Annotated in this window: 60 protein-coding genes (2 of these 60 only partly in view); 17 read left to right on the forward strand and 43 right to left on the reverse strand. The window is 64.7% G+C overall.

The annotated features are described in order from the left end of the window. The 6 genes from D3F03_RS05735 to accD form a co-directional block, all read left to right on the forward strand. On the forward strand, positions 1-1,153 hold the end of the coding sequence (locus D3F03_RS05735) for a motility hub landmark protein FimV (protein ID WP_119108598.1). 1,484 nt of this gene lie to the left of the window's left edge; the window shows 1,153 of its 2,637 coding nt (coding positions 1,485-2,637); the start codon falls outside the window, past its left edge; its stop codon occupies positions 1,151-1,153. A gap of 14 nt (positions 1,154-1,167) precedes the next feature. Next, positions 1,168-2,001 (forward strand): tRNA pseudouridine(38-40) synthase TruA, encoded by an 834-nt coding sequence (gene truA, locus D3F03_RS05740; protein WP_119108322.1) that lies wholly within the window; start codon positions 1,168-1,170, stop codon positions 1,999-2,001. Then, the gene (locus D3F03_RS05745) at positions 1,998-2,735 is read left to right on the forward strand and encodes a phosphoribosylanthranilate isomerase (RefSeq protein ID WP_119108323.1); all 738 of its coding nucleotides are present in this window, start codon (positions 1,998-2,000) and stop codon (positions 2,733-2,735) included. The genes truA and D3F03_RS05745 overlap by 4 nt, the downstream gene beginning before the upstream one ends. Further along, positions 2,728-3,999 carry a tryptophan synthase subunit beta gene (gene trpB, locus D3F03_RS05750; RefSeq protein ID WP_119108324.1) on the forward strand — a complete coding sequence of 424 codons (1,272 nt, stop codon included), beginning with the start codon at positions 2,728-2,730 and terminating at the stop codon, positions 3,997-3,999. Before D3F03_RS05745 ends, trpB begins: the two co-directional genes overlap by 8 nt. Further along, positions 3,996-4,811 carry a tryptophan synthase subunit alpha gene (gene trpA / locus D3F03_RS05755; protein ID WP_119108325.1) on the forward strand — a complete coding sequence of 272 codons (816 nt, stop codon included), beginning with the start codon at positions 3,996-3,998 and terminating at the stop codon, positions 4,809-4,811. The genes trpB and trpA overlap by 4 nt, the downstream gene beginning before the upstream one ends. Before the next feature lie 173 nt (positions 4,812-4,984). Next, positions 4,985-5,857 (forward strand): acetyl-CoA carboxylase, carboxyltransferase subunit beta, encoded by an 873-nt coding sequence (gene accD, locus D3F03_RS05760; RefSeq protein WP_119108326.1) that lies wholly within the window; start codon positions 4,985-4,987, stop codon positions 5,855-5,857. A 113-nt stretch (positions 5,858-5,970) separates the two neighbouring features. Here accD and D3F03_RS05765 read toward each other — a convergent pair whose 3' ends face one another. Further along, positions 5,971-6,519 (reverse strand): YggT family protein, encoded by a 549-nt coding sequence (locus D3F03_RS05765; RefSeq protein ID WP_119108327.1) that lies wholly within the window; start codon positions 6,517-6,519, stop codon positions 5,971-5,973. A gap of 45 nt (positions 6,520-6,564) precedes the next feature. Here D3F03_RS05765 and D3F03_RS05770 point away from each other — a divergent pair, with 45 nt between their 5' ends. The 3 genes from D3F03_RS05770 to D3F03_RS05780 all read left to right on the forward strand — a co-directional run bounded on the left by D3F03_RS05770 (position 6,565) and on the right by D3F03_RS05780 (position 9,532). After that, positions 6,565-7,203 (forward strand): LON peptidase substrate-binding domain-containing protein, encoded by a 639-nt coding sequence (locus tag D3F03_RS05770; RefSeq protein ID WP_119108328.1) that lies wholly within the window; start codon positions 6,565-6,567, stop codon positions 7,201-7,203. Between the two features lie 122 nt (positions 7,204-7,325). Continuing rightward, positions 7,326-8,867, forward strand: a complete 1,542-nt coding sequence (gene lysS, locus D3F03_RS05775) for a lysine--tRNA ligase (RefSeq protein WP_119108329.1) — start codon at positions 7,326-7,328, stop codon at positions 8,865-8,867. A 23-nt stretch (positions 8,868-8,890) separates the two neighbouring features. Further along, entirely contained in the window at positions 8,891-9,532 is a 642-nt protein-coding gene (locus D3F03_RS05780) for a mechanosensitive ion channel family protein (RefSeq protein ID WP_119108330.1), read from the forward strand. Between the two features lie 204 nt (positions 9,533-9,736). On the opposite strand, the gene D3F03_RS05785 is transcribed toward D3F03_RS05780, so the two are convergent. Further along, entirely contained in the window at positions 9,737-10,147 is a 411-nt protein-coding gene (locus D3F03_RS05785) for a hypothetical protein (protein ID WP_119108331.1), read from the reverse strand. Positions 10,148-10,302: 155 nt separating this feature from the next. On the opposite strand from D3F03_RS05785, the gene D3F03_RS05790 reads away from it, so the two are divergent. Then, positions 10,303-11,400 (forward strand): IS110 family RNA-guided transposase, encoded by a 1,098-nt coding sequence (locus D3F03_RS05790; RefSeq protein ID WP_119108332.1) that lies wholly within the window; start codon positions 10,303-10,305, stop codon positions 11,398-11,400. Between the two features lie 297 nt (positions 11,401-11,697). On the opposite strand, the gene D3F03_RS05795 is transcribed toward D3F03_RS05790, so the two are convergent. The 26 genes from D3F03_RS05795 to D3F03_RS05915 all read right to left on the reverse strand — a co-directional run bounded on the left by D3F03_RS05795 (position 11,698) and on the right by D3F03_RS05915 (position 33,624). Continuing rightward, positions 11,698-11,877: a DUF1010 domain-containing protein gene (locus D3F03_RS05795; RefSeq protein ID WP_119108599.1), complete on the reverse strand. Its 180-nt coding sequence runs from the start codon at positions 11,875-11,877 to the stop codon at positions 11,698-11,700. A gap of 140 nt (positions 11,878-12,017) precedes the next feature. Beyond that, entirely contained in the window at positions 12,018-12,497 is a 480-nt protein-coding gene (locus tag D3F03_RS05800) for a hypothetical protein (RefSeq protein WP_119108333.1), read from the reverse strand. A 54-nt stretch (positions 12,498-12,551) separates the two neighbouring features. Then, complete coding sequence (locus D3F03_RS17210; protein WP_158606133.1) at positions 12,552-12,725, reverse strand: hypothetical protein; 174 nt, start codon at positions 12,723-12,725, stop codon at positions 12,552-12,554. A 360-nt stretch (positions 12,726-13,085) separates the two neighbouring features. Next, complete coding sequence (locus D3F03_RS05805) at positions 13,086-14,135, reverse strand: 6-phosphofructokinase (protein ID WP_119108600.1); 1,050 nt, start codon at positions 14,133-14,135, stop codon at positions 13,086-13,088. A gap of 181 nt (positions 14,136-14,316) precedes the next feature. Continuing rightward, complete coding sequence (gene nagZ, locus D3F03_RS05810) at positions 14,317-15,417, reverse strand: beta-N-acetylhexosaminidase (protein ID WP_119108334.1); 1,101 nt, start codon at positions 15,415-15,417, stop codon at positions 14,317-14,319. A gap of 77 nt (positions 15,418-15,494) precedes the next feature. Continuing rightward, entirely contained in the window at positions 15,495-15,887 is a 393-nt protein-coding gene (gene acpS / locus D3F03_RS05815) for a holo-ACP synthase (RefSeq protein ID WP_119108335.1), read from the reverse strand. A 55-nt stretch (positions 15,888-15,942) separates the two neighbouring features. Then, a complete protein-coding gene (locus D3F03_RS05820) occupies positions 15,943-16,722 on the reverse strand; it encodes a pyridoxine 5'-phosphate synthase (protein ID WP_119108336.1) in 780 nt (259 codons plus the stop codon). A gap of 33 nt (positions 16,723-16,755) precedes the next feature. Beyond that, a complete protein-coding gene (gene recO / locus D3F03_RS05825; protein WP_119108337.1) occupies positions 16,756-17,517 on the reverse strand; it encodes a DNA repair protein RecO in 762 nt (253 codons plus the stop codon). Between the two features lie 192 nt (positions 17,518-17,709). Continuing rightward, positions 17,710-18,756 (reverse strand): GTPase Era, encoded by a 1,047-nt coding sequence (gene era, locus D3F03_RS05830; protein ID WP_119108338.1) that lies wholly within the window; start codon positions 18,754-18,756, stop codon positions 17,710-17,712. Beyond that, positions 18,753-19,436, reverse strand: a complete 684-nt coding sequence (gene rnc / locus D3F03_RS05835) for a ribonuclease III (protein WP_119108339.1) — start codon at positions 19,434-19,436, stop codon at positions 18,753-18,755. Before rnc ends, era begins: the two co-directional genes overlap by 4 nt. After that, positions 19,437-19,802 carry a DUF4845 domain-containing protein gene (locus D3F03_RS05840; protein WP_119108340.1) on the reverse strand — a complete coding sequence of 122 codons (366 nt, stop codon included), beginning with the start codon at positions 19,800-19,802 and terminating at the stop codon, positions 19,437-19,439. Positions 19,803-19,848: 46 nt separating this feature from the next. Further along, a complete protein-coding gene (gene lepB / locus D3F03_RS05845) occupies positions 19,849-20,823 on the reverse strand; it encodes a signal peptidase I (RefSeq protein ID WP_119108341.1) in 975 nt (324 codons plus the stop codon). Then, positions 20,823-22,631, reverse strand: a complete 1,809-nt coding sequence (gene lepA, locus D3F03_RS05850) for a translation elongation factor 4 (RefSeq protein ID WP_119108342.1) — start codon at positions 22,629-22,631, stop codon at positions 20,823-20,825. The genes lepB and lepA overlap by 1 nt, the downstream gene beginning before the upstream one ends. Positions 22,632-22,768: 137 nt before the next feature. Next, positions 22,769-24,253, reverse strand: coding sequence for a DegQ family serine endoprotease (locus D3F03_RS05855; RefSeq protein WP_119108343.1), 1,485 nt, complete (start codon positions 24,251-24,253; stop codon positions 22,769-22,771). An 87-nt stretch (positions 24,254-24,340) separates the two neighbouring features. Beyond that, a complete protein-coding gene (locus D3F03_RS05860) occupies positions 24,341-25,306 on the reverse strand; it encodes a MucB/RseB C-terminal domain-containing protein (RefSeq protein WP_158606134.1) in 966 nt (321 codons plus the stop codon). Between the two features lie 79 nt (positions 25,307-25,385). After that, positions 25,386-25,970, reverse strand: coding sequence for a sigma-E factor negative regulatory protein (locus D3F03_RS05865; RefSeq protein ID WP_199665410.1), 585 nt, complete (start codon positions 25,968-25,970; stop codon positions 25,386-25,388). Positions 25,971-26,003: 33 nt separating this feature from the next. Then, positions 26,004-26,645: an RNA polymerase sigma factor RpoE gene (gene rpoE, locus D3F03_RS05870; protein WP_119108346.1), complete on the reverse strand. Its 642-nt coding sequence runs from the start codon at positions 26,643-26,645 to the stop codon at positions 26,004-26,006. 58 nt (positions 26,646-26,703) lie between these two features. Beyond that, on the reverse strand, positions 26,704-27,204 hold the full coding sequence (locus D3F03_RS05875) for a hypothetical protein (RefSeq protein WP_119108347.1): 501 nt from the start codon (positions 27,202-27,204) through the stop codon (positions 26,704-26,706). A 39-nt stretch (positions 27,205-27,243) separates the two neighbouring features. Then, entirely contained in the window at positions 27,244-28,488 is a 1,245-nt protein-coding gene (fabF, locus tag D3F03_RS05880; protein ID WP_119108348.1) for a beta-ketoacyl-ACP synthase II, read from the reverse strand. A 48-nt stretch (positions 28,489-28,536) separates the two neighbouring features. Next, complete coding sequence (acpP, locus tag D3F03_RS05885) at positions 28,537-28,776, reverse strand: acyl carrier protein (protein ID WP_106445373.1); 240 nt, start codon at positions 28,774-28,776, stop codon at positions 28,537-28,539. A gap of 104 nt (positions 28,777-28,880) precedes the next feature. Next, positions 28,881-29,630, reverse strand: coding sequence for a 3-oxoacyl-ACP reductase FabG (fabG, locus tag D3F03_RS05890; protein ID WP_119108349.1), 750 nt, complete (start codon positions 29,628-29,630; stop codon positions 28,881-28,883). Next, positions 29,627-30,577, reverse strand: a complete 951-nt coding sequence (gene fabD / locus D3F03_RS05895) for an ACP S-malonyltransferase (RefSeq protein WP_119108350.1) — start codon at positions 30,575-30,577, stop codon at positions 29,627-29,629. Before fabD ends, fabG begins: the two co-directional genes overlap by 4 nt. 54 nt (positions 30,578-30,631) lie before the next feature. Next, positions 30,632-31,609, reverse strand: coding sequence for a beta-ketoacyl-ACP synthase III (locus D3F03_RS05900; RefSeq protein WP_119108351.1), 978 nt, complete (start codon positions 31,607-31,609; stop codon positions 30,632-30,634). Further along, entirely contained in the window at positions 31,606-32,664 is a 1,059-nt protein-coding gene (plsX, locus tag D3F03_RS05905; RefSeq protein WP_119108352.1) for a phosphate acyltransferase PlsX, read from the reverse strand. The genes D3F03_RS05900 and plsX overlap by 4 nt, the downstream gene beginning before the upstream one ends. Before the next feature lie 120 nt (positions 32,665-32,784). Next, a complete protein-coding gene (rpmF, locus tag D3F03_RS05910) occupies positions 32,785-32,967 on the reverse strand; it encodes a 50S ribosomal protein L32 (RefSeq protein WP_119108353.1) in 183 nt (60 codons plus the stop codon). A 99-nt stretch (positions 32,968-33,066) separates the two neighbouring features. After that, on the reverse strand, positions 33,067-33,624 hold the full coding sequence (locus tag D3F03_RS05915; protein WP_119108354.1) for a YceD family protein: 558 nt from the start codon (positions 33,622-33,624) through the stop codon (positions 33,067-33,069). Positions 33,625-33,649: 25 nt separating this feature from the next. Here D3F03_RS05915 and D3F03_RS05920 point away from each other — a divergent pair, with 25 nt between their 5' ends. Both D3F03_RS05920 and D3F03_RS05925 read left to right on the forward strand, forming a co-directional pair. Further along, positions 33,650-34,261, forward strand: coding sequence for a Maf family nucleotide pyrophosphatase (locus tag D3F03_RS05920; protein ID WP_119108355.1), 612 nt, complete (start codon positions 33,650-33,652; stop codon positions 34,259-34,261). Next, complete coding sequence (locus D3F03_RS05925; protein WP_119108356.1) at positions 34,258-35,046, forward strand: SAM-dependent methyltransferase; 789 nt, start codon at positions 34,258-34,260, stop codon at positions 35,044-35,046. The genes D3F03_RS05920 and D3F03_RS05925 overlap by 4 nt, the downstream gene beginning before the upstream one ends. A gap of 41 nt (positions 35,047-35,087) precedes the next feature. Here D3F03_RS05925 and D3F03_RS05930 read toward each other — a convergent pair whose 3' ends face one another. The 8 genes from D3F03_RS05930 to D3F03_RS05965 all read right to left on the reverse strand — a co-directional run bounded on the left by D3F03_RS05930 (position 35,088) and on the right by D3F03_RS05965 (position 43,289). Further along, on the reverse strand, positions 35,088-35,939 hold the full coding sequence (locus tag D3F03_RS05930) for a ZIP family metal transporter (RefSeq protein WP_119108357.1): 852 nt from the start codon (positions 35,937-35,939) through the stop codon (positions 35,088-35,090). A 57-nt stretch (positions 35,940-35,996) separates the two neighbouring features. Then, on the reverse strand, positions 35,997-36,893 hold the full coding sequence (locus tag D3F03_RS05935; RefSeq protein WP_119108358.1) for a dienelactone hydrolase family protein: 897 nt from the start codon (positions 36,891-36,893) through the stop codon (positions 35,997-35,999). A 218-nt stretch (positions 36,894-37,111) separates the two neighbouring features. After that, on the reverse strand, positions 37,112-37,612 hold the full coding sequence (locus D3F03_RS05940; protein WP_119108359.1) for a flavodoxin family protein: 501 nt from the start codon (positions 37,610-37,612) through the stop codon (positions 37,112-37,114). Between the two features lie 4 nt (positions 37,613-37,616). Beyond that, positions 37,617-38,249, reverse strand: a complete 633-nt coding sequence (locus D3F03_RS05945; protein ID WP_119108360.1) for a glutathione S-transferase family protein — start codon at positions 38,247-38,249, stop codon at positions 37,617-37,619. Positions 38,250-38,265: 16 nt separating this feature from the next. Further along, positions 38,266-39,138: a glutathione-dependent disulfide-bond oxidoreductase gene (gene yghU / locus D3F03_RS05950; RefSeq protein WP_119108361.1), complete on the reverse strand. Its 873-nt coding sequence runs from the start codon at positions 39,136-39,138 to the stop codon at positions 38,266-38,268. Positions 39,139-39,328: 190 nt separating this feature from the next. Continuing rightward, entirely contained in the window at positions 39,329-40,531 is a 1,203-nt protein-coding gene (locus D3F03_RS05955; RefSeq protein ID WP_119108362.1) for a YbfB/YjiJ family MFS transporter, read from the reverse strand. A 117-nt stretch (positions 40,532-40,648) separates the two neighbouring features. Next, positions 40,649-41,878, reverse strand: coding sequence for an MFS transporter (locus tag D3F03_RS05960; RefSeq protein ID WP_119108601.1), 1,230 nt, complete (start codon positions 41,876-41,878; stop codon positions 40,649-40,651). A 202-nt stretch (positions 41,879-42,080) separates the two neighbouring features. Further along, the gene (locus tag D3F03_RS05965) at positions 42,081-43,289 is read right to left on the reverse strand and encodes an MFS transporter (protein WP_119108363.1); all 1,209 of its coding nucleotides are present in this window, start codon (positions 43,287-43,289) and stop codon (positions 42,081-42,083) included. A gap of 231 nt (positions 43,290-43,520) precedes the next feature. On the opposite strand from D3F03_RS05965, the gene D3F03_RS05970 reads away from it, so the two are divergent. Then, the gene (locus D3F03_RS05970; RefSeq protein WP_119108364.1) at positions 43,521-44,330 is read left to right on the forward strand and encodes an isocitrate lyase/PEP mutase family protein; all 810 of its coding nucleotides are present in this window, start codon (positions 43,521-43,523) and stop codon (positions 44,328-44,330) included. A 291-nt stretch (positions 44,331-44,621) separates the two neighbouring features. Next, the gene (locus D3F03_RS05975; protein ID WP_119108365.1) at positions 44,622-45,617 is read left to right on the forward strand and encodes a DUF4365 domain-containing protein; all 996 of its coding nucleotides are present in this window, start codon (positions 44,622-44,624) and stop codon (positions 45,615-45,617) included. Positions 45,618-46,298: 681 nt separating this feature from the next. Here the strand turns inward: D3F03_RS05975 and D3F03_RS05980 are convergent. The 7 genes from D3F03_RS05980 to polA all read right to left on the reverse strand — a co-directional run bounded on the left by D3F03_RS05980 (position 46,299) and on the right by polA (position 52,686). Next, on the reverse strand, positions 46,299-46,775 hold the full coding sequence (locus D3F03_RS05980) for a hypothetical protein (RefSeq protein ID WP_119108602.1): 477 nt from the start codon (positions 46,773-46,775) through the stop codon (positions 46,299-46,301). Positions 46,776-46,902: 127 nt separating this feature from the next. Then, entirely contained in the window at positions 46,903-47,367 is a 465-nt protein-coding gene (locus tag D3F03_RS05985; RefSeq protein ID WP_119108366.1) for a periplasmic heavy metal sensor, read from the reverse strand. Further along, a complete protein-coding gene (locus D3F03_RS05990) occupies positions 47,364-47,804 on the reverse strand; it encodes an anti-sigma factor family protein (protein WP_119108367.1) in 441 nt (146 codons plus the stop codon). The genes D3F03_RS05985 and D3F03_RS05990 overlap by 4 nt, the downstream gene beginning before the upstream one ends. Beyond that, entirely contained in the window at positions 47,801-48,376 is a 576-nt protein-coding gene (locus D3F03_RS05995) for a sigma-70 family RNA polymerase sigma factor (RefSeq protein WP_119108368.1), read from the reverse strand. The genes D3F03_RS05990 and D3F03_RS05995 overlap by 4 nt, the downstream gene beginning before the upstream one ends. A gap of 269 nt (positions 48,377-48,645) precedes the next feature. Next, entirely contained in the window at positions 48,646-48,951 is a 306-nt protein-coding gene (locus D3F03_RS06000) for an AzlD domain-containing protein (protein WP_119108369.1), read from the reverse strand. Then, positions 48,948-49,682 carry an AzlC family ABC transporter permease gene (locus D3F03_RS06005; protein WP_245960504.1) on the reverse strand — a complete coding sequence of 245 codons (735 nt, stop codon included), beginning with the start codon at positions 49,680-49,682 and terminating at the stop codon, positions 48,948-48,950. The genes D3F03_RS06000 and D3F03_RS06005 overlap by 4 nt, the downstream gene beginning before the upstream one ends. Positions 49,683-49,893: 211 nt before the next feature. After that, positions 49,894-52,686: a DNA polymerase I gene (polA, locus tag D3F03_RS06010; protein ID WP_119108371.1), complete on the reverse strand. Its 2,793-nt coding sequence runs from the start codon at positions 52,684-52,686 to the stop codon at positions 49,894-49,896. Positions 52,687-52,832: 146 nt separating this feature from the next. Between polA and D3F03_RS06015 the strand changes: the two genes are divergently transcribed. The 3 genes from D3F03_RS06015 to D3F03_RS06025 all read left to right on the forward strand — a co-directional run. Beyond that, complete coding sequence (locus D3F03_RS06015; protein ID WP_245960505.1) at positions 52,833-54,044, forward strand: serine hydrolase domain-containing protein; 1,212 nt, start codon at positions 52,833-52,835, stop codon at positions 54,042-54,044. A 94-nt stretch (positions 54,045-54,138) separates the two neighbouring features. Then, positions 54,139-54,516: a hypothetical protein gene (locus tag D3F03_RS06020; protein ID WP_119108372.1), complete on the forward strand. Its 378-nt coding sequence runs from the start codon at positions 54,139-54,141 to the stop codon at positions 54,514-54,516. An 89-nt stretch (positions 54,517-54,605) separates the two neighbouring features. Further along, a protein-coding gene (locus D3F03_RS06025; RefSeq protein WP_119108373.1) for a homoserine kinase crosses the window boundary here: on the forward strand, positions 54,606-54,827 show its beginning. It continues 759 nt past the right edge of the window; only the first 222 of its 981 coding nucleotides appear in the window; the start codon lies at positions 54,606-54,608; its stop codon lies beyond the right edge, outside the window.

Consider the following 54,827-nt stretch of genomic DNA (forward strand, 5'->3'; position numbering starts at 1 on the left):
CCAGCGCCGTCGCAACCAATCAGGCGTCGACAGCTCGTTCCTCGAAAGTCGCTTGCAGCCCGACTCCTTCTTCGGCGCCAGTGGCGGCCAGCGCGTCGATACAGCAGGCACCGATTCCACCGGCTCCTCCATGGCGTATTCGCCCAGCCAGCTGGACGCGGGCGGCGACGTGGATCCAGTGGCAGAAGCCGATGTCTACCTCGCCTACGGCCGTGACCTGCAAGCCGAAGAAATCCTCAAGGAGGCGATCCGGCACAACCCGGAGCGGGTGTCCGTCCACGCCAAGCTGGCCGAAATCTACGCCAAGCGACAAGACCGCAAATCGCTGGAAGCCGTGGCCAAGGATATTTTTGGCATTACCAACGGAGAAGGTGCCGACTGGAACCGCGTTACGGAACTTGGCCGCGACCTGGATCCAGAAAACGGCTTCTACCACCCAGGTGGACAGCAAACCCCTGCCCCTGAGTTGACCCCTCCGAGCCACTTTGTCAGCACCTTTGGCCCCTCCGAAGGCCCCCCATCGCTGCCCGCTGATCTGGATCTGGACCTGGACCTTGATCTGCCCGACGATGCACTGACAGAGGCACCCGCACCGGCGCCAGCAGTGGCCGGCAGCTTCGCCGCTGCAGCAGCGGCAGCAGCTGTGGCAAGTGCGACCGCACGCACTTCGCTGGATACGGCTGCTGCACCTGCACAGGAAGAGCCGGCCTGGTCCCCACCCACTGGTTCTGGCACCCTGGCCTGGGAGGCGCCCGAGAAAGTGGAGCCAGTGCCCGAGGCCGCTGCACCAGAGCAAGAGCAAGATCTGCATGATTTCCCACTCGATCTACCTGCCATGGACACCCAGCCGCAAGCACTGGCGCCAGCCGAGGCACCGTTCATTCCTTCGGATTCCGGTTTGATGGATTTCGACCTGGATCACTTGTCGCTGGACCTGAACACCAAGGCTGAAGCAAAGGCAGAGGCAGTGGAAGCAACGCACGAAGCCTCGGTAGCCCAAGAAGACCCCTTGGCCACCAAGCTGGCGCTTGCCCATGAGTTCGATGCCATCGGCGACAACGACGGTGCACGCACCCTGATTGAGGAAGTCATCGCCGAGTCCAGCGGTGAACTCAAGGCCCGCGCGCAACGCATGTTGAGTGAGTTGAGCTGAGCGGGCTCGCGGTATTGGGCTCCCGGATCGCCTTAGGCCTGAGCTACGCTGGCCAGCATTACAGCGGCTGGCAAAGCCAGTCCTCGGGCAACACCATCCAGGACCACCTGGAGGCCGCGCTGGCGCGCTTTGCCGGCGAGGGCAATGCCCGGATCACCACCCTGTGTGCAGGCCGCACCGACGCCGGCGTGCACGGCCTGATGCAGGTGGTGCATTTCGATGCGCCGGTGCAGCGCCCAGTCGCTGCCTGGGTGCGCGGCACGAACACTTTCCTCCCCTCCAACATCGCCGTGCAATGGGCGCGCGCCGTGCCTGACGGCTTTCACGCCCGCGCCAGTGCCACGGCACGTCGCTATGCCTACGTGCTGCTGCAGTCGCCGGTACGCCCCAGTGTCGAGGCCGGCCGGGTCGGCTGGGTATTCCGCCCGCTGGATGGTGCGGCCATGGTTGCTGCAGCGCGCCTGCTGGAAGGCGAGCACGATTTCAGCTCTTTTCGCGCTGCTGCCTGCCAGGCGCTCTCTCCCGTCAAGACCCTGGCGCCCATCCGCATCACCCGCAGCAGCATGCCAGTGGGAAGTGCCGGGAGCGACAGCGCAAGCTGCTACTGGCACTTCGAATTCGAAGCCAACGCTTTTTTGCACCACATGATCCGCAACATCATGGGCTGCCTGATTGCTGTTGGCCAGGGCAGCCAGCCCCCGGAATGGATGGCACAGGTGCTGCAGGCGCGCTCGCGCAAGGTGGCGGCGCCGACCTTTTCGCCTGACGGGCTGTATTTTCTGGGGCCGGTGTACGCGCCATCGTGGGGCCTGCCCGCACGAACCGCTGCGTATGATTGGCTGCCATGAAAGCACCGCTTGCCCCCACACCCACCCCGGCCCGCACGCGCATCAAGATCTGCGGACTGACGCGCGAAGAGGACGTGGACGTGGCCGTCGCCGCCGGAGCCGACGCCATCGGTTTTGTGATGTATGCACCGAGCCCGCGTGCCGTGACGCCAGCGCGTGCTGCAGAGCTGGCGGCGCGCCTGCCGCCGTTTGTCACACCTGTGCTGTTGTTCGTCAATGAAAGTACTACCAATGTGATAGCTGCAAGCGCTTATGTAGCAGGCGCTACACTGCAATTTCATGGAGACGAAACACCGGAAGACTGCTGGGCTGCCAGCGGCCAGGGCGCCCGGCCCTTCCTGCGCGCCGCACGCATTCCCCTGGGCGAAGGCGGGGCACGCTTCCCCCTCGTAGAATATGCCCAGCAATTCTCCCGCGCCCAAGCCATCTTGCTCGACGCCCATGTCGAAGCGTACGGCGGTGGCGGCAAGGCATTCAATTGGTCACTTCTTCCTCCAAGCGTAAACGCTCACCTCGTCTTAAGTGGTGGACTCTCGCCTGCAAACGTGGGCGATGGGATCTTGGCGCTCCGGCCGCGCTGCACCACGCTCGCGGTTGACGTCAGCTCCGGCGTCGAATGCGATGCCCCTGGGGGAGGAACCCACAAGGGCATCAAGGACGCCGACAAGATCCAACGTTTCGTCGCCGCCGTGCGTGCGGCCGACGAGCACCTTGCCAGGAACACCCATGTTTGATTACCAGCAGCCCGACGCGTCGGGCCATTTCGGCAGCTACGGCGGCAGCTTCGCCAGCGAGACGCTCACCTTTGCCCTGAAAGAGCTCAGGGAAGCCTATGCGCGCTACCAGCATGACCCGGACTTTCTGGCCGAATTCGCCTACGAACTCAACCACTTCGTCGGCCGGCCCTCGCCCGTGTACCACGCGGCGCGCACCAGCCAGGAGCTGGGCGGCGCGCAGATCTACCTCAAGCGCGAAGACCTCAACCACACCGGCGCGCACAAGATCAACAACGTCATCGGCCAGGCCATGCTCGCCAAGCGCATGGGCAAGCCGCGCATCATTGCCGAGACCGGCGCCGGCCAGCACGGCGTGGCCACGGCCACCATCTGCGCCCGCTACGGGCTCGAATGCGTGGTCTACATGGGCAGCGAAGACGTCAAGCGCCAAAGCCCCAACGTCTACCGCATGAAGCTGTTGGGCGCCACCGTGGTGCCGGTGGATTCGGGCAGCAGGACTCTGAAAGACGCCTTGAATGAAGCCATGCGCGACTGGGTGGCGAATGTGGACAACACCTTCTACATCATTGGCACCGTGGCCGGCCCGCACCCCTACCCCATGATGGTGCGCGACTTCCAGAGCGTCATCGGCACCGAGTGCCTGACGCAGATGCCAGCCATGCTGGCCGAGCAAAAAATCGCCGCCGAGCAGCCCGACGTGGTGCTTGCCTGCGTGGGCGGTGGCAGCAATGCCATGGGCATCTTCTACCCCTATATCCCGTTTGAAAAAACGCGCCTGATTGGCGTCGAAGCAGCCGGCGAAGGCCTGGACAGTGGCAAGCATTCGGCCAGCCTGCAGCGCGGCTCCAGCGGTGTGCTGCACGGCAACCGCACCTTCATCCTGCAGGACGAAAACGGCCAGATCACCGAGACACACAGCATCAGCGCAGGGCTCGACTACCCCGGCGTGGGCCCCGAGCACGCCTGGCTGCAGGAAATTGGCCGCGCCGAATACGTGGGTATCACCGATACCGAGGCGCTGGCAGCCTTCCACCACCTGTGCCGCACCGAAGGCATCATCCCGGCGCTGGAATCAAGCCACGCCTTTGCCTACGCCATGAAGCTGGCCAAGGAGATGCGGCCGGACCAGTCCATCCTGGTCAATCTCTCGGGCCGGGGCGACAAGGACATCGGCACCGTGGCCGACCTGTCGGGCGAAGACTTCTACGACCGGCCGTCCATGCGCGGCCTGACGGTCAAGGGCGCGGGAGGAAAACCATGAACCCAGGACGCATTGCCACCACGTTTGAGCAGCTTGCCGCACGCGGCCGCAAGGCGCTCATTCCCTATGTCACGGCCGGCTTCCCCTTTGCCGACATCACCCCCGCGCTGATGCACGGCATGGTCAGCGCCGGCGCCGACGTGATTGAGCTGGGCGTGCCGTTCTCCGACCCCATGGCCGATGGCCCGGTGATCCAGAAGGCGGGCGAGAAGGCCCTGGCGCTGGGCGTCGGCCTCAAGCAAGTGCTCGGCTACGTGCGCGAGTTCCGCGAAGAGAACCAGAGCACGCCAGTGGTGCTGATGGGCTACGCCAACCCTGTGGAGCGCTACAACCAGATCCATGGCGCTGGCGCCTTTGTGCGCGACGCGGCGGCGGCTGGCGTCGATGGCGTGCTCATCGTCGATTACCCGCCCGAGGAATGCGAAGCCTTTGCCGCTGCGCTGCGCGCGCAGGGCATGGACTTGATCTTCCTGCTGGCCCCTACCTCTACCTCCGAGCGCATGGCCCAGGTAGCGCGGGTGGCCAGCGGCTACGTGTACTACGTGTCGCTCAAGGGCGTCACCGGCTCGGGCACGCTCGACACCGCGGCCGTCGAAGCCATGCTGCCGCGCATCCGCAAGCACGTCAGCATTCCGGTGGGCGTCGGCTTCGGCATCCGCGATGCCGCCACCGCCCAGGCGATCGGCAAAGTGGCCGATGCCGTGGTGATTGGCAGCCGCATCATCCAGCTGCTCGACGGCCAGCCCCATGAAAAGGTGGTGCCCGTGGCGGTCGATTTTCTGCGCGGAATCCGCAAGGCGCTCGACGCATAATAAGAACCAACCCCCTGAGCGGCTGCGCCGCTTCCCCCTTCTCTTGCAGCGCGGCGCGCTGCGGAAGGGGGACGCCGCCAGCGCGGCGGGGCGGCCCTTGCGCGGCGGCCCTGGCTTGGGCAGCGCGGGTGGCACGGCAGCGCGCAAACGGCAAATTGATTGAAAGGAACCCCATGTCCTGGCTAGAAAAACTCCTCCCCGCCAAGATCCAGCAAACCGACCCCAATGTGCGCCGGCAAATGCCCGAAGGCCTGTGGATCAAGTGCCCGAGCTGCGAAACCGTGCTCTACAAGGCCGACCTGGAGCAGAACCAGAATGTCTGCCCACAGTGCGGCCACCACCACCGCATTGGCGCCCGCGTCCGGCTCGACGCCTTTCTTGACCCGGAAGGCCGCTACGAGATCGGCCAAGAGGTCATTCCCGTCGATGCGCTCAAGTTCAAGGACAGCCGCAAATACCCCGAGCGCCTGAAAGAAGCGCTGGAGAACACCGGCGAGACCGACGCACTCATCGTCATGGGCGGCGCGGTCAAAAGCATCAACGTCGTCGTCGCCTGCTTCGAGTTCGATTTCATGGGCGGCTCCATGGGCAGCGTGGTCGGCGAACGCTTCGTGCGCGGGGTGGAAACCGCCATCGAGCAGAAAGTGCCCTTCATCTGCTTCACCGCCACGGGCGGCGCACGCATGCAGGAGGGCCTGCTCTCGCTCATGCAGATGGCCAAGACCAACGCAGCGCTGACCCGGCTAGCGAAGAAAAAACTGCCCTATATCAGCGTGCTGACCGACCCCACCATGGGCGGCGTGAGCGCGGGCTTTGCCTTTCTGGGCGACATCGTGATCGCCGAGCCCAAGGCGCTGATCGGCTTTGCCGGCCCCCGCGTGATCGAATCCACCGTGCGCGTCACCCTCCCCGAAGGCTTCCAGCGCGCCGAGTTCCTGATGCAAAAAGGTGCGGTGGACCTCATCAGCGACCGGCGCGAGTTGCGCAACACCATCGCCCAAAGCCTGGCCGTTCTGCAGCGCCTGCCGGCGGACGCGGTAGCCTGAGGCAGCAACGCCACCCCTAAAAAGACCGCCATCCTTGGCGGTCTTTTTGCTACTCTATTAATAGCTATAAGCGCTTTACACATAAGCGCTGCGGGCCATTTCAACCAATATTTTTAGCGCCACAAGGATATCTGCAGGTTGCCCAGCACCATGAGCAGCACCTGCAGCAGCACGATCAGCACCAGCGGCGAGAGATCCACTCCGCCCAGCGGCGGCAGCAAACGGCGCACCGGGCGCAGGATGGGCTCGGCCAGGCGGTCGATCACGTTGGCGATTGGCGAGCGCGCCTGCACCCAGGACATCACGGCGTGGACGATGACCAGCCCCATCACCGCGCTCACCGCCACGCGCAGCAGCCCAAACAGCGCCAGCCACGGCAGCCAGGCCCAGCCGGCCCCGGCACCAAGGATGATCCACAGAACCAGGTACTGCACCAATTGCACCAGCAAAGCCGCCAGCAGGCTGGCCCAGTCGATACCGCGCACGGCAGGAACAGCGCGGCGCAGCGGCAGCACCAGCCAGTCGGTCAGTGCAAACACCAATCGCCCTACCGGGTTGCCAAAGGGCACACGCTGCCACTGCATGTACAGGCGCAGCAAACAGGCGCCGGTCAACAGGCCACCGGCCACATCAAGCAAAAACGAGACAATCTGGTAGAGCATGTGGTCCGGTCGGTAAATCTCTGACGTACGATGATAGCCACCCCGATGAACGCACCGCTCTCGCTCACCTCACTGCCCCTGTTTCCGCTGGAAGCCGTGCTCTACCCTGGCGGCACGCTGGCGCTGCGTATCTTCGAGGTGCGCTACCTCACCATGGTGCGCAAGTGCCACGAGGCCGGGGCGCCGTTCGGCGTAGTGTGCCTGCAAAGCGGCACCGAGGTGCGCCGCGCAGGCGCCAGCTCCGAGCAACTGTGCCATGTAGGCACCCTGGCGCACATCGAAAGCCTGGAGTCTCCCCAGCCGGGTCTGCTGCTGGCACGGTGTCTCGGCAGTGCACGCTTTCGCATTCAGCGCTACACCCTGCTGCCGCACGGCCTGTGGGTGGCCGACGTGGAACAGATTCCCGACGACCTGCCTATTCCCGTGCCGGAGCACCTGGCCGCCACCGCGACCGCCCTGGCTCCGGTGCTCGCCGCCCTGCGCGAGCGCCACGGCCCTGGTGCTGTCAGCGTGCCGACGCCCAAGCGGTTGCACGACAGCGGTTGGGTAGCCAACCGCTGGTGCGAACTGCTGCCGATGCCTTTGTCGCTCAAGCAGCAAATGATGGAGCTGGACAACCCCTTGCTGCGCCTGGAGCTGGTGAGCGATATGCTGGATCGCACAGGAATCGCTCCCGACGCTTGAGCGTATTCGGGTCGTGCGCACAGCCTTCGCCCCCGGCGCGCTCCAGCAAATCTAAAATACGCGGTTCGGCGCATGCGCCCCGCCCCTCGCAGCCTGCCTGCTCCACCTTCTGTGCTTTGTCCATGTCTGACCAAAACTCTGCCCCTACCGCTCCTGACGAGAACCAGCTGATCGCCGAGCGGCGCGAGAAACTGCGCGCCCTGCGTGAAGCCCAGACCCAAGGTACGGGCGTGGCCTTCCCCAACGATTTCAAGCCCTTGCACCACGCGGCCGATCTGCACGCGCTGCATGGCGACAGCAGCGCCGAACAGCTCACGGCAGCACCCGTAACGGTCAGCGTGGCCGGCCGCATGATGCTCAAGCGCGTCATGGGCAAAGCGAGTTTTGCCACCATTCAGGACGGGTCGCTGGGCAGCCACGGCGGGCGCATCCAGTTGTATGTCACGCGCGACGCGCTGGGCGAAGACCTGTACGCCGCCTTCAAGCACTGGGATCTGGGCGACATCATCGGTGCCGAAGGCACTCTGTTCAAAACGCGTACCGGCGAGCTGTCGATTCAGGTGACCCAGCTGCGCCTGCTGACCAAGAGCCTGCGGCCCATGCCCGACAAGTTCCACGGCATTGCCGACCAGGAAGTGAAATACCGCCAGCGCTATGTCGACCTGATGACCGACGAGGCCGCGCGCCAGCGCTTTGTCGCGCGCAGCAAAGCCGTCAGCGGTATTCGCGACTTCATGGTGCAGCACGATTTCCTGGAAGTCGAAACGCCCATGCTGCACCCGATTCCGGGCGGCGCCAACGCCCGGCCGTTCGTCACGCACCACAACGCGCTTGAGCAGGAGATGTACCTGCGCATCGCCCCCGAGCTGTTTTTGAAGCGCCTGCTGGTGGGTGGTTTCGAGCGGGTGTTCGAGATCAACCGCAACTTCCGCAACGAAGGCATCTCGGTGCGCCACAACCCCGAGTTCACCATGATGGAGTTCTACGCGGCGTACTGGAACTACCAGGACCTGATGGGCTTCACCGAGGCACTGGTGCGCGATGCCGCACAGAAGGCCGTGGGCACGCTGCAGCTCTCGTACCAGGGCCGGGCCGTGGACCTGAGCCAGCCGTTCGCGCGCCTGACTATCCGCGAAGCCATCTTCCAGTACACCGAGGCCGGCGCGCATGTGGACGACGCTGCCTGGCTGATCAGCGCGCTGAAGAAATTGGGCATGAACGAAGAAAAGAACCGGCTCTCCACGCGCAGCCTGGCCAGCCTGCAGGTGCTGTACTTCGAGGAAACCGTGGAAGACCAGCTCTGGCAGCCCACGTTCATCATGGAGCACCCGACCGAAATCAGCCCGCTGGCGCGCGCCAACGACCAACGGCCCGAAGTCACCGAGCGCTTCGAGCTCTACATCACCGGGCGCGAATTCGGGAACGGCTTTTCTGAACTCAACGACGCCGAGGACCAGGCCGCGCGCTTTCACGCCCAGGTGGCGGCCAAGGACAACGGCGACGATGAAGCCATGTATTTCGACCACGACTTCGTGCGCGCGCTCGAATACGGCATGCCGCCCGCCGGCGGCTGCGGCATCGGCATCGACCGGCTGATGATGCTGCTGACCGACAGCCCCAGCATTCGCGACGTGATCCTGTTCCCGGCCCTGCGGCGCGAGTGAGCGGGCCGCTACCGACGACCGGCATGGTGCCGCACCTGCAGCAGTTCAAATCCCGCCTGCCCGACTGGGTGCAGGACTGGCTGGACTTCATCGTCCCCAGCCTGCAGATCCTGCTGATCCTGCTGGCCGCCTGGGTGCTGCAGTACCTGCTGCGCCGGCTGGTGCGCCGCGCCAGCGCCCGCTACCAACTGCCCAGCAAGCTGCTGGCACCGCTGACCGGGCTGATCCGCTGGCTCATCATGGGCAGCGCACTGCTGCTGGTGCTTGAGCGCCTGGGCGTCTCGGCCACCGTGCTGTGGACCGCCTTCACCGGCTTTGCCACCGTCGGCGCGGTGGCCTTCTTCGCGGCGTGGAGCGTGCTCTCCAACCTGTTCTGCGCGCTGCTCATCCTCACCGTGCGGCCGTTTCGCGTCGGCGACCACATCGAGGTGCTCGACACCGCCGAAAAACCCGGCGCCAAGGGCCAGGTGGTGGACATCAACCTGCTCTACACCACGCTGCTCGACCACGACGCCGCGCGGGGCCAGCCGTGCTGGCTGCAGATTCCCAATGCCCTGGTGTTCCAGCGCGTGGTGCGGCGCTGGCAGGGCGTGCCGCCGGTGGTGGCGGCGGCGGGGGCGGAGTCAGAGGCGGAGCCGCCGGGGCTTGCCAGCGCGGGGCACTGATCGGCGGTCTGCGGAAAGACGTGCCAGGCGTGGCATTCCCCAGAAAAAAGCGAATAGGTGCCGACCAAGCTGAGGGACGCGCCGCACGCGCGTTCTGCTGGAGCGCGGAGTTAAGCCAAGCCCAACGTTTGACTTAAGCGGCCTGCCGAAGGCAGGTCCGCTTGAAGGATTGGTTGGGCCATTGGGCGTCAGACGAGTTTTTCCTCATAGCATGGACGGAATTTTTGTAGTGAAGGAGGCAAAATTTATCGCTAATACGCAAAAATTTCCGGCTGTCAGACCAAAAAGCAGTAGGCGTTTGTGGGCAATGGCGGCTGAAAGTGGCTTTTGAGGTTTGGCTGTTATTACTCCCGCGGTGCCTAGCGCAAAAACGAATACCCCTGCCATAGTCGCTGCATAGAGAATACGGCCGGCAGCATCGCGATCTATCTGCATCAGGATCAGGCCCTCTGCAGTTGTAGTCGCGGCGACTATGCTCGCGATCACCAAGGAAATAAGAAAGAAGGCGGGCTGACCAGCTTCATACTTCGTCCTTAAGATTCTTACGCCGAGAAGGTAAGAAAACAAAATAGAGTACGCGCCGCACGCGCATATCGTGAAGATGAACGATGTCATGCTGAGGCCCAATGTCTGAATTCACCGGCCTGCGCGGCTTTTTCGCGCAAGTCCGGTGGAATGAATACGAAGGGACTTCCCACCTCCCACAAACGGTGTCGAAGCACCAAGATTGAGATCTGACCATCAATCTGCCAACTGGAAAGGGGAAGTCCATGACTGAGATTACACGAGGTGAGATCGTTCGGGTGGGTGTTGACCTGGCCAAGCATGTCATCCAGATCCACGCCGTCGATCAGGCAGGCCGCATCGTCACAGCCAAACCGCTGCCGCGCGAGAAGTTCCTGGCCTGGTGCACCCTGCAACTGCCGCCCGGCTGCCTCATTGCCATGGAAGCCTGCGGCGGCGCCCACCACTGGGCCAGGCGACTGCAGGAGATGGGCTTTGATGCGCGGCTCATTGCGGGTCACTTCGTGGGGCCGTACCGCATGCAAGGCAAGAGCGGCAAGAACGACGCCAACGACGCAGCCGCAGTCTGCGAAGCAGCCTCGCGCCCCAACATGCGCTTTGTGCCCATCAAGACTGCACAGCAACAAGCGCTGCTGTCCGTACACCGCCTGCGCGAAGGCTACAAGGAAGAGCGCACCGCCTGCATCAACCGCATCCGGGGCCTGCTCACCGAATACGGCCTGGTCTTTGCACAAAGCCCAGAAGTGCTGCGCCTGGCACTGCAGGACACACTGGAAGACGCCAGTAACGAGTTGCCTGCGCTGGCCCGCATGGCGCTGCAACGCGCCCACCTGCAATGGATCGAGACCGAATGCCACATTGCCTGGTGCGACGAACGCATCACCGCCCATGTACGCACCGACGCCCAAGCCAAAGCAACCGCCCAGCTGTGCGGCATTGGCCCCGTCACTGCCTCGGCCCTGGTGGCAAGCGTGGGCGACTTCACGCAGTTCAAGACGGGCTCTCAGTTCGGCGCCTGGCTGGGTTTGGTGCCCAGCCAGAACTCCAGCGGCGGCAGGGCCAGCCTGGGGCGCATTACCAAACGCGGCGACGACTATTTGCGAACATTGCTGATCCAGGGCGCCAAGTCGGCCGTGATGAGCGCGCACAAACGCAGTGACCGCATCTCAGAGTGGCTGGTGCAACTCAAAGAGCGGGTCGGGTGGCAAAAGGCCGTGGTGGCGCTGGTCAACAAGAACGCCAGGATCGTCTGGGCGGTGCTGGCCAAAGGCCGGGGGTTTGACCCCAACCATATCTCCATCAAGCCCGGCGAGATGGTTGGCGCAGTTGTCGCCACTGACTGAACACTCCGAAATCAAAAACTTTTAAACGATTGATTTTCTCTGTAAGACGTGCGTTCGAAGATGCATCAAACAGGTCAGACCGGTGGCAGGTGAACTCGACTAACCCTGTGTTGCGCCCAGAGTGGCGACGACGGTGAATGAATGGAGTCCTGCCAAGCGGTTCGTATCTGGGCCCGCACTGAAACCCGAGTGCAACAAGGCCGCCTGTAGATGTGCAGTCTGTTCCATGTGGCGTTGCATCACGCAGAACGCACGCGGCTTATGGGAGAGAAGAGAGGCAGCCCGTAATCAAGAAAATCAACAAAACCTGTTGACTAGGTGGGGAGTCCCTGTAGAGTGGTTAGACCCAGACGCAAAAACAGAAACCGCTGAATTGACGATGGGCACAAACTGCGAAAAAGCACTGCGCAACCGAGGCGGCGCAACGCTTTCAAAATGATAGCTGGTGGCGCAAGCTGCGCAAGGACTAGAGACCAAAAAGGCTTGAAACTAGCACAGGATCCAAAGGCGAAGCTAGGCACACGGCAAAACACCCAGCGGATAACGCTTGAGAAGATAAATGCCGGTGAACAAAAAATGAGACTGAATAAAGCGGGTTTTTCGCAGGCCAACTATATTTAGGCGTCGCCTGTCTCTAACGTCACCAGGCTACCGATCCGAGAGTTTGGGAAGTTGACCAATAGAGACTTCAGTTCTTGAGCGATAAGGGAAAGAAGTTGCTCTGCATGATCCCCTGTGGCGATTGCGTGCGTCTTCGCATATTCAAGATCAATAGACTCGTCATGGATGCCGCGAATTGATTGCATTAAAGCCGCATGGGCAAGATAGTTGCGATGCTCCGGAAGCTTTCGTAAGTGCTCAATCAATTTGGTGTTTCGATTGACCTTTTCGAACATTGTCGTAATTGTTCCCAAAGCAGCTTTATTGATTTTCTTTGAATCAACTTGAAATGGAATACCGTAAGGAACTGCAGCCGCAATCAGTTGCTCGGCTGTACCCACGTACAACCGCAGCGCTTCCTCGATCATCTGCATAAACGCAAGCGCTCGCATTAGATGCGGCAGTAGCTCTCTCGATTGTTGCTGTCTATTGCTCATGATCCCTAACGCTGGAATTGAGCGGCGGCGTAGCCGTCCGCCTCGAATGAAATGTTAGACCTTTGGCGGAAGGGCCCGCCGATGTTGAGCCTCAGCTTGAGCAAGCCTGGCAAGAATCGCGAGGAAACAGCCGATGGCAATGAGACCTACGCCCAAGGTTGCTTGGCTAAGCGAAAGAATGCCGCCGATAACCACTAGTATGCCGAGGATGACCAGAAAGATGCTCATATTCCCCCTCCCTGTTGCAGATGATCAACGCTCTACGCCAAGCCTGGCGAGAGAGGTCTAACTAGAATTAGACGACAGTGATGCTACGTGGAACGGTCTGATAACGCAACGCATCTCCCAGCCCTCCCAGTTAAACCCCAATGGGTTGCCATTTAGGCAAACCTAAGATTTTGCGGATGTCGACTAATCCCGCAAATCAGCCAACTGCCGCCGGTGATGCCCCGGCGCCGCGCCGGCCCATGCTGTTGGAGCGTTTGCGCATTCACCTGCCCACCCGGCACTACAGCATTCGCACCGAGCAGGCCTATGCCGATTCGGCGCGGAGCCGGGCTGGTGCAACCCCATCCCGCCCTGCCACCCTCACCCCAAACACACCCCAATATCCCGCGCAATAGCGATCAGCTCGTGGTCCAGCGGCACCTTGCGCTGGGTGTTCGCCACCTCGGCGATCGGCACGCTGCCGATCTGGCCGCCCTGCAGCGTGGCCATGCGGCCGAACTGGCCTTCGGTCACCAGCCGCGCCGCATGGTGGCCAAAGCGGGTGGCGAGCACGCGGTCGAACGGGGTCGGGTCGCCGCCGCGCTGGACGTGGCCGAGCACGGTGGCGCGCACCTCGCTCGCCAGGTGCGGCTGGAGCTGCTCGCGCAGCACATGGCCGACGCCGCCCAGGCGCACCGGGTCGGGGCTGTGGGCGATGCGCTCGCGCACGGTGAGCGCGCCGCCGCGCTCCTTGGCGCCTTCGCCGATGCAGATGATGGTGTAGCGCTGGCGCTGCTCGCGCTCGCGGCAGCGCTCAATGACGGCCCGCAGGTCGTAGTCGATCTCGGGCAGCAGGATGACGTCGGCCGCGCCGGCGATGCCGCTCTCGAGCGCCAGCCAGCCGGCGTGGCGGCCCATGGTTTCGACGATCATCACGCGGTGGTGGCTGTAGGCGGTGCTCTCGATGCGGCGCAGCGCATCGGTGACGGTGGCCACGGCGGTGTCAAAGCCGAAGCTGCGCTCGCACAGGGCGATGTCGTTGTCGATGGTCTTGGGCACGCCCACGCAGGCCAGGCCCACTTGCGCCAGGCCGTACGCCTGGCTCATGGTGCCGTCGCCGCCAATGGCCACCACCACGTCCAGCCCCAGCGCGCGCACGTTGCGGCCCACCTGCTCCAGGGTGGCGGCGTCCTTCAAGGGGTTGGCGCTGTTGCTGGTGCCCAGCAGGGTGCCGCCGACGTGCAGGATGCCCGACACCTGCTCCCAGCCGAGCGCTCGCGTGCGCGGCGCCGCGCCCATCAGGCCCTCGAAGCCGTCCGCGATGCCCAGCACCTCGCACTGCCCGTGGTGGATGAGCGACTTGGTGACGGCGCGGATCACCGCGTTCAGGCCGGGGCAGTCGCCCCCGCCGGTGAGCACACCTACGCGCAGCGTCATGGCAACTCTCCAAGGCGGTGCGCCCCTCCAGCATCGCGTAAAACCGGCGCGGCCCACGCCAGGGATGCCGAGCAAGGGCCGCCCCGCAGCGAGGGCATCGTCCCCCTTCCGCATCGCGCAGCGATGCAAGAGAAGGGGGAAGTCGCGCAGCGGCTCAGGGGGATGTACTTGCTCATCAGGGCAGCAGGTCCAGCGCCCGCATGTAGGCGGGCTGCAGCATCAGTTCGTCCCACGGCTGGGGCAGGGTTTCGGGCAGCAGCGCCAGGCGGCGCGCCTCGCTGTCCACACTGGGCTGCCAGCGGCCCTGGGCCTGGGCTTTCTCCAGGCCATCCAGCAGTTCGTCCACTGCCCGGCCCTCGCCCAGGCTCTGGTTGCACAGCAGCACCAGGTCGCAGCCGGCCTGCAGCGCGGCCACGGCGGCGTCGGTGTAGCTGACCACCTGGCCGTCCAGGCGGCGCGCGCCTTCCATGCTGAGGTCGTCGCTGAAGATGGCGCCGTCAAAACGCAGTTGGCGGCGCAGGATGTCCTGCAGCCAGCACTGCGAGAAGCCCGCGGGCCGGCTGTCCACCTTGGGGTAGACGATGTGCGCCGGCATCACGCCGGTGAGCGTGCTGCTGAGCCAGGCGTACGGCGCCGCGTCGTCCTGCAGGATCGCCTTGAGGCTGCGCTGGTCCACCGGCACGTCGGTGTGCGAATCGGCCCGCGCGAAGCCGTGCCCTGGAAAATGCTTGCCACAGTTGGCCATGCCCGCCTGCAGCAGGCCGTGCATCACGCTCTTGGCCAGCAGCGCCACCACGCGCGGATCGCGGTGGAAGGCGCGGTCGCCGATGACGCCGCTGCGCGAAGCGCCGGGCTCATCCGCATGGTCGAGGTCGAGCACGGGCGTGAAGGAAAAGTCCACACCGCAGGCGCGCAGCTCGCTGGCGAGCACATAGCCCGCCGCCGTGGCCGCGTTGGTGGCGGCGAGCGCGCCGCTGCCCGGCCCCGCCTTGCCGTCTTGTGTCCACAGCTCGCCAAAGGCGCGCATGGGGGGGATGTGGGTGAAGCCGTCGCTGCGAAAGCGCTGCACACGCCCGCCTTCGTGGTCCACGCTGATCAGCAGATCACCGCGCACCGCCTTGACGGCAGCGGTAAGGTCGAGCAGCTGGGCACGGCTTTCCCAGTTGCGGGCGAACAGGATGATGCCGCCGACCAGCGGGTGCGCCAGGCGGCGGCGGTCGCGGGCGGTGAGCACCGTGCCAGCCACGTCGATGAGGAGGGGAGCGTGTTCGGTCATGGGAGTGGAAACAAGAGATTGCTATTGAGATGATAGCTTCCAGCGCTTACCAGATAAGCGCTGGAGCACGATATGGCTCAGTTTTTCTCGACCACGCAGAAGCTGGCTGCGTAGTCGGTTTCGTCCGTCACGCTGATGTGCGCCGTGAGGCCGCGCGCCTCGAACCATTCCTTGAGCGCGCCGTGCAGCACGATCACCGGTTGGCCGCTGGCGAGCTTGGCGACTTCGCAGGCGCGCCAGGTCATGGGCATGCGCATGCCCAGGCCAATCGCCTTGCTGAACGCCTCCTTGGCGGAAAAGCGCGTCGCCAGGTAGCGCAGGCCGCGCTCGGGCCAGCGGCCCGTGCGCATGCGCCAGGTGGCCAGCTCGCCTTCGGCCAGAACCTTGGCGGCAAAGCGCTCGCCATGGCGTTCCACGCTGGCGGCGATGCGGCGCACGTCGCAGATGTCGGTGCCTATGCCGTAGATCATTTTTTGGTCTTTTCGGCCTCTAGCGCTTATCTGGTAAGCGTTAGCAGCTATCAAATCAGGAATTTTCAGACCCGGCTTGGCCCGCTTCGATGCAGGCCAGGTAGGCCTGCACCGTGGCGCGGTAGCCCAGCTCCAGCGCGTCGGCAATGAGGGCGTGGCCAATGGAAACCTCTTGCACGCCCGGCACGCCGCGCACGAAGGCGGCCAGGTTGTCCCGGTTCAGGTCGTGCCCGGCGTTGACCGCGAGCCCCGCATCCAGCGCGGCCTGCGCAGCGGCGCGGTAGCGCTCCAACTCGGCGCCCTGCTGCGGCGTGCCCCAGGCGGCCGCATAGGGTTCGGTGTAGAGCTCGACGCGGTCGGCGCCCACGGCCCGGGCCTGCGCCATCTGCTCGGGCACCGGGTCCATGAACAGGCTCACGCGCACGCCCAGCGCCCGGCATTCGGCAATCAGCGGCGCGAGCTTCTGCGCGTCCTGCGGAAAACTCCAGCCGTGGTCGCTGGTGAACTGGTCTTCGCTGTCGGGCACGAAGGTGGCTTGCTGGGGGCGCACCTGGCGGATGAACTCCATCAGGTTGTGCGAGGGGTTGCCTTCGATGTTGTATTCGCGCCCCGGCCACTGCCGGAGCAAAGCCGCCAGGGCATGCACGTCGTGCGCGCGGATGTGGCGCTCGTCGGGCCGGGGGTGCACCGTAATGCCCTGGGCGCCGGCCTCCAGGCAGATCTGCGCGGCGCGCAGCACGTCGGGAATGCCCAGGTGGCGGGTGTTGCGCAGCAGCGCCACCTTGTTGACGTTGACCGAGAGCGCGGTGCGGTGGGGGGAAGCAGAAGAGGTCATAGAGCGGGTGGGCCAAGAGAACGCGGCGCAGGATCAGAGCGCCTGCACGTCCATCATGAATTGGCGGGTGCGCAGGCGCGGGCTGCCGCAATGGTATTGCAGCAGCGCACGCAATTGGGGCTTGAGTTCAAAGGCCACCGGCGCGCAGGCACGCAGCAGGGCCGTCAACGCCGCGCCTTCCTGCAACGCCTGCGCCAGCAGCAGCCACTGGGCGCCGCGCAGGCTGGCGCGCTCGTCGGACCCCGCCGCGCGCAGCCCCCCTTCGGCCACCAGCGTGTAGCGCGCCGCGGGGTCAAGCGCATGCTGCGTCAGCGTCTGCAGGTCCAGCGCCGGCAGCAGGCCCACTTCGCGCAGCAGCACCAGCTCGAACAGGCGCAGCACGGGCTCCAGCGCCTCGCCGTGCTCGCTGGCCAGCACCCGCACCACGGCCGCGTAGTGGTCAAACAGCAGCGCGTGCGGGTCGCCCCGCGCCAGAAGGCGCAGCAGCAGCTCGTTCATGTACAGGCCCGCGAGCAGCGCGTCGCCCGTGGGCATGATGTGGCCGCCGACCCACTCCGCTCCCTTGAGGGTGTGGATCTCGGCGTCGCCGCCGGCGCTTTGCGTCCAGCCCAGGTGCAGGGGCTGGAGCGGCAGCAGCACCGGGCGAAAGTTGGAACTGGGCTTCTTGGCCCCCTTGGCCACCAGCGCGGTGCGCCCATGGTTGCGCGTGAACACTTCCAGGATCAGGCTGGACTCGCTCCAGTCGTAGCGGTGCAGGACGAAAGCCGGCTCATTGGAAAAGCGGCGCGGAGGCATTTCGCTATTTTTTCAGTAGCTAACAGCGCTTGCTACATAAGCGCTAGAGGCCAATTGCATTCAATATTTCAACCGGAGCGCGGCCGCCCGCGCCAGCGCGGCGCAGTGCCAGTGCCACCGTGGAACCGGCTTTGCCGGGCCACCGGTGGCGTCCCCCCTTGGGGGGAAGACGCGAAGCGGCGCAGGGGGGAGTCACTCATACCCGAAGGAGCGCACGCGCGCTTCGTCGTCCGCCCAGCCGGAGCGTACCTTGACCCAGATTTCAATGAACACCTTGGCGTCCATGAGTTTCTCCAGCTCCTGCCGCGTCTCGGTGCCGATGCGCTTCAAACGCTCGCCCTTGTCGCCGATCACCATGGCCTTGTGGCTGTCGCGCTCGACGACGATGGTGGCGGCAATGCGCACCAGGCGCTTGTGCTGCTTGCTTTTCTCTTCGCTGAACTGGTCAATGACGACGGTGGAGGTGTAGGGCAGCTCGTCACCGGTGAAGCGGAACAGCTTTTCGCGCACCGTTTCGCTGGCGAGGAATCTTTCGCTGCGGTCGGTCAGCTCGTCCTCACCGTACCACCAGGCCTGCTCGGGCAAATACTTTGCGCAAATACCGTACAGCCGCTCGACATCGCTCTTGCTCTTGGCCGACATGGGCACGAATTCGGCGAACGGGTGGCGTTCTTGCATGCTCTTGAGCCAGGGCGCAATCTCGGCGCGGCGGTGGATGTTGTCGAGCTTGTTGGCAATCAGCAAGGTCGGAATGCCGGGTTTGAACAGCGAGAGCACCTTGGCATCCGCCAGGGTAAAACTGCCGGCCTCGACGACGAACAGGATCAGGTCCACGTCGCCAATGGCGCCCATCACGGTCTTGTTGAGCGATTTGTTCAACGCCGTGGCGTGGCGCGTCTGAAAACCCGGGGTGTCGACGAAGATGAACTGCGTCTGCTCCCGCGTGTGAATGCCGGTGATGCGGTGGCGCGTGGTCTGCGCCTTGCGCGACGTGATGCTGATCTTCTGCCCCACCAGGGCGTTGAGCAGCGTGGATTTGCCGACGTTGGGCTTGCCGACAATGGCAATCACGCCGCAGCGCTGGCCTGTTGCACTCGCTTCACCCGGTTTATCCGGTTCGCCCACATCGCCCACCGCTGCCGCGGGCCGGCTCGCCGCCAGCATGGATTCAAGGCTTTTTTGGCCTTCAGCGCTTATCCCATCAGCGGGAGCAGCTTCTTTATTTGTAGCATCGATCATGATTTTTTCGCCTGGAGTTGGGCCAACACGGCAGCGGCCGCAGATTGTTCGGCCGCGCGGCGGGAAGCCCCACTGCCGCGCGCAGCCAGCGCGAGTTCGCCAATGCTGCATTCGACTTCAAAAGACTGCCGGTGCGCCGCGCCGGTGGTGTCAACCACCCGGTAGCTGGGCAGTTTCATGCGCCGGCCCTGCAGCCATTCCTGCAAGGCCGTTTTGGCATCCCGGGCGACGGCCTGCATGCGCGGGCTGATGTCGACGCCTTCGAACAAACGGTGCACCAGGCGGGCGGCAACCTCAAAGCCAGCATCAAGGTACACCGCACCGATCACGGCCTCCAGCGCATCGGCGAGCATGGAGGGGCGGGTTTTGCCACCCGAACGGGCCTCGCCCTCCCCCACGCGCAGCACGGCCGGCAGGTCCAGCGCCAGCGCTATGGCGTGCAGGGTGTCCTGCTTGACCAGGTTGGCACGCACGCGCGAGAGATCGCCCTCGGCAAGATCGGCCAGGCGTTCGTACAAGAGACTGGAAACAGCCAGGCTGAGCACCGAGTCGCCAAGAAATTCGAGCCGCTCGTTGTGGTCGGCGCTGGCACTGCGGTGCGTCAGGGCGCGCGTCAGCAGCGCCGGCTTGGAGAACTGGTGTTGCAGGCGCTGCTGCAGCGAGAGAAGAGCTGGGTCCACCTATTCGGACTGCATATCAAAGCGGAAAACCAGGTAGGCCGGCCCTGCCAGCGCAATCTCGCGCGAATACTTGGCACGCACCACCACCTTGTCGCCGCGCTTGCTGACGTCGAGGTCCTTGCCGCTGATGGTAGAAATATCGTCAATAGCAGCTGCGCGATCAAAGTCAGCTCGGATGGCAGCGACAGTGGATTGTTCTCTGGCCGCCTTGGTAATCGCCTTCTGGATGGCGTGCGCCTCCAGAAAAACCGGTATGGATTGGCCCCCGATGGCAAAGGCCGCGACCGCTAACAGGCCAATGAGAATGACGCCGATGAAGGACAGGCCGCGCTGACGCGAAGGACTGGCTGTGCGATGCGATTTCATAGAGTCACTCTCCCTGTCTTGTTTGCAATTCTGTACGATGGCTTGCCTATTGGAACCCACCGATGCGCTTCCAGTTGCCAAAATTCATCCACACGAAAAACGCCTTGCCGACAATATTGGCATCCGGGACAAAGCCCCAGTAGCGCGAATCGAGCGAATTGTCGCGGTTGTCGCCCATCATGAAATAGTGGCCCTGGGGCACCTTGCAGACCACACCTTCCACACTGTAGCGGCAGTTGTCCCGGTAGGCAAAATTGCTTGCGCCCTGGACGAAAGCCGGCACGTCGTCGTTGTTCAGCAGCTTGTGGGTGTGGCTTCCCAATTGCTCTTGAAATTGCTTGGAGTAGCGCGTGGCCTCTTCGTCAAAGAAATCGGGCACGGCCTCGGTCGGCACCACCTTGCCGTTGATGGTCAGGCGCTTGTTGAGGTAAGCCACCTCATCGCCCGGCAGCCCCACCACGCGCTTGATGTAGTCCAGGTTGGGCTGCGGCGGGTAGCGAAACACCATCACGTCGCCGCGCTGGGGCGCATGGCCTTCGGTCACCTTGGTGTTGAGCACCGGAAGGCGAATGCCATAGGCGAATTTGTTCACCAGAATGAGGTCGCCTACCAGCAAGGTCGGGATCATGGAGCCAGACGGAATTTTGAAGGGCTCAAACAGGAAAGAGCGCAGCAGGAACACGGCGGCGATCACCGGAAACAGCCCCGCCGTCCAGTCCAGCCACCAGGGCTGGGCCAGCACTTTCGTCCGCGCCTCCCCGACGTCGATGTCGTTGCGGGCGATGCCCTGGCGATCGAGCTCGGCCCGCCGTGCCTCGGCCGCCTGCTCGATGGCAAGCGCCGCCTTGCGCCGGCGCGGCAGAAAATACAGGCGCTCGGCCAGCCAGTAGGCACCCGTCACCACCGTGGCCAGGAACAACAGCAGAGCGAAATTGCCCTCGATGGCGCCAAAGTACCAGGCACCGATATACCCCGCGAACGCAGCGAGCAACAGCGACGTGAAAATCTGAACCAACTGCATCAATCTTCCACCTGCAAAATGGCAAGAAAAGCTTCTTGCGGCACTTCCACCGAACCAATCTGTTTCATGCGCTTCTTGCCCGCCTTCTGCTTTTCCAGCAGCTTGCGTTTGCGCGAAATGTCACCGCCGTAGCATTTGGCCAGCACGTTCTTGCGCAGCGCCTTGATGGTCTCGCGGGCAATGATGTTGGCGCCGATGGCCGCCTGGATGGCCACGTCGAACATCTGGCGGCTGATGATCTCGCGCATTTTGGCCACCACGGCGCGGCCCCGGTACTGGCTCTGGCTGCGGTGCACGATGATGGAGAGCGCATCGACCTTCTCGCCGTTGAGCAGGATGTCCACCTTCACCACATCAGCCGCGCGGTATTCCTTGAACTCGTAGTCCATGGAGGCATAGCCCCGGCTCACCGACTTGAGCTTGTCGAAGAAGTCGAGCACGATCTCGCCCAGCGGCATCTCGTAGGTCAGCATCACCTGGCGGCCGTGGTAGGCCATATTGATCTGCACGCCGCGCTTCTGGTTGGCCAGCGTCATCACCGGGCCGACATAGTCCTGGGGCATGTACAGGTGCACGGTGACGATGGGCTCGCGGATTTCCTGCAGCTTGCCCTGGTCGGGCATCTTGGCCGGGTTCTCCACCATCACCACTTCGCCGCCCGGCATGACCACCTCGTAGACCACGCTGGGCGCGGTGGTGATCAGATCCTGGTCAAATTCGCGCTCCAGGCGCTCCTGCACGATCTCCATGTGCAGCAGCCCCAGGAAGCCACAGCGAAAGCCAAACCCGAGCGCCTGCGACACCTCGGGTTCATAGTGCAGCGAGGCGTCATTGAGCTTGAGCTTCTCCAGCGCATCGCGCAACTGGTCGTATTCGCTCGCTTCGGTGGGGTAGAGCCCGGCAAACACCTGCGGCTGGATTTCCTTGAAACCTGGCAGCGCCTTCGTTGCCGGCCCGGCATTGTTGGGCAGTTTTTTCTCAAGCGTGATGGTGTCACCCACCTTGGCCGCCTGCAACTCCTTGATGCCGGCAATGATGTAGCCCACCTGCCCAGCCTCAAGGCGGTCGCGCGGCTCGTTGGCTGGCGTGAAAACCCCCAGATTGTCGGCGTTGTAGACCGTGCCGGTGGCCATCATCTTGAAACGCTCGCCCTTGATGAGGCGGCCATCGACCACGCGCACCAGCATGACCACACCCACGTAGCTGTCAAACCAGCTGTCAATGATCATGGCGCGCAGCGGCCCCTCGGGCTCACCCCGTGGGGCCGGAATCTTGGCCACGATGGCCTCCAGGATTTCATCGATGCCCATGCCGGTCTTGGCCGAACAGGGAATGGCATGCTCGGCGTCGATGCCGATCACGTCCTCGATCTCCGCCTTGGCGTTCTCGGGGTCGGACTGCGGCAAGTCCATCTTGTTGAGGACTGGCAGCACTTCCACGCCCAGATCCAGCGCGGTATAGCAGTTGGCCACCGTCTGTGCCTCCACGCCCTGCGAGGCATCGACCACCAGCAGCGCACCTTCGCAGGCCGAGAGCGAACGGCTCACCTCATAGGAAAAATCGACGTGGCCGGGCGTGTCGATCAAATTCAGGTTGTAAATCTGGCCATCCTGCGCCTTGTATTGCAGCGCGGCCGTCTGCGCCTTGATAGTGATGCCACGCTCTTTTTCGATATCCATCGAATCGAGCACTTGGGCCTCCATCTGACGGTCAGCCAAGCCACCACAGCGCTGGATCAAGCGGTCTGCCAAGGTGGATTTGCCGTGGTCAATGTGCGCAATGATGGAAAAATTACGAATGTGCTTCATCAACGGGAGGTTCGGAAAGGCGCGAGTGGCGCGGCACGCATGAAAAAAGGGCGCGCCGCTTTCAAGGGACGCGCCCGTGACAGGCACTCATGCTTGGGCGCGTATTGTAGGCAAAAGCCTGCACACGCCCTCGCGCTTCAGCGCGCTGGTCGAATCAGGGCGTACTGTTCCCACTCGCCACGGCGGTAGCGCACGTTGATGGCCTTGCTCTTGTCAGCCTGACCGATCGCAGCCTCAAAGTCTTTCAGACTGGAGACTTCGGTGTTGGCCACTGCCAGTATCACGTCGCCCTCGCGCAGCCCGGCGCGCGCCGCCGCATCCGTAGCTGCGTCTACACGCACCCCGCCCTTGATCTTGAGCTTCTGCCGCTGGGCATCGCTCAGCGACGACACCACCAGGCCCAGCTTCTGGGCAGCGGGCGAAGCCTTGGCCTTGGGCTCGGACTGGCTTGGGCTGGCCACGCTGTCATCGGGTTCGATAAGGGCCACGGTCACCGAAAGATCTTTGGTCTGGCCACGGCGAAACACCGTAACGGTGCTGTGCGTGCCAGGCTTGGTATTGCCCACCATGCGTGGCAGGTCAGAAATGCGCTCCACCGCTTTGCCATCAAAGCGGGTGATCACGTCGCCCGCCTGGATGCCTGCCTTGTCGGCTGGCGCACCGGCCTCGACGCCCGTCACCAAGGCCCCTTGTTGCTTGGGCAGTCCGAGCGAATCGGCAACGTCCTTGGTCACGCTGCCAATCTGCACACCGATACGTCCGCGCGTCACATGGCCGGTGGCGCGCAACTGGTCGCTTACCCGAATCGCCTCGTCGATCGGGATCGAGAACGAGATACCCATGAACCCACCCGAACGCGAATAGATCTGGCTGTTGATCCCGACCACCTCACCACGCAAATTGATGAGCGGACCGCCAGAATTGCCAGGGTTGATCGCCACGTCGGTCTGGATAAAAGGCAGGTAGTCGCCCGTGTCACGCTGCTTGGCGCTCACGATACCTGCCGTCACGGTGTTCTCCAGGCCAAACGGTGAACCAATCGCCATGACCCATTCGCCCACCCGCAGGCGGCTGACGTCGCCAATCTTCACCGCTGGCAGACCGGTGGCGTCGATCTTGACCACCGCCACGTCGCTGCGCTTGTCGTAGCCGATGATTTTGGCCTTGAACTCACGCTTGTCGGTGAGGGTGACCATGACTTCGTCCGCACCCTCGACGACATGGGCGTTGGTCATGACGTAACCATCGGAGCTGAGGATGAAGCCAGAGCCTAGACCCGTCGGCTGCTCTTCATCGGGTTGCTGCTGGCGCCGGTTCGGGCGCTGTCCCTTGGGAATGTTGGGCACGGGCAAGCCGAAACGCTTGAAAAATTCCAGCATGTCTTCATCCATGGCACCTGCCGTGGGCTGCGACGACACCTTCTCCAGCGTGCGGATATTGACGACCGAGGGACCCACCTGTTCTGCAAGATCAGCGAAATCCGGCAAGCCTCGCACGGTGCTGACCTGCGCGTACGCGTGCATGGGCGAGAGGCTGGCGCTGCCCACCCCTACCGCACCCACAACAGCAAGCACACCCGCCGTGGTCCATGCGTTCAATTTTGTCCATTGGAATTTCATCATGTTGGCCTTTCCTTGTCGGTTCGCGCTGCCTGCGCATGTACCTTCAGAAGCGTGCCGGAACAATTGGTTCCCAGCGCTCGCACAGCGTTAGCGCGTACGCACCAGGCGGTTGGCAAACTGCACCAGGGTGGCGGGCGGCACCTCGCCCACGGCCGTCAGCCACGTGCTTGCATCGAGTGGACGCGCCAACGCCTGCGTTGCACCGGCCGACCAACGCGCCACGACCGGCACGGGTTTACCGGAATGCACGGGCTCGAAGAACAGCGACACGGTTGCCAGGCCGTCCGAATAACTGCACTGCATGGTGTCTGGCCGCGCTTGCGGGGCGCGACAGCCCTGCAGAACGAATCCTGGAACCTGCTCACGCAAGGTCCAGCTGCGTTCTCCGTCCTCTAGGCTGCGTTCGGGCGCTACCGCCACGGTGCGGTAGCCCGAGAAATCGTCCATTTCGCGCGACAGCTCGGCAAGCGACACCGAGGCATTCAGGTCCAACTGCACAAAGCTCGCCTGCTCGCGCACCCGGCCGTCGACCTGCACCGTCTGCAAGCGCAGCACAAGGCCCGAGCCATGCTCGCTCCACAGGCGGTAGCCAAAGCGCAAGCCATCACGCGGCTGAAAAAGGACCACATCGGCGTCATGCCCTGCCACACGCTGGCGCCCCTGCCGCTCGGCCCGGTACAGCAAATCCAGCTTGCTGGCCAAGGCCGGTACCGCCCCAGAGAAAGGCACACTGCTGCCCAATGGCTCCGTCACGGCCGTGTGCGAGGCATGGAAAAAGGTCCGCATTTCCCCATTGCGACGGAAGATGGTGCGCGACGGGCCATCGAGTGCCTCGATACGCTCAATATGCTGGTCGCCCTGGCAGGCATGCCAGATGCGTGAGCCACTGGCTGCGCCCGTATCCGTCACGACGACAAAGGTACCCGTGTAGCTGCGCTCCAAGGCAGCATGCTGCACCCGGGCGATCCAGCCAGCAACATCCGAAGGCAGCGGCCCGGCGCGCTCGGCCGAGAGCGCGGCGGCACCCGCTCGGTCAGCAGCGTGGGCTGCCATGCAGGCGCCTAACACCAGCGCCCCCACGAGAAGAAGCCCACTGGCCCCTCGGGCGCCGCGCACGCCTACAAGAGCGCGCTCAGCGCTGCGGGGTCTCAAACGTCGCATTGCGCAAGAAACCAGCGGGCATTTGAAGGGCCGAGGCGCCGCCGTACTGCTTGTGGGCAGCCAGCAGCTCATCGAGACGAGGATCGCGGATCATCACCGCCGGACCGGCCTGGGCCAGCTCGGTCTGCTCCGTGCCCGCGGAGGGTTGTGTGACGACGGCCAGTTGCGCGCCTTGCGGAGCCTCGCTCTGCAGGACGGAGAACGAATTCCAGCCAATGGCGGCCACCGCGGCCAGCGATGCAAAACCGGCCACCATTTTCCAGCGAAACAAAGAATCGTTGGCGGCCGGCGCAACCACCGCCGGCTGGCTGGAAAGCACGGGCGCAGCCGGTTCGTTCGCTAGGGCACTGCGCATCCGCTGCAGAAATTGCGTGCTGTCGCCGGCGCGCGCCAACTCCGGGGCGCGCAATACGTCACCAATCAAATGGTAGTCACGCCAACGCGCGCAAGCGCTGTCCCGCGCGCACAGTGCCAGCGCCTGGGCCAGTTCCTCACCTTGCAGCTCGCCATCGGCCAGCGCCGAGAGAAGCTCCTGTTCCTTCACATCCAGTTCCATGGTGTCCACCTGCATTGTCCGGTTGCCGTCCACCTACCAGCGCTTGCCCGACTGGTTTTCCAGCATCGGGCGCACACGCGCCGAAATCGCCTCCCGCGCCCGAAAGATGCGCGAGCGCACCGTACCGATCGGGCAATCCATGGCCTCAGCAATCTCTTCGTAGCTCAGGCCTTCAATTTCCCGCAACGTCACTGCCTGGCGCAAATCGGCCGGCAGGGCTTCCATGGCGGCGTTCACCGCCTGCGCAATTTCCTGTGCAGCCAGCACCGTTTCGGGTGTTTCTTCTGTGCTTGGTTCGTAGCGCGGGCGGGAAGTTTCATCTTCCTCGTCGCTACCGGGCGCGGCACCGTCGTACACCACCGGGTTGCGCTTGAGATCAAGCAGCGTTTTCTTGGCGGTATTCACGGCAATGCGGTACAGCCAGGTATAAAACTGCGCTTCGCCGCGAAACTGGTGCAGCGCGCGGTAGGCGCGGATAAAAGTTTCCTGAGCGATGTCCGGCACCAAGTCGGTGTCGCGCACCATGCGGCCAATGAGCCGCTCGATACGGCGCTGGTACTTGATGACCAGCAGTTCGAACGCGCGCTGATCACCCGCCACGCTGCGCTGCACCAGCTGAAAATCAGCATCGGGCGCACGCGGCTCGGCAGGGACAACGGAGGAGGAATCGGTCATGGGTAAATCAAGCGCTGGCCGCAAGCGAACGACCGAGCCGCAGAGGGGCTCGCCGCCCTCATGGCATGCGTTCCCCGTGCTGGCAGCTTGCGGGCGAGGGCCTCGCCGCATTGGGCCGCGAATATACCGCACGGCGCAAATCGAGCCAGCGTACGGATTGCTGCCTTTGCTCGACAAACAGCCAGACGGGCGGCGCTGCCTGGGGAAAGGCAAGCGCCATCTGGCGCTGCAAGTCGAGCTGCACCACGACCGTAGGGCCCAATGCCTGCGCGGCGCTCCCCCCTGCTGCCCGGCGCAACTGCCAGGCCGTACCGTCCCAAGCCAGACGGCCGACCGGTTGGCGCATCCAGAAATGGGCCCCCAGCGCGGCTGCCGCGCTCCACACAAGCAAGACAGGCAGGACCGCAGCGCGCAGCGCGCCCGCATCGCGCAAAAGCCACGCCGCAAGAATGGCCAGGCTGCCAACATGCAGCAGCAGAAGCACAGCAGCCAAACGGCCGCTGCGTTCGATGGGGTATTCCACCGCAGGCGCTGGGTAGCGCTCGGTACCGGCGCCCATGGAACTTGTGAGGAATGGAAATACGCGCGGGCCGTGGCGTCAGACGCGCCGGAACACCAAGGTGCCGTTGGTGCCGCCAAAACCGAAATTGTTCTTCATGGCGACATCCACGCGCATATCGCGCGCGGTGTTGGCGCAGAAGTCCAGATCACACTCGGGGTCCTGGTGGTCCAGGTTGATGGTGGGCGCCACCTTCTGGTGGTAGAGCGAGAGAATGGTAAAGATGCTCTCGATGCCGCCAGCGCCGCCCAACAGGTGGCCGGTCATGGACTTGGTCGAACTGACCACCAGCTTGCCCGCATGGTCACCGAATGCCGCCTTGATGGCATGCGTTTCATTCAGATCGCCCAGGGGGGTAGAGGTGCCATGGGCATTGAGGTAATCCACGTCACTGGCGTTCATGCCGGCGTTGCGCAACGCGCTCAGCATCGCGCGGCGCGGGCCGTCCATGCTGGGCGCTGTCATGTGGCCGGCGTCGGCGCTCATGCCAAAACCGCACAGCTCCGCATAAATGCGTGCGCCGCGCGCCTTGGCGTGCTCGTACTCTTCAAGCACCACGACGCCTGCGCCCTCGCCCAGCACAAAGCCGTCGCGGTCGCGGTCCCAGGGGCGCGATGCCGCTTGCGGGTCGTCGTTGCGGGTGGAAAGCGCGCGCATGGCGGCAAAACCGCCAATGCCGAGCGGCGAAACCGTCGCTTCGGTGCCGCCCGCCACCACCACGTCGGCGTCACCGTACTCAATCATGCGTCCGCCTTCACCAATGCAGTGCAGACCGGTGGTACACGCCGTGACGACTGCGAGGTTGGGCCCCTTGAAGCCAAAGCGCATGGAGACATGCCCGGCCACCATGTTGATGATGGAGGCTGGCACGAAGAACGGCGTAATGCGCCGGGGGCCGCGGGCCACGAGTTCGGCGTGGGTGTTTTCGATCAGCGGCAGGCCGCCAATGCCCGAACCGATCACGCAGGCGATACGGGTCGCCAGCTCTTCATCCAGTGCCTCGCCCACCGGCAAGCCAGCATCCTGCACAGCCTGTGCGGCGGCGGCGATACCGAAGTGAATGAAGGAGTCCATGGAACGCGCGTCCTTGGCGCTCATGTAGGACTCAAGGTCAAAACCCCGCACTTCGCCGGCGATCTTGCAGGCGAAGGCCGACGTATCAAACTTGCTGATCGGGCCAATACCGGATTTCCCGGCCAGGACGTTGGCCCAGGCATCCGCCACCGTGTTTCCCACGGGACAGACGCAACCCAGGCCGGTCACGACAACGCGACGACGGCTCATGCGTAAACCTTGTGCTTGAAAATCGCTCAACGCGGCGCAGCGCGCCGCTCAAGCCTTCGGATGGGACGTGGCGTAATCAATGGCGTTTTGCACCGTGGTGATTTTCTCGGCGTCTTCGTCGGGAATTTCGATGCCGAATTCGTCTTCCAGCGCCATCACCAATTCGACCGTGTCAAGCGAGTCGGCACCGAGATCGGCCACAAAGGCTTTTTCGCTGGTGACCTGCGACTCTTCCACGCCGAGTTGCTCGGCAATGATCTTTTTGACGCGTGCTTCAATATCGCTCATGGTTTCACTCTGGGTGTTGGTAGATTAATTGGGGATTCTAGCCGGTTCGTTCGTGCACTCGGACACAGTTTGCAGTGTCGCGAACACGCGCGAATTTACAGCAATTACATGTACATGCCGCCATTGACGTGCAATTCCTGCCCCGTCACGTAGCCGGCCTGCGGCGAAGCGAGGTAGGCAACGGCATGGGCGATGTCTGCAGGTCGCCCCAGATGGCCCAGTGGAATCTGGTCCAGCAGCGCCTTTTGCTGCGCTTCTGGCAAGCTGGCGGTCATGTCGGTGTCGATGAAGCCCGGCGCCACGCAGTTGACCGTAATGCCCCGGCTGCCCAACTCGCGCGCCAGCGAGCGCGCCATGCCGGCAACGCCCGCCTTGGCGGCGGCATAGTTGGCCTGACCCGGGTTGCCCGAGGCGCCCACCACACTGGTAATGCTGATGATGCGGCCAAAGCGCTGCTTCATCATGGGGCGAATGGCGGCGCGGCTGACGCGAAACACCGCACTCAGGTTGGTGGACAGCACCGCATCCCAGTCGTCGTCTTTCATGCGCATGGCGAGCTGGTCGCGCGTGATGCCGGCGTTGTTCACCAGCACCTGCAAGCCGCCCAATTCCTTGACAGTGGCGTCAATCAGCGCGTCCACCGCCGGCGTGTCGTTCACATCGAGCACCACACCACGGCAGCCGGTATGCGCCGAAAGCGCGGCGCCAATGCGCTGGGCGCCCTCCTGCGTGGTGGCCGTGCCCACCACCTGGTAGCCACGCTGGGCAAGTTCGAGCGCGATGGCCGCGCCAATGCCGCGCGAAGCGCCAGTGACCAGCGCCACACCGAGGGTCTTGTCATTTGCCTGGGTCATGCGAGAAGCTCCTTGGCTTGTTCGAGAGACGCAGGGTCGAACACCGCGGCGCCCGTCAATTCTGCGTCGATGCGGCGCACCAGGCCGGTGAGCACCTTGCCCGGGCCGCATTCAATGATGTGCGTGGCCCCCATGGCCTTGAGCTGCCGGATGCACTCGACCCAGCGCACCGGGCCAAAGGCCTGGCGGTACAGGGCGTCGCGGATGGCGTCGACATCGGTCTGCACTGCTACATCAATGTTGTTGACGACCGGAATCTGCGGCGCGGCCATTTCCGTCGCCGCCAGCGCGGTGCGCAGCTTCTCGGCTGCCGGGCGCATCAGGCTGGAGTGAAAGGGAGCAGACACCGGCAGGGGCAGCGCACGCTTGGCACCCGCCGCCTTGAGCGCCTCGCAGGCGCGCTCGACGGTGGCCTTGCTGCCGGCAATCACGGTCTGCGAGGGGTCGTTGAAATTCACCGCCTCGACAGTTTCCTGCTCATTTTGGCCGTAAGCGCTTGTCACCTCTGCGCATACAGCTATGACTTTTGAAGCATCCAACCCCAAAATGGCGGCCATGGCGCCGCTGCCCACCGGGACGGCCTCCTGCATGGCCGCAGCGCGCAGGCGCACCAGGGGCGTTGCCTGCGCCAGGGTGAGCACGCCGGCGGCCACCAGGGCGGAATACTCTCCCAGCGAATGGCCCGCCAACGCCATGGGCAAGGCGCCGCCCTCGGCGCGCCAGACGCGCCACGCGGCCACGCCCGCCACCAGCATGACGGGCTGGGTGTTGGTGGTGAGGGCCAGCGCGTCTTTGGGGCCTTCTTTGATCAGCTTGCCCAGATCTTCCCCCAACGCGTCCGAGGCTTCGGCCAGCGCGCCCACGACGGCGGGGTGGTCGCCCCAGGCGTCGAGCATGCCGACGGCCTGCGAGCCCTGGCCGGGAAAGACAAATGCAAAAGAATTCATGTCGAAAATATGAGTAAAAACAGCCTCTAGCGCCTATTGGGTAAGCGCTACCAGCTACATTTTCAGGAGTACCGAACCCCAGGTAAAACCGCCGCCCACACCTTCGAGCAGCACCGTCTGGCCGGGCTTCACCTGGCCGGATCGCACCGCATGGTCGAGCGCCAGCGGAATCGACGCGGCCGAAGTGTTGCCGTGCTGGTCCACCGTGACAACGACCTTTTCCATCGGCAACTTGAGCTTGCGCGCCGTGCTTTGGATGATGCGGATATTGGCCTGGTGCGGGACCATCCAGTCGAGCGCGCTGGCCTCCATGCCGGCCTTGTCCAGCGTGGCACGGGCCGATTTCTCCAGCAGGCCCACCGCCAGCTTGAAGACCGCCTGGCCATCCATCTTGAGGAACGGGTCGCCGCTGGCAACACCGCCCGACACATGGCCGGGCACGCACAGGATGCCCACATGCTTGCCGTCGGCGTGCAGGTCGCTTGCCAGGATGCCCGGCTGCTCCGACGCCTCCAGCACCACCGCGCCAGCGCCGTCGCCAAACAGCACACAGGTCGTGCGGTCACGGAAATCGAGCAGACGGCTGAACACCTCGGAACCCACCACCAGCGCGCAGCGGGCGTTGCCGGCGCGAATCATGGCGTCCGCCACGGTCAGCCCGTAAATGAAGCCGCTGCAGACGGCCTGCACATCAAACGCCGGGCAGCCATTGGCGCCGAGTTTGTTCTGCAGGATGCAGGCGGTGGACGGAAACACCATGTCCGGCGTCGACGTGGCGACGATGATCAGGTCGATTTCGCTCGCGTCGCGTCCGGCCGCCTGGAGCGCATGGCGCGCAGCATCCAGCGCCATGTCGCTGCACTGCACGTCGTCGGCCGCGAAGTGGCGGGCGCAAATGCCGGTGCGCTCGACGATCCATTGGTCGGATGTCTCGACGCCGCCAGCAGCCAGTTGCGCGACCAGATCGGCGTTGGTGATGCGGCGGGGCGGCAGGTGGCTGCCGGTGCCGGTAATACGGGAATAAAGAGTCATCGGGCAGAAGCTGGCGCCGCAGAATCGTCGCTCTGCGCGGCACCGGCCTGCCTCAGCAGGGGCGCGGCGCTGTCAATACGCTGACGAACACGGTCCAGAAGGTTGTTGCGGGCTGCATCATACGCGCGGCCCAGGGCCAGTTCGAAGGCCAGTTCGTCGGCCGAACCGTGGCTTTTGAAGACCAGCCCGCGCAGCCCGAGCAGGGCAGCGCCGTTGTAGCGCCGGTAGTCCATGCGCTTCATCAGCGCGGCCAGCACCGGGTAGGCGACGAGCGCAGCGAGCTTGGTGAACAGATTGCGCTTGAATTCCTGCTTGAGGCCGCCAACGATCATGCTCGCCACGCCTTCACTGGCCTTGAGCGCCACGTTGCCGACAAAACCGTCGCACACCACGATATCCGCCGTGCCCTTGAAGATATCGTTGCCTTCGACGTTGCCGTAGAAATTGAGGGTTCCGGCCTCGCCGGCCGCGCGCAGCAGCTCGCCCGCGCGCTTGATGACTTCACTGCCCTTGATGGCTTCTTCGCCAATATTGAGCAGGCCCACGGTGGGCTGCGCGTTGCCGCCCAGCGCGGCCACCAGGGCCGAGCCCATCACGGCGAACTGCAGCAGGTGTTCGGCCGAGCAGTCCACGTTGGCCCCCAGGTCCAGCACGGTCGTGGCGCCGCCTTTGTCGTTGGGCAATTGTGAGGCAATGGCGGGCCGGTCGATGCCGTCGAGCGTCTTGAGCAGGTAGCGCGCAATGGCCATCAACGCGCCGGTATTGCCGGCCGACACGGCCGCTGCGGCGGCGCCGTCCTTGACCTGCGCAATGGCGACGCGCATGGACGAATCCTTTTTGCGCCGCAAGGCCACCTCAACCGGGTCGTCCATGGCGACCACCTCGCTTGCCGGCACGACGCTGGCGCGCGCGTGGGCGAACCCGGCCAGCGCATCGGGCAGGCCGACGAGCAGCAGGCGCGCCTCGGCGTGCGAATCAAGAAAGCGGCGGCAGGCCGCCAAGGTGACGCGGGGGCCGTGGTCACCCCCCATGCAATCGACTGCCAGTGTGGTCATGAATCGGTCGGGCAATTACCGCTCAGGCGGCGAATGGGGAAAGCGCAGCACCCAAAACAAAGGCCCGCGCTACAGGTTTTGTAGCTACGGGCCTTAGGCCGGCGCTGATGCGCTGGGTGATCAGGCTTCGGACTTGTTCTTCAGCACCTGGCGACCACGGTAAAAGCCGTTGGGGCTGATGTGGTGGCGCAGGTGCACTTCGCCCGTGGTGGGCTCCAGCGCAATGCCGGGCACGTCCAGCGCGTTGTGCGAACGGTGCATGCCGCGCTTGGAGGGGGATTTCTTGTTTTGCTGAACAGCCATGATCGGCTCCTGGGTTTGAATAGGTTGGTAAAAACGCGATCAACCCATCAAAGACAACCGGGGGATGCGCGCGAAGCCCACGATTATAACGCAGGCCGTCTACTTCTTGTCCTTGCCGACCCGAAGGACCGCCAGCGCGGCAAATGGGTTCGGTCGCTCGGCGCTCGCCGCATCGAAATCCTCGTCGCTGGACTGCATGGGCAAGTGCGCGGGGCAGACGTCGTGGCGCGGCACCACGGGCAGGGCCATCAGCAGTTCATCTTCTATCAGCTCATGCAGCGAGAACTCGCGGCTGAGCGCCAGCAGGTCTTCCTCGGCGTCGTCGTCCAGCGCCTCGGCCGTGGCCTCGTCGGGGACGAAGCGAAACCAGCGGTCCACGTCCAGCGGCACATCCACCGGCGTAAGGCAGCGCTGGCACTGCATGGGAAAGGTGGCGTGCACGGTCAGGTGCAGCCATAGCTGCGGCGCGCCAACGTCAGCCACGGCGCTGCGCAACTCGCCCTGCGCCTGCCAGTCGACCAGCAGAGCTGGGTGCAGGCCCTTGGCTTCCTGGGCCAGGCGCTCGTAGGTGAGCAGGGACTCGTGTCCGGCCAGGTGCGCGGATGCCTGCACGAAGGCCTTCACGTCGAGTCGGTCGGGAGAGTATTCCTTGGTCATGCGCGCAGTGTAAGAGAATCGTGCGATGCCTGAACCCCTCTCCGAAACTGGCGCAAACACGCGCCCGCTGGTTCTCGGCTCCAGCTCGCGCTACCGGCGCGAACTGCTGGAGCGCCTGCACCTTCCATTTACCGTTGCATCCCCCGACACCGACGAAGCCCCGCTGCCCGGCGAGGCGCCGCGCGCGCTCGCCTTGCGCCTCGCCCTGGCCAAGGCGCACGCGGTGGCAGCGCAGCACCCTGGTGCCGTTGTGATTGGCTCAGACCAAGTGGCCGACCTGGGCGGCGAGCCGCTGGGCAAGCCTGGCGACCACGCGCGTGCCACGCGGCAACTGCAGCGCATGAGCGGGCAGACCGTGATCTTCCAGACCGCTGTCGCCGTGGTCTGCCGGGCCACAGGCTTCGAGCAGGTCGATATCGCCCCTGTAGAGGTGCGTTTTCGCACGCTGGACGGCGCCACCATCGAGCGCTACCTGCGCGCCGAACAACCGTATGACTGCGCCGGCAGCGCCAAGAGCGAGGGCCTGGGCATTGCCCTGCTGGACGCCATCGTCAGCGACGATCCCACCGCCCTGGTGGGCCTGCCCCTGATCCGCACCTGCCGCATGTTGCGCGCGGCTGGACTGGTGCTGCCATGAGCGGCGACACCCCAGGCACCACGCGCGGCAGGCTGCTGCTGGTGCCGGCGCCGCTTGATTTCGGCTGCGAAACGCAGACACCGCTGCAAGACACGCTACCGGCCGGCACCCTGCAGGCTGCCGCCCGCACCACGCACTGGGTCTGCGAGAACGCCAAGAGCGCACGCGCCTACCTCAAGCGCATTGGCGAACTGCACCCACTCGCCAGCCCGTTGCAGGAGCAGCACATCACCGAACTGCCGCGCGCAGTCCACAAGAAGGGCGACCACGGCGCCCAGGGCTCAGCGCGCTTTGACGCGCGCAACCTGCTGGCGCCAGCGCTGGCCGGGCACGACGTGGGCCTGCTGAGCGAAGCTGGCATGCCCGCCGTGGCCGACCCCGGCAGCTCAGTGGTGCGCGCAGCGCACGAGCTGGGCGTGGCCGTGGTGCCGCTGGTCGGGCCGGTGTCCCTCTTGCTCGCGCTGGCTGCCAGCGGCCTCAACGGTCAGAACTTTGCCTTTGTCGGCTACCTGCCGCAGGACGCCGCCGAGCGTGCGCAGCGCATCGCTTCCCTGGAGGCCTTGGCCCTGCGCACCGGGCAAACCCAGCTGTTCATCGAAACGCCCTACCGCAATGCCGCCCTGCTCCAGGCGCTGGCGCAGACCTTGCAGCCCACCACGCGCCTGGCTGTCGCCAGCGGCCTCACCCTCGCCGACGCCAGCATCCGCAGCATGGAAGCGCGCCAGTGGCGCCACGCCGAGCCGCCAGGGCGCCACACACCGGCCGTGTTTGCCCTAGGGCGTTAGAGCGCCCTCACTTAGTCCCAGGGCGTTGGAACGCACCCCACTCAATGGTGGTGCGCCAGTTGCCCCACGACGGTCACCAGCACCATGCCGGCAAACAGCCACAGCACCTGGTGCAGCGTCTGCCGGGCCGTCAGACGCTTTTGCAGCTGCGGGATCAGGTCCGCCAGCGCGACGTACACAAAGCTGCTCGACGCCACCACCAGGAAGTACGGTAGGGCGAAATCGAGCCGCTCGATCAGGAAATAGCCCAGCACGCCGCCCAAGGCCGTCACTGCGCCGGCGAGCGACACCTTCACCAAGGCCACATTGCGGTTGGCGTTGCTTTGCTGCAGCACGACCAGGTCGCCCATGTGGTGCGGCACTTCGTGCACCAGCACGGAAAGCGCCGCCACAAGCCCGAGGCGTAGGTCGGCGACGAAGGCCGACGCGATCAGCACGCCGTCGCCAAAGCAGTGCACGCTGTCGCCGGTGAGCACGGTCCAGCCCCCCATGCGGGAGGCGCCCTGCTCGCCATGCGCGTGTACGCCGTGCACATGTACGCCGTGCGGGTGGGCGTGGGAATGCGGATGGCCGTGCGCATGGCCGGGTGCGTCCGGCGCATGCTCATGGCCGTGGTGCCAGAGCTCGGCCTTGTCGAGCAGGAAGAAAAACACCAGGCCAACAAGCAAGGTCGCAAAGAGCGCCTGGGGATCGATGGGGCTCTCGAACGCCTCGGGCAACAAATGCATGAACGCCGTCGCCAACAAAGCGCCGGCCGCCAGGCTCAGCAGATGCTGCGGCCCCACGCCCTGCCCTTGCGCCCTGCCAAGGCCGGCACGCATCAGCCACGCGGCCACCCACACACTGCCAATGCCGGCCGCCAGCGTGGCCAACACAATTACTATCAAAATCATAGCTATCTACGCTTTTCCTGTATGCCCTATGGGCTATTTTTATTAAACTTTTTGCTTTCAGCGCACGCCGTGCTCACCCAACCAGGCCAGCGCCTTGTGCCAGCCATCTTTGGCGGCCGCCGCCCGGTAGCTCGGCCGGTAGTCCGCATGAAAGGCATGCGGCGCATCGGGGTAGGTGACGATGCGCGAGGCCTTTGCCGCATCCGAGCCTGACGCCAGGGCTGTGCGCATGCGCTCGATCGAGGCCTGCGGGATCCCGGTGTCCGCCTCGCCATACAGGCCGAGCACGGGGGCGCGCAGGATGGGGGTGAGCTCCAGCGGGTGCTTGGGGGTGAGGGCTGTGGCGGCGCCTTCGAGCCGCCCGTACCAGGCCACCGCGGCCTTTACCGGCCCGTGCGCTGCGTACAGCCAGGTGATGCGCCCGCCCCAGCAAAACCCGGTGATACCGGCGCGCGACGTGTCGCCGCCGTTCTGCGCGGCCCAGTCCAGCGCGCTGTCGAGATCGCCCATGACCTGGGCGTCTGGCACCTTGGAGACGAGATCCGCCATCAGCCTGGAAATGTCGCTGTACTTCGACGCATCGCCCTGGCGCGCATACAACTCGGGCGCGATGGCCAGGTAGCCCTCGCGCGCCAGGCGGCGGCACACGTCGGCAATGTATTCGTGTACACCGAAAATCTCCTGCACCACCAGCACCACCGGCAAAAGCGTTTTCCCCGCAGGCTTGGCACGGTAGGCGGGCACCTGAAAGCCATCGCGCTCGTAGTGCACACGGCCCGCGTCCAGTCCTTCGGCGGAGGTCGCGATGGCCGTCTGCGCCATGAGCGGTGCGGCGGCTGCGGCATAGCCCAGCCCCACACCCGCGTGCAGCACGGTGCGGCGGCGGGCGCCGCTCTGCGTGGCCCGCCCAGGCGCAAGGGAATCGATCTCGGTGCAAATATCCTGCAAGGACATGAAATTTCTCCGTAACGGCAACCACACCGCCAACGCGCAAGTCTAGAGCTTGCGCGCCTGCGGCGCTGCGAGCGCGTCGCGAGCGGCCACTCTCGCTGCTGTCGGCTGAAGTGTCCGGCGACCGCGCCTTCATGCCAGGCGGCATGCGTTGGGTTTTAAGTGAAAATAGCCTCTAGCACTTATGCAGAAAGCGCCAACAGCTATCAACTAAATAGCGTTTAGAAAATACCCAAGCCCAGCCCGGTAGCCAGCGCCTCGCCCAGCGCGCGGCAGCGCTCCAGATCGCCGTCCTCAATCTGCTTGGGCGCCAGAATGGCCTCGGGCGTCTGGGCGTGGGTGCAGACGATGAGCGGCTCTGCCACCGCCTTGAGGCGCCAGCCGGTGGCAATGCGCGCCACCTGCCGCGCCGCATTGCTGCCGTCGCTGCCCGCGCAGATAAGGCTGGCATAGGGCCGGCCATTCACCCGGTCCAGCACCGCGTAGTAGCTGCGGTCGAAAAAATCCTTCACCACCCCGCTCATGGCGGCCAGGTTCTCGGGCGTCGCAAACAGGTAGCCGTCGGCTGCCAGCACGTCCGGCGCTCCTGCCTGTGCAGCGTGCAGCAGGCGCACCGTGCAGCCTTCGTCCGCCGCGGCACCAGCACGCGCCGCCTCGGCCATTTGCCGCGTGCCATCGGTGAACGAGTGGTAGACGATGAGCAGCGTCTTGCGCGCGGCCATGCTGCTACAGCGCCATCGACGGCCTTTGCGCCATGGCGGCGCGCCAGCGCAGCAGGTGCGGGTGCTGCTCACCCGGCTTTTGCTTGACCACGCGCGCAAAGTCCACGGCCACCACGGCGGTGATGTCGGCGACGCTGAAGCGCTCGGTGGCCACGAAGTCGCGGCCCGCCAGGCGGTCGTTAAGCAACAGGAAGAACTGCTCCACCCGCGCCAGCCCTCGCTGCGCCAGCTCAGGAATCTGCGGGTAGTTCACCGCGCCGGGCAACGCCCGGTTGGCCATGGCGGGCGCACTGTTGCGCAGGGCTTCGGCAACGGCCAGCAGGCCCTCGAACTCCATGCGCCAGTTCCAACTGGCGATCTCGGCTTTTTCCTCGGGCGTGGTGCCCAACAGGGGCGGCTCGGGAAACTGCGCTTCCAGGTAGGCCGCAATACCCGGGTTGTCGGTCAGCACCAGGCCGCCCTCGGTGCGCAGCGCCGGCACCGTGCATTGCGGGTTGATCTGGCGGTACGCCTCGCCCAACTGCTCGCCGGAGCGCAGGTCCACCGCGACGGTGGCGTGCGCCACGCCCTTTTCAGCAAGAAAGATGCGCGCGCGGCGCGGGCTGGGCGCCGTGGCGCAGTCGTAGAGGGTGATCATGGTGGTGTCCTATGGCTCAGGCCGACGGCGCGAGCTTGTCTTGCGTCTTGGTGTCGAAGTCGCTGGCGTCGTGCCGCTCATGCAACTGGCTGGCGGGCTCGCCCCAGGTGCGGTTGACCTTGCGGCCACGCTGCACCGCCGGGCGCTGGGCGATCTGGTCGGCCCAGCGGACCACATGCGTGTACTCGTGCACCTGCAAGAACTCGCCCGCGTCGTAGAGCTGGCCCTTGGCCAGTGCGCCGTACCATGGCCAGATCGCCATATCGGCGATGGTGTAGTCGTGGCCGGCGATGAACGCGTGCTCGGCCAGGCGCTTGTTCAGCACATCCATCTGGCGCTTGACCTCCATGGCAAAGCGGTCGATCGGGTATTCGAACTTCTCCGGTGCGTAGGCGTAAAAATGCCCAAACCCGCCGCCCAGAAACGGCCCGCTGCCCATCTGCCAGAACAGCCACGACAGGCACTCCGCGCGCGCCGCACCGCTGGCAGGAACAAAGGCGCCAAATTTCTCCGCCAGATACAACAGGATGGCGCCGGACTCGAACACCCGCACCGGATGGGCGGCATCACTGAGGTCCAGCAGCGCCGGAATCTTGGAATTGGGGTTCACCGACACGAAGCCGCTGCCGAACTGGGCGCCTTCCTGGATATTGATTAGCCAGGCGTCGTACTCGGCCCCGCTGTGGCCCGTCGCCAGCAACTCTTCCAGCAGGACCGTGACTTTCACCCCGTTGGGCGTGGCCAGCGAGTACAACTGCAGCGGGTGCTTGCCCACCGGCAGTTCCTTGTCGTGCGTGGGGCCGGACACCGGGCGGTTGATGCTGGCGAACTTGCCGCCGTTTTCCTTGTTCCAGTGCCAGATGGCGGGCGGTGTGTAAGGGGTGGTCATATGCGATGCGGCTCCAGGGAAAATCGGACAAGGCTGCGATAGCGGGCCATGGCAGACCATAGCCATTCAGTGTACCGACGCCCTTGCTGGCTTGCTTGCGACCGGGTCAGATGGGCAAAAACGAACGGAGCACTTCCATTCCCGCCGGAGGAACGGGTCGCGGCGCGTGACGGACTTGTTGGGTCACGCCCTATGCCTTCGGCGGCACGCCGCGCCCCCCGCGCCACAACCAAAACGCCGTGGCAGCCAACAGCACGGTAGCGGCCGCATTCGCCCAATGGAGCGCATCCCAGCCTGCCCACTGGGTGCTCCCGATCCATCGCACCAGCAGCGGGCCGGCGATTTGGCCGGCCGCGAAACCAGCGGTCATGCGGGCCAGCAGCGGTGTCGGGTTGGAGGGCATTCGCTCCCGCGCCAATTGCAGGCCGGCCATGGTGGCGACCATGAAAGTGCCTCCCACCAAAACCGCCGAAGCGGTCAACGTCCACAAAGACTGTTGGCACAGCGGAAGCAAGGTGCCCAAGGCCATGACGGCCTGGGCTGCGGCCCAGACTTTTCTGCGCGGCCAGGCCGACAGCCAGCGGGACGCAACAGCAACCGACAATGCCGCCGCCGCGCCAAAAATGGGCCAGGTCAGGCCGAAGACCAGCGGATCAGAGACGAGTTGCCTCGCCATGGTGGGCAGGTACGTGGCCGGAATGATGTAGCCAAAGCCAAAAGCGCTGTAGCAAAACACCAACCCCAGATGGCCTTTGCCAGGATGCGGCCCCTTCGTCCGATGGGCGCCCGTGTTGGCCGCCGGGGGCACCAAAGCGGCAGAGGGAGCAGCCAGGCTGCGCAGCACGTAAGCCGTGCCTGCCGCCGCCAACCCCCCAAGCTCCATCCAGAGCAGCAGGGCCGATTGCTTGCCTCCGAGCCAGGCCAGGATGCCGGTCAGCGCAATCCCCAGGCCGACACCGGTGTACATCCATCCGCCCAATGAAGGGGACTCTCTGCGGGCCAGTTCGGACATGCACCACCCGCTTGCGCACACCAGAACCCAGGCACTGAACACACCGGCGCTGCCGCGCAAAATTGCGCCAAGCCAGGGAAGGGAAGCCGTGCCCCAGACCATGCACCCGGTGGTCAGCGCAACCCCGATCAGCCCTATGCGGATACCGTTTCGAGGCGAACGCCCAAACATGGAGGCTGTCAGCGCCCCGACCAGATAGCCGATGTAGTTGGCGCCGGCCCATTCGGTTCCGGTGACCGCATCCAAGCTTCCATCCCGCAGCATCAGCGGCATCAATGGCGTAAAGGCAAACCTGCCGATCCCCATCGCGATCGCGAGGGAGACAAGGCCGGTGATGACGATCGTCCAGGGTGACAGCAGGTGGGATGGGCGGGTAGGCATGCGGAATTAAACCGCACAAACCCCCATCGCCGCGCTGGCGAACCCATCGGGGGCGCCTTCCTCGTAGAGCGGGGCCTGGCAACGGTTGCCACCGCACAAGGGTGGCACCCGCACCGTTCAGCGCTGTGCCCGAACTTTGCCGATGCGGTAGCGGTGGTAGGCGAACGCGACGATGGAGGCAACGAAACCCGATGCCGCGCCGACCCCGAGCGCCCAGCGAGGGCTGAAACCGTCGGCCACCCACCCAACCAAAGGGGCGCCAAGCGGCGTGCACCCCAGGAAGATGGCCATATAGATCGCCATGACGCGCCCACGCATGGCGGGCTCCGTTCTCAACTGAACCAGACTGTTGGTTGAGGTGGTGAACGTTTGCGCCATGGTGCCCATCCCTACCAAAGCCAAGCCGAACAACCAGACATTGGGCATGACCGCGGCAAGCGTACACATCACGCCAAATCCAAAGGCACTGGCGGCCAGAATCGTCAGTCGGGGCTGCTCGCGTCCAGCGGCAAGCAAGGCGCCCAGGACGGACCCAACCGCCATGGCCGACGACAGCGCTCCGTACTGATGGGGGCCACCATGAAAGATCGTGACCGACATGGTCGAGATGAAAATCGGGAAATTGACTCCGTAGGTTCCCACCAGGAACAGCATGGCCAGGGCAATGACAAGGTCGGGCTTGTGCCTGACGTAGCGCAGGCCGTCGGCCATGGCGACTCCGGGCTTGCCGGGCTTGCCGGTTTTGGGCAGGCGGCGGAGCTCGCCAACGCGCATCTTCAGCAACGACGTGAGGACAGCGACAAAGCTCAAGCCATTGATGATGAACAGCCACCCCGTTCCCAAGACCGCGATCAGCACCCCGGCGATCGCTGGGCCGATCAATTGGGCGCTGTTGAACAGCGTCGAGTTCAGCGCGATCGCATTGGGCAGATCGTCATCGCCCACGAGTTCCGCGACAAAGGTCTGGCGCACCGGAGCATCGAAAGCGCTGATGCACCCCATGAGCCCGGCAAACACGTACACCTGCCACAGCGTCACAAGCCCCGTAAGCACCAGCAGACCAAGACCCAGCGCGGTGGCCGCCATCGCCGACTGCGTGGCAAGCAACATTTTTCGGCGATCCACGCGATCGGCCACGGCCCCCACCACGGGCATCAGGACAATCGGCGGGCCGAATTGGAGCGCCATCACCACGCCCACCGCCGTCCCGCTGTTGTGGGTCAACTGGGTCAGCACCAGCCAATCCTGGGCAATGCGCTGCATCCACGTGCCGATGTTGGAGACAAACGAACCGGCGGCCCAGACGCGGTAGTTGCGCCTGCCCAGCGAGCGGAACGTCCTTGTCAGCCGGGCTTTGACGCTGGCGCCGGAGGTAGGTGAAAAGGGGTTCATTGAAGAGACGGTGTGCAGCCGACGCTTTCCAGGTTCGACAGGCTGCTGTATCGATTGTGAGGCCAGGAAACCGACTTGCCCGGCCGCAGACGTTAAATCACCTTGAGAGACAAGCATGGCGCGCCACAAGGGGCGCGGCACCCCACGCGACGCAACGCTACCCAGCCGCTCTCTGGCTTTTGGGGAGCAAGGCGGCCACGACGCCCAGCAACGGCAGGTAGGCGATCGCCCTGTAGACGAACTCGATGCTGGTGCGGTCGGCCAACAAGCCCAGCGCCGCGGCGCCAAGGCCTCCCATGCCAAAGGCAAAGCCGAAGAACAAGCCGGATACCGCGCCAATCTTTCCGGGCATCAGTTCCTGCGCATACACAAGAATCGCCGAGAAAGCCGACGACAGAACCAGCCCAATCACGATCGTGAGTGCGGTGGTCCAGAACAAATCGGCATGCGGCAGCAGCAACGCGAAGGGCGCAACGCAGAGAATGGACGCCCAGATCACCGGCTTGCGCCCGATGCGGTCGCCAATCGGCCCACCGGCGAGCGTGCCGATGGCCGAGGCAAACAGGAAGATGAACAGGTGTACCTGCGCGCTTTGCACCGACAAGCCGAACTTCTCGATCAGGTAGAAGGTGTAAAAACTGCTGATCCCCGCAATGTAGAAATACTTGGAAAAAATCAGTACCAGCAACACGCCAATGGCAAACAGCACCACGCCGCGTGGGTGCGGCGAGCTTGGTGCGGCTCGCAGGCCGACCGGCCCAGCCGCAAGGTTGCGCGCGGCATACCAACGGCTCACCTGCAGCAGCATCGCGATGGCCAGCAGTGCGGCGAGCCCAAACCAGGCCACGCTGCGCTGACCGAAAGGAACAATCACGGCCGCTGCCAACAAGGGCCCAATCGCGCTTCCCGTATTGCCACCCACCTGGAACACCGACTGCGCCAGCCCGTGCTGCCCGCCGGACGCCAGCCGGGCGATACGCGACGATTCCGGGTGGAAGATGGCCGACCCCAGGCCCACAAACGCAGCCGCAAGCAGCAGCACCGCGTAGGTCGGCGCATAGGCCAAAAGGATCAGACCGCACAAGGTGGAGACCATGCCAAAGGGCAGCGAATACGGTTGCGGCCGCCTGTCGGTCGTCAGGCCAATCAGCGGCTGCAGCAGCGACGCCGTCAACTGGTAGGTCAGCGTGATGAAGCCGATCTGCACGAAGCTCAGGTGAAAGTCGCCCTTGAGAATCGGGTACATCGCCAGGATCAGCGACTGCATCATGTCGTTGACCATGTGCGAGGCGCTGATGGCGCCCAGCACGCGGTACTCGGCCTTGGGGGCTCGGGGCGGCCTCAGCGTGGCGGCAAGACTGGACATTGGAAGGAGTTTTTCTGGAACAGGCGCGCGAACCACTGAAACGGGTTCGATGAGGCGGCTGGAACACGGGAATTCTAGATTTCGAATGGAAATCTGTCTTGCGGCCCGGTTCACCACCGATCAGGAGGTGGTGCCAATCGGGCTGGCGGGCGTGCGTGCCCTGCCCGCCCATCGGCCGGCACGCTTGCAAGCGCAAAATCGTCCCTTCTATTGTGTTCTTGGAGCCAAGACATGGAAGCACATGAACCACTGTGCGAAACGTTTCGCCGCTTGCACGACGCGAATTGTTTCGTCATGCCGAACCCCTGGGATGTGGGGAGCGCACGGGCTCTGGAGCAAATGGGATTCAAGGCTTTGGCCACCACCAGCGCAGGCTTCGCGTGGTCGCGCGGCCTCCCGGACAACCAGATCACCCTTGACCAGGCGCTTGAGCACCTGCGCCACATCGTTGCCGCCGTTGCCGTGCCCGTGAACGCAGATTTCGAGGGTGGCTTCGCCATTGAGCCGACACAGGTCGCAGCCAACGTGAAACTCGCCGTGGCCACCGGCATTGCGGGGCTTTCCATTGAAGACGCCACAGGCGACGCTGACCGTCCCTTGCACGACTTCGAACTCGCGGTCGCCCGAATCCAGGCTGCGCGGCAGGCGATTGACGGGGCGGGCAGTGGCGCCCTGCTCACCGGCCGATCAGAAGGCTTCATCTGCGGGCGCCCGGACATCGCCGAGACAATCCGCCGCTTGCAGGCCTATGCAGAGGCCGGCGCCGACTGCCTGTACGCACCGGGGATTCACCAGCGAGAAGATATCGCTGCAGTCGTCGCCGCGGTGTCGCCGAAACCGGTGAACCTGCTGATCAACGCGCCTTACATCACGGTTGCCGAGGCTGCAAATCTGGGAGTTCGCCGGATCAGCGTGGGCGGCGCGCTGGCGCGCACGGCCTGGGCGGGGTTCCTGCACGCGGCCAAAGAGATTGCGGAGGGGGGGACGTTCGCTTGCTTCGAGGGGTTGCCGAAGGTGGATGCGATGTTTCTTGGGCGGTAGGGGTCGAGTGCCTTGGCGTCAAGACGGCGGACCTTTGAGGGGGCAGCTTTTGAAGGCAAGGCAATGGCCGAAATGGGGGTTTTCGGTTGGCTGTTGTCGACCCATTGCAGCCCTGCACCTCAAGCTTATGTAAGGCTCCTGGTTGATCGCAAGCGGTCGCCCATCAAAGCACCTTGCAGGTACTCCATCGGTCTGGATGACGCATACGTTGGGGGCTATCGACGTGTTAGCCTGCCTAGCACAAGATTGTGCGCATCAACGCACCATCAATTCACGCAATTCAAGTAGCACATGGCCACTAGCAACCGCGTCAAGGGACGGATCGGTGTCAACACAGTCGCGACGATCGTCGAGAACTTCTGGGAGAGCGGCTGGCAGGAGTACGGTGCGTCCAACGACGACGCCATCGACGGCGTCATCCTCATGCGAAGGGGCGCGGCAAAACCTGCGGATACCGGCGGCATCGTGTTTGTGCAGGTGAAGTGCGGCGGCGACGGCTATCGCCAAGATCAGAAGCAACACCCCGATCACGTAGGCGTTGCGCTGGGGCCGGCATATATCGCAAAGCACCGCAGCCGATGGCAACGGGTTCCGGGCCCCGCTGTCCTAGTCTTCGTTGACGACACCAAAGACAAACTGGCGCCGCCGGCGTGGTGGGTGGACCTCAGAGATTCCGCGTCCTATTCGACGACCAATGCGGGAATGATCCTTATCCCGAAGTCGCAGCGGTTCTCGCATCACTCGAAGGGCGACTTCCACCGGCTGTGTGGCGCGCGCACACACGACCGTCTTTTGGAGACGTTCTCGCTCGAGAGAAGTGACACACTCTTGCCAGTCCTCGGAAAGACCGAGTCGCTGCGCAACGATGCATGGAAATACTACAAAGCATGGCGTGACGACTCGACGGCGAGGCAGAACCCCTTGCTGAGAGAAATTCTGGTCAACCGGGAGGGCTGGAAGCACATCACGCGCCGCGGCCGGCTGCCTGAACGGATCGTTCAGTCCTGGATGCTTCTCGGTGCGGCCAAGAAACTGGTCACCAGCTCCCGGGAGGTCTTCAACCTGGGACACGCGAAAATCACGAAGTTTGCGGACGGCAACTCGGTGACAGAGGACTATCTCGGCCTGCGCGGGATTATCAGCTTCCCTTACCGCCACCAATCGGTCGTGCAGGTCGTCTTGAAACGAAACAGGTTGCTCTCGCCGAGCGACGCGAGGCGGGAGCGCGAGAAAATCTGGTTCTACTCGGTCTACGAGATGCGCCGAGGAACAATGCAGGGGGTGTAAGGTGCGCGACCGCCTACCACGGCCGGAATAGAACTTGAGCGAAAACTCGGTTGAGAAGTCCGATACGCCATTACTCTTCAATAGCAATGGGGCTAGCCGCGCAAGGTGATTCTAGCGAGGCGACGAAGGGACCAAAACCCCGAGAACCCGCAAGCGACAGTTTGGTGGCGGAACTGTTGCACCGCTCGCCCACTGCGTTTGGCAGAGTACGAGCCGCACTTCCAGGGGGTTGATCTTCAATCCTCGCGGTCATGGGGGTCTCTCAGACTGACCGACGAGTGCTGTCCAGGGCCAAGGAGTGGGCGATTGAGTTGTTCGGAACAAAGCCGATTCGATAGGCACCGATGACCGCACTCGGTAGTCGACAGTCGTTCGTTGCTTCCTTGTAGTTGGCTGCTTGTGGCCGACAACAGCCGCTCATCGTCTGGAACTCAAATACGCTGCCTCAGACGTGCATGCCAAAGGAAACGCGTTGCGCCCTCCGTTCCGGGATTGGGGTCTGAGCACGAGTTTCGCTGCGCGAAATCGTGATCCGACCCCAATGCCTGCGCTACTGAGCCGGGGCCGAGCGCAGCGATGGCCCGAAGGGCGGCCCGGCTCCCCTTCCCCTCTGGCCATGCCGAGGAGCACAGCTTCAGGCGGATCAGGGCCGCCTTCAAAACCAAGTGATTCAGGCGAGGCTCAATGCGGCAACGGGGTTGCCTTCCAGCCCGGGTGCTGGAAATAGGCGCCGTAGGTATTGAGCGCCTGCGCGATCTTGACCACGCCCGAGGCGCGCTCCGGGTCGCCCTGCTTGCCTTGCGCCATGTCGGCGCCCGCCACCATTTCGGCGATCACGGCATGCAGCTGCGCGTCGGCTTTGGGGTCGAGCTTGCAGTTTTCCACGATGTAGCCGATCTGGGCCGTGACCGCCTGGCCCAAGGCATCAAAATCGGCCGCCTTGGCCTTGCCTGCATGGGCGGCGGGCAGGGTGCGGTCTACCGATGCCTTGATCTCTTGCATGGCCTTGCGCAGCGGCGCATCGGTGGCCCATTTCTTGCCCGCATTGAGCTCGATGGGATGGGACGCGGCCGCGCCATGGTCGTGGCTTTCAGCGGCCAGGCTGGCCAGCGGGGTGACCAGGGTGGCGGCCAGCAGAAGGGACAGGGCTAGTTTCATGGTGAACTCCGGTGAAGGTTGACGTGCATTGGGGCCGTGCAATGGCGCGGCCTTGCTGGTGTCAACGAACCCCGCACCGAAATGTTCCATTCAATTTGCATCTTTGTTTGCATTCCGGCCGCCCGCTTCAATGGCGGTGCAACTGCTCTTCCTCGGTGGACTCTTGTGCGTAGCGGCTGAGCAGCAGGTTCATCAGCTTCTCACGCTGCGGCGCATCCAGCAAATCGCGCTCTGCCAGCAGTTGGGCAATCACGCGCTGCTGCTGGGCCGCCTGCAGCGCGGCAATGGTGGCCTGCTCGGCGTCGATGGACGCCCGCTGCGGTGACTCGGCAAAAATGTGGCGCACCAGCGACTCGCGGTGGCGGCGAATGTCGCTCCAGTTGGCCGCGAGATCACGCAAGAAGGCTGGCTCCAACTGCTGCCAGCGCTCGCGCTGCTGCGGTGCCAGGCCGAGGTAATCGGGCACATTCAGCGGCGCGGCAGCGGCGTTCGGCGCCGGTCTGGCCTGCTGCACGAGAACGGCGGCGAGGGTGCCGAGGTTCAGAGCCAGAGACAGGGCCAACAGCCCTTTCCACATCGTGCTGCGATTCATGGCATGGCTTTCGATAAACGACAAATTTCAACGGCTGCGCACAGCCCGCCGGGCGGCACCGGGTCGAACACGCGCACCAGGCTTGCGCTCGGAGCGCTCACGGCCCCACCGCCTGCCAGCAAGCTGCCCAGCCACACCCCCGATGCCAGCGCCAGGCCGGTGCCCAGCCCGGCGGGCACCCAGCCCGTCCAGAACCGGGGCCTGGCACGGGGGCGCGGGGGCGGCGTTCGCAGGCGGTCCTTGAGGCGCGCCGAGAGGTCAAACCCCAAAGTGGGCGACGGCAGCTCGCGCATGGCCTGTCGCAAATCCTCGAATTGAGCCAGACGGCGCTGGCAGACCGGGCAGCCCTGCACATGGCGGGCCAGCTTGGCGTATTCGGCGGGCCGCATTTCCTGGTCCGCGTAGGCGGATAGCGCCGGGTCTTGGGGGCAGCTCATTTCGGTACCTCTTCTGGTCGGTGTGGCATTTTTTCCAGCAGTGCGGTGCGCGCCCGTGCAATGCGCGACTTCACGGTGCCCACGTTCAGGCCGAGCACGGTGGCAATGTCCTGGTACGGCATGTCCTCGATCTCGCGCAGCAGCAAAATTTCGCGGTGCTCGGCGGGAAGCCGCGCCAGCGCTGCCTCCAGGCTTCGATAGCGCTGGCGCGTTTCCAGCACAGCGTCGGGTGCTGGCGCGGGGTCGGCGAAGGCATCACCATCGTCTTCCTCCAGGGGCACGAACTGCACGCGCTTGTCGCGGCGCAGCCAGTCGAAGGCCAGGTTGCGCGCAATGCGAAACAGCCAGGCCGAAAAATGCGTCTCCAGTTGCCAATGCGCCAGCGCCTGGTAGGCGTTCAAGAAGGTGTCTTGCGCCAGCTCGATGGCCTCGTCGGGCGAGCGGGTCAGGCGCACCAGAAAGCGATAAATACGGTCCTGGTAGCGCACGACCAGCTCAGAAAACGCGGCCCTTTCGCCCCGCTGCGCGTGCGCAGCGCATTCTTCGTCTCCCAGGTGTTTGAAGTTCTGCATGTGCCTTGATCACGCCAACGAACAGAGGGGGAAAAAGTTCCATCGTCCCCAGGAGGCTGTCGGACTTGGAGCGTCGAGAGCGAGAATCGGCCCCACCGAGGACAGTTTTTGCCGGATTTGCAGCCCCATAGCCCGACTATGGGGCAAGAAAACGGTGAAGCATGGACCGCTGCGGCCGATTTGCAGCCGACGATTTCCAAGTCCGACAGGCTCCTAGGCGCTTGCCGCCTGGGAGGGCGGCACCCGCCTTGGCAATGGACTGCACCACCTCACGTCCACCACCGCACGGCTCCTGCGGCCGCCGCCCCGAGCACCACCACCAGCAAGAACGGCAACCGCGCCCACAAGGCCAGTGCGGCCACCGCCAAGGCCGCGAGCCGCGCATCCAGAACCAGCGCAGTGCCCGAGGCAAAGGTGTTCATCACGGTCAGCGCCGACAGCAGCGCCACGGTGATGGCGCCCGCCACGCGCGTCATGCGGGGGTTGTTCAACCAGCGGGCGGGCACGGCGTAGCCGGAGAGCTTGGTGAGGTAGGTGACGGCGGCACCCACCAGGATGGCGAGCCACAAGCTCATGGTGCAGCCCCTTCAGCGCCTGCCGATGCCGCTGCGCGATCCGGCATCCACCAACCCCAGGCTGCGCCCACGGCAGCAGCGACGAGGATGGGCAGGCCGGGCGGCAGTTGGGGCAAGGCGAGCGCGGTGACCACACCACTCAGCACCGCCAGCGCCACGGGTTCGCGCTGGCGCAAGCGGGGCCAGAGCAGGCCGAGGAAGGCAGCCACCGCTGCGCCGTCGAGCCCCCAGCGGCGCGGGTCGCCCAGGGCGTCGCCCAGCCAGGCGCCGACAAAGGTGAACAGGTTCCACAGCACGAAAATGCCCAGGCCCGCCACCCAGAAGCCACGGCGCTGCTCATCCAGCGCGGTTTGGCCGGCGGCAGTGGCGGTGGATTCGTCGATGGTGACCTGGGCGGCGAGCCATTTGTGCCAGCCACGGGGCTGCAGCATGTGGTTCATCTGCATGGCGTAGACGGCATTGCGCACGCCCAGCAGTGCTGCGGCGCCGAGCGCGGCAGAGGGCACGCCGCCGCCCGCGATGACGCCAATGAAGGCGAACTGCGAGCCACCAGTGAACATGAGCAGGCTGAGCGCCATGGTCTGCCCCACCGTGAGCCCGGCCGCCACGGCCAGGGCGCCGAACGAGACGCCGTAGAGGCCGGTGGCGGTGGCGATGGACAGGCCCATGCGGATGGCGGGGGTCCAGGAGGCGGGCCGCAGGGTGGGCAGTGAGGAATTCGAATTAGTCAATTTTGATAGCTGGTAGCGCTTGCTACATATGCCTTAGAGGCCGAAAACATCTAAAACCAACGTCCCTCGCGCCAACTGCATTCAAGATGCCGGCAAGGGGGGGCAGTTCCGGGATTGGGGTCTGAGCAAGAGTTTCGCTGCGCGAAATCGTGATCCGACCCCAATGCCTGCGCCGTTCGCACCACCATCGCTGTGCTGCTGGCGGCGCCAGTCAATGCGCCTTGTCCCAATTGGGCCCCACGCCCACTTCGGCCAGCAGCGGCACTTTGAGCGCGGCGACACCGGCCATCAGGCGGGGAATGTCGTGGCGCACCCAGTCCACATCGGCCTCGGGCAGCTCGAACACCAGTTCGTCGTGCACCTGCATGATCATTTTGATGGCCGGCTTGTGCGCGTCCAGCTCTTTCTGCACGGCCACCATGGCCAGCTTGATGAGGTCGGCCGCCGTGCCCTGCATGGGCGCGTTGATGGCGGCGCGCTCGGCGCCGGCGCGGCGCGGGCCGTTGGGGCTGTTGATTTCGGGCAGGTACAGGCGGCGGCCAAACACGGTCTCCACGTAGCCCATGGATTTGGCCGACGCTTTGGTCTCGTCCATGTACTGCTTGACGCCGGGGTAGCGCTGGAAATAGCGGTCGATGTAGGCGGCGGCGGCCTTGGTTTCTATCCCCAGGTTCTTGGCCAGGCCAAAGCTGCTCATGCCGTAGATGAGGCCGAAGTTGATGACCTTGGCGTAGCGGCGCTGCTCGCTGGACACTTGGTCCACCGCCACGCCAAACACCTCGGCGGCGGTGGCGCGGTGCACATCGAGCCCGTGCTGAAAGGCATGGAGCAAGGCCTGGTCACCGCTGAGGTGCGCCATGATGCGCAGCTCGATCTGGCTGTAGTCGGCGCTGGCGATGACGCGGCCGGGCGGTGCGACGAAGGCCTCGCGGATACGCCGGCCTTCGGGCGTGCGGATGGGGATGTTCTGCAGGTTGGGATCGTTGCTGGACAAGCGGCCGGTGACGGCCACGGCCTGCGCGTAGTGCGTGTGCACGCGGCCGGTGCGCGGGTTGGCGAGCTGCGCGAGCTTGTCGGTGTAGGTGCCCTTGAGCTTGGAGAGGCTGCGGTGCTCCAGCAGCTTGGCGGGCAGGGGGTAGTCCTCGGCCAGCTTTTCCAGCACCTCCTCGTCGGTGCTGCGCGCGCCGGTGGCGGTCTTCTTGACCACCGGCATGCCGAGTTTGTCGAAGAAGATTTCGCCGAGCTGCTTGGGGCTGGACAGGTTGAAGGGCTGGCCGGCGATTTCATACGCCTCGGTCTCCAACTGCACGATGCGCTGGCCCAGCGCGTGGCTTTGCGCGGCCAGCGTGGGCGCGTCGATCAGCACGCCGTTGCGCTCGATGCGGTAGAGCGTCTCGCTGCTGGCGATCTCCAGCTCGTAGATGAAGCGCAGCTTGTCGTCGGCCTGCAACAGCGGCCACAGGGCGTTGTGCACGTCCAGCGTCTGGTCCGAGTCTTCGCAGGAATAGGCGGCGGCTTTGTCGACCGGCACCTGGGCAAAAGGAATCTGGTGCGCGCCCTTGCCACACAGGTCTTCGTAGCTGATGCCGCTGCGCCCCGTGTGGCGCAGCGCCAGGCTGCTGAGGTTGTGCGGTTTGTGCACTTCCAGCACGTAGCTTTGCAGCATGGTGTCGTGCGCGTAGCCCTGCACTTCGATGCCGTGGTTGGCAAACACGTGGCGGTCGTACTTGATGTGCTGGCCGAGCTTGTGGCGCTTCCCGTCTTCCAGCCAGGGCCTGAGGCGCGCCAGCACGTCGGCGAGCGGCAGTTGCTCGGGCGCATCCGGCCCGGCGTGGGCCAGGGGGATATAGGCCGCCTCGCCCGCCTGCACGCTGAAACTGATGCCGACGATTTCGGCGCGCATCTCGTCGAGCGAGGTGGTTTCGGTGTCGAGGGCCACCAGCTCGGCCGCCTGCAGGCGCTGCATCCACTGGTCGAAGTCGGTCCAGTTCAGGACGGTGTCGTACACCACGCTGCGGTGCTGCGCGGCCTCGGCCACGGGGCTGGCGGAGTGGTCGGCGAACAGGTCGCCACTCTGGCCGGGCATGGCGACATCGGGAGCGTTGGTGGCGGCTGGGGACGCGGTTTCCAGCGCGCGGGCCAGGCTCTTGAAGCCATACAGCTCGTAGAAGTCCTTGAGCCGGGGCACGTCGGGCGCGCCAATGGCAATGGCGTCGAGCCGGGGCAGGCCGGCGATCCATGCATCCAGATCGCAGTCGGTCTTGATGGTGAGAAGCTGGCGCCCCGTGGGCAGCCAGGCCAGCGCCTTGCGCAGGTTTTCGCCGGCCACGCCCTTGATCTTGTCGGCGCTTTGCACCAATGCGTCGAGCGAGCCGTATTCCTGCAGCCACTTGGCGGCCGTCTTGGGGCCCACCTTCTCCACGCCGGGCACGTTGTCGATGGCATCGCCCACCAGCGTCTGGTAGTCCACCATCAGCCGTGGTGGCACGCCGAACTCGGCTTCCACGCCGGCCAGGTCGCGGCGCTTGCCGTTCATGGTGTCGATGATGGTGATGTGCTCGTCCACCAACTGCGCCAGGTCCTTGTCGCCGCTGCTGACGATCACCTCGATGCCCTGGCGCGCGGCCGTCACGGCCAGGGTGCCGATCACGTCGTCGGCCTCGACGCCCGGCACGTCCAGCACCGGCCAGCCCAGCAGGCGCACCACCTCGTGGATGGGCGGAATCTGCGCGCGCAGGTCGTCGGGCATGGGGCTGCGGTGCTGCTTGTATTCGGGGTATATCTCGTCGCGGAAGGTAGGCCCCTTGGCGTCGAACACGCAGGCGGCGTAGTCGGCGCGCACCTCCTTGCGTAGCGCCTGCACCATGTTGACCATGCCGCGAATGGCACCCGTGGCGGCACTGGCCGGGTCGCCCGGCACGGCGCGCAGGTCGGGCATGGCGTGGAAGGCGCGGTAGAGGTAGCTGGAGCCATCGACCAGCAGCAGGGTTTTTTTGTCGCTCATGCGCCAGATTGTGCACAGGAAGCGGGCGCTGGCGGTGGCCGCCAGGACATCGCCAAGGGGCTTGCCCTCTGGCGCCCTGGCAGCGCTTCGTGTTGAATGTCGCCGGTCGCCATTTGGTTTGGCACTGCCCACTTGGGAGGACTGCATTGAAGCTCAAGAAAATCGCCCTGGGAGCGCTTGCCGCGCTCGTCGTTGCCGGCACCGCCGGCTGGTTCAGCCTGGACAAGGAGACGCGCGCCCTGCTGAAAACCGCGCCGACCAACCGCGACCTGCTGTTCTGGAGCGTGCCGCAGCGCGACGCGGCCTTTCGCGCACTCGACCGGATTTCACTGCTGGCCAAATGGCACGTCATTCCGGCCAGCAGCGCGCCCAAGCCTCTGCCACAGGGCGAGCCGCTCAAGCTCCCCATCGACCTGGACGCCTACATGGCCAGCCAGCGCAGCGCCGCCATCGTGATCCTGCAAGGCGGCAAGCTGCGGCTGGAGCGCTACGGCCTGGGCTTTGACAAGGACGGGCGCTGGACGAGCTTCTCGGTCGCCAAATCCTTCACCTCCACGCTGGTGGGCGCGGCGCTGCGCGATGGGCTCATCAAGAGCATGGACGACAAGGTCAGCGACTACCTCCCGGACATGAAAGGCTCGGCCTACGACGACGTAAGCCTGCGCCAGCTGCTCACCATGACGTCCGGCGTGCGCTGGAACGAAGACTATGCCGACCCCCACTCCGACGTGGCCCAGTTCAACAACCACAAGCCCGAGGCCGGGGTGGACGCGCTGGTGAGCTACATGCGCAAGCTCCCGCGCGAGGCGCCGGCCGGCACGCGCTGGCACTACAGCACGGGGGAAACCAATCTGGTGGGCGTTCTGCTGGAGCACGCCATCAAGAAGCCGCTGGCCGACTATCTGTACGGGAAGGTCTGGAACCCCGTGGGCATGGAGCAGCAGGCAACCTGGCTGCTGAGCAAGACGGGCAACGAGATCAGCGGCTGCTGCCTCCAGGCCGCCACACGCGACTTTGCCCGCTTCGGCGAGTTCATCCTCGAGGGCGCCAAGGTGAACGGCCAAAGCATCGTGCCGGACGGCTGGCTGGCTCAAGCCACGTCCCGCCAGGCTGCCACCGGCCAGCCCGGCCGGGGCTACGGCTACCAGTGGTGGACGTACGACACCGGCGCTTTTGCCGCGCGCGGCATCTTCGGCCAGGGCATTTTCATCGACCCCAAGCGCAAGCTCGTGATCGCCTCCAACGCCGACTGGGCCGCTGGCGCCAGCGACCGCGCGACCAGCGACGCCCGCGAAGCGTTCTACCGCGCTGTGCAGAAGGCGGTGGACGACGAGGCGGCTGCCACGCCAGCGCGCTGACCCGATGGGGCGCTGGCGCCCAGGCCGGTACAGTTCACCGGCCCTGCGCCTCTGGCGCGGAAGCGGCGCGGCGCGGCACGCCTAGAATCGCGCCATGCGCGCCCTAACCCCATTGATTGCCTCCCCCCTTGCCTCTCTTGTGCTGCTGGCTTTCGTCAGCGCCCCTGCTTTCGCTCAGAATACCAGCCAAAATGGCGTCCAGGGCACACAGGACAAGCGCGAGCAGCTCTCGAATACAGAGCAAAAAGACAAGCGGATCGAGCAGCGCACCGAACGCATCCACCTGCAAGACCAGGGCAGCACGGTCGATGAGCTGCGCATTGGCGGCCAGACGCGCAGCATCACGGTGCAGCCCGCCGCCGGCAACATGCCCTCCTACGAGGTGCTGCCCTCTGACGGCGTGCGCAACCGCCCGCAGAATGGCGCCGAGTCCACCACCGGCCCGCGCGTGTGGAATGTGATGAAATTCTGAGCGGCGCCGCCCTCTGCCCTGTCCTCGCCCCGCGGCCCGCCTCGCGTCCGCCCTTTTTTGAACGCCCCGTTTTCGTGGTGCCCTGAGCCATGGCTGTATTTACCCCCGTCTCCCCCGAAGCGGCCAGCGCGCTGCTGCACAAGCTTGATCTCGGCGAGCTCGTCGCGTTGCGCGGCATTGCCGGCGGCATCGAGAACACCAATTACTTCGTCACCTGCACGGCGGGCGAGTACGTGCTGACGCTGTTCGAGCGCCTCACGGCCGAGCAACTTCCCTTCTATCTGCACCTGATGAAGCACCTGGCGCACGCC

The organism is Simplicispira hankyongi, assembly GCF_003570885.1.
Classification (GTDB): Bacteria; Pseudomonadota; Gammaproteobacteria; order Burkholderiales; family Burkholderiaceae_C; genus Simplicispira; species Simplicispira hankyongi.

Excerpts from the sequence above, each read along its gene's own strand:
- D3F03_RS05965 (WP_119108363.1), bottom strand. The coding sequence starts at position 43,289 with ATGTCCAGTCTTGCCGCCACGCTGAGGCCGCCCCGAGCCCCCAAGGCC.
- D3F03_RS05875 (WP_119108347.1), bottom strand. The coding sequence starts at position 27,204 with ATGGGCGCCGGTACCGAGCGCTACCCAGCGCCTGCGGTGGAATACCCC.
- D3F03_RS06020 (WP_119108372.1), top strand. The coding sequence starts at position 54,139 with ATGCGCGCCCTAACCCCATTGATTGCCTCCCCCCTTGCCTCTCTTGTG.
- D3F03_RS05945 (WP_119108360.1), bottom strand. The coding sequence starts at position 38,249 with ATGATCACCCTCTACGACTGCGCCACGGCGCCCAGCCCGCGCCGCGCG.
- D3F03_RS05955 (WP_119108362.1), bottom strand. The coding sequence starts at position 40,531 with ATGCCTACCCGCCCATCCCACCTGCTGTCACCCTGGACGATCGTCATC.
- D3F03_RS05915 (WP_119108354.1), bottom strand. The coding sequence starts at position 33,624 with ATGACCAAGGAATACTCTCCCGACCGACTCGACGTGAAGGCCTTCGTG.
- lepB (WP_119108341.1), bottom strand. The coding sequence starts at position 20,823 with ATGCAGTTGGTTCAGATTTTCACGTCGCTGTTGCTCGCTGCGTTCGCG.
- rpmF (WP_119108353.1), bottom strand. The coding sequence starts at position 32,967 with ATGGCTGTTCAGCAAAACAAGAAATCCCCCTCCAAGCGCGGCATGCAC.
- D3F03_RS05765 (WP_119108327.1), bottom strand. The coding sequence starts at position 6,519 with ATGCTCTACCAGATTGTCTCGTTTTTGCTTGATGTGGCCGGTGGCCTG.
- D3F03_RS05820 (WP_119108336.1), bottom strand. The coding sequence starts at position 16,722 with ATGACCTCTTCTGCTTCCCCCCACCGCACCGCGCTCTCGGTCAACGTC.
- D3F03_RS05770 (WP_119108328.1), top strand. The coding sequence starts at position 6,565 with ATGAACGCACCGCTCTCGCTCACCTCACTGCCCCTGTTTCCGCTGGAA.
- D3F03_RS05930 (WP_119108357.1), bottom strand. The coding sequence starts at position 35,939 with ATGATTTTGATAGTAATTGTGTTGGCCACGCTGGCGGCCGGCATTGGC.
- D3F03_RS05745 (WP_119108323.1), top strand. The coding sequence starts at position 1,998 with ATGAAAGCACCGCTTGCCCCCACACCCACCCCGGCCCGCACGCGCATC.
- nagZ (WP_119108334.1), bottom strand. The coding sequence starts at position 15,417 with ATGACCGAACACGCTCCCCTCCTCATCGACGTGGCTGGCACGGTGCTC.
- D3F03_RS05935 (WP_119108358.1), bottom strand. The coding sequence starts at position 36,893 with ATGTCCTTGCAGGATATTTGCACCGAGATCGATTCCCTTGCGCCTGGG.
- D3F03_RS05900 (WP_119108351.1), bottom strand. The coding sequence starts at position 31,609 with ATGACTCTTTATTCCCGTATTACCGGCACCGGCAGCCACCTGCCGCCC.
- D3F03_RS05970 (WP_119108364.1), top strand. The coding sequence starts at position 43,521 with ATGGAAGCACATGAACCACTGTGCGAAACGTTTCGCCGCTTGCACGAC.
- D3F03_RS05840 (WP_119108340.1), bottom strand. The coding sequence starts at position 19,802 with ATGAAATCGCATCGCACAGCCAGTCCTTCGCGTCAGCGCGGCCTGTCC.
- era (WP_119108338.1), bottom strand. The coding sequence starts at position 18,756 with ATGATCGATGCTACAAATAAAGAAGCTGCTCCCGCTGATGGGATAAGC.
- D3F03_RS05860 (WP_158606134.1), bottom strand. The coding sequence starts at position 25,306 with ATGGCAGCCCACGCTGCTGACCGAGCGGGTGCCGCCGCGCTCTCGGCC.
- D3F03_RS05985 (WP_119108366.1), bottom strand. The coding sequence starts at position 47,367 with ATGAATCGCAGCACGATGTGGAAAGGGCTGTTGGCCCTGTCTCTGGCT.
- accD (WP_119108326.1), top strand. The coding sequence starts at position 4,985 with ATGTCCTGGCTAGAAAAACTCCTCCCCGCCAAGATCCAGCAAACCGAC.
- D3F03_RS05865 (WP_199665410.1), bottom strand. The coding sequence starts at position 25,970 with ATGGAACTGGATGTGAAGGAACAGGAGCTTCTCTCGGCGCTGGCCGAT.
- acpP (WP_106445373.1), bottom strand. The coding sequence starts at position 28,776 with ATGAGCGATATTGAAGCACGCGTCAAAAAGATCATTGCCGAGCAACTC.
- fabG (WP_119108349.1), bottom strand. The coding sequence starts at position 29,630 with ATGACCCAGGCAAATGACAAGACCCTCGGTGTGGCGCTGGTCACTGGC.
- rpoE (WP_119108346.1), bottom strand. The coding sequence starts at position 26,645 with ATGACCGATTCCTCCTCCGTTGTCCCTGCCGAGCCGCGTGCGCCCGAT.
- D3F03_RS05940 (WP_119108359.1), bottom strand. The coding sequence starts at position 37,612 with ATGGCCGCGCGCAAGACGCTGCTCATCGTCTACCACTCGTTCACCGAT.
- D3F03_RS05980 (WP_119108602.1), bottom strand. The coding sequence starts at position 46,775 with ATGAAACTAGCCCTGTCCCTTCTGCTGGCCGCCACCCTGGTCACCCCG.
- trpA (WP_119108325.1), top strand. The coding sequence starts at position 3,996 with ATGAACCCAGGACGCATTGCCACCACGTTTGAGCAGCTTGCCGCACGC.
- D3F03_RS06000 (WP_119108369.1), bottom strand. The coding sequence starts at position 48,951 with ATGAGCTTGTGGCTCGCCATCCTGGTGGGTGCCGCCGTCACCTACCTC.
- D3F03_RS05780 (WP_119108330.1), top strand. The coding sequence starts at position 8,891 with ATGGTGCCGCACCTGCAGCAGTTCAAATCCCGCCTGCCCGACTGGGTG.
- D3F03_RS05790 (WP_119108332.1), top strand. The coding sequence starts at position 10,303 with ATGACTGAGATTACACGAGGTGAGATCGTTCGGGTGGGTGTTGACCTG.
- D3F03_RS05975 (WP_119108365.1), top strand. The coding sequence starts at position 44,622 with ATGGCCACTAGCAACCGCGTCAAGGGACGGATCGGTGTCAACACAGTC.
- D3F03_RS05785 (WP_119108331.1), bottom strand. The coding sequence starts at position 10,147 with ATGACATCGTTCATCTTCACGATATGCGCGTGCGGCGCGTACTCTATT.
- acpS (WP_119108335.1), bottom strand. The coding sequence starts at position 15,887 with ATGATCTACGGCATAGGCACCGACATCTGCGACGTGCGCCGCATCGCC.
- D3F03_RS05855 (WP_119108343.1), bottom strand. The coding sequence starts at position 24,253 with ATGATGAAATTCCAATGGACAAAATTGAACGCATGGACCACGGCGGGT.
- lepA (WP_119108342.1), bottom strand. The coding sequence starts at position 22,631 with ATGAAGCACATTCGTAATTTTTCCATCATTGCGCACATTGACCACGGC.
- fabD (WP_119108350.1), bottom strand. The coding sequence starts at position 30,577 with ATGAATTCTTTTGCATTTGTCTTTCCCGGCCAGGGCTCGCAGGCCGTC.
- D3F03_RS17210 (WP_158606133.1), bottom strand. The coding sequence starts at position 12,725 with ATGAGCATCTTTCTGGTCATCCTCGGCATACTAGTGGTTATCGGCGGC.
- D3F03_RS05995 (WP_119108368.1), bottom strand. The coding sequence starts at position 48,376 with ATGCAGAACTTCAAACACCTGGGAGACGAAGAATGCGCTGCGCACGCG.
- plsX (WP_119108352.1), bottom strand. The coding sequence starts at position 32,664 with ATGACCACACTGGCAGTCGATTGCATGGGGGGTGACCACGGCCCCCGC.
- trpB (WP_119108324.1), top strand. The coding sequence starts at position 2,728 with ATGTTTGATTACCAGCAGCCCGACGCGTCGGGCCATTTCGGCAGCTAC.
- D3F03_RS05925 (WP_119108356.1), top strand. The coding sequence starts at position 34,258 with ATGAGCGGCGACACCCCAGGCACCACGCGCGGCAGGCTGCTGCTGGTG.
- yghU (WP_119108361.1), bottom strand. The coding sequence starts at position 39,138 with ATGACCACCCCTTACACACCGCCCGCCATCTGGCACTGGAACAAGGAA.
- D3F03_RS05920 (WP_119108355.1), top strand. The coding sequence starts at position 33,650 with ATGCCTGAACCCCTCTCCGAAACTGGCGCAAACACGCGCCCGCTGGTT.
- recO (WP_119108337.1), bottom strand. The coding sequence starts at position 17,517 with ATGCCTCCGCGCCGCTTTTCCAATGAGCCGGCTTTCGTCCTGCACCGC.
- D3F03_RS05990 (WP_119108367.1), bottom strand. The coding sequence starts at position 47,804 with ATGAGCTGCCCCCAAGACCCGGCGCTATCCGCCTACGCGGACCAGGAA.
- polA (WP_119108371.1), bottom strand. The coding sequence starts at position 52,686 with ATGAGCGACAAAAAAACCCTGCTGCTGGTCGATGGCTCCAGCTACCTC.
- lysS (WP_119108329.1), top strand. The coding sequence starts at position 7,326 with ATGTCTGACCAAAACTCTGCCCCTACCGCTCCTGACGAGAACCAGCTG.
- D3F03_RS05800 (WP_119108333.1), bottom strand. The coding sequence starts at position 12,497 with ATGAGCAATAGACAGCAACAATCGAGAGAGCTACTGCCGCATCTAATG.
- fabF (WP_119108348.1), bottom strand. The coding sequence starts at position 28,488 with ATGAGCCGTCGTCGCGTTGTCGTGACCGGCCTGGGTTGCGTCTGTCCC.